This is a genomic window from Pseudomonas sp. MG-9 (assembly GCF_018729515.1).
Classification (GTDB): Bacteria; Pseudomonadota; Gammaproteobacteria; order Pseudomonadales; family Pseudomonadaceae; genus Aquipseudomonas; species Aquipseudomonas serboccidentalis.
Window position 1 is genome coordinate 112,269 of record NZ_JAHHZH010000005.1, and the last position, 55,278, is coordinate 167,546.

Sequence of the window (55,278 nt, forward strand, 5' to 3'; positions counted from 1 at the left end):
AATAAATTCACCGGTCTTTTCCTACGGTCTAGAAAGAACATTCAGACTACTGGTGCTATATACAGGTGTCAGTGAGATACTGCGGATCCGGCTCGCCATGTTTCCTTTTCTGTCATGACCCAGCGAAAAATCATCCACGTCGACTGTGACTGTTTCTACGCCGCCATCGAGATGCGCGACGACCCGAACCTGGCCGGTAAGCCATTGGCGGTGGGTGGGTCGGCGGATCGGCGCGGGGTGATTGCCACCTGCAACTATGAAGCGCGGGCGTATGGTGTGCGGTCGGCGATGTCGTCCGGGCACGCCTTGAAGCTGTGCCCGGACCTGACCATCGTCAAACCGCGCATGGACGCCTATCGCGAAGCCTCGAAGGAAATCCACACGATCTTTCGCGATTACACCGACCTGATCGAACCGCTGTCGCTGGACGAAGCGTATCTCGACGTCTCCGACAGCGCGCATTTCGGCGGCAGCGCCACGCGCATCGCGCAGGACATTCGGCGGCGAGTGTCCAATCAGTTGCACATCACCGTTTCTGCCGGCGTCGCTCCGAACAAGTTTCTGGCGAAGATCGCCAGCGACTGGAAGAAGCCCAACGGGCTGTTCGTCATCACCCCGGATCAGGTTGAGGATTTTGTCAGCGGTTTGCCGGTGAGCAAGCTGCACGGTGTCGGCAAAGTCACCGCCGACAAGCTGGGTAAGCTCGGCATCGTCGACTGCCTGCACTTGCGCGAGTGGGACAAGTTGGCGCTGGTGCGCGAATTCGGCAGTTTCGGTGAGCGGTTGTGGAGTCTGGCCCGTGGGATTGATGACCGGCTGGTGCACAACGACAGCCGCCGTCAGTCGATCAGTGTCGAAAATACCTACGACGTCGATCTGCCGGACCTGCGCAGTTGCCTGGACAAGCTGCCGGAGCTGCTGGAAACCCTGAAAACCCGCATGGAGCGGATCGACAGCAGTTATCGACCGGGCAAGCCATTCGTCAAAGTGAAATTCCACGACTTCACCCAGACCACACTGGAGCAGGCCGGGGCAGGGCGGGATCTGGGCAGTTATCAGTTGATGCTGACGCAGGCGTTCAATCGGGGAGGCAAACCGGTGCGCTTGTTGGGGGTGGGGGTAAGGCTGGAGGATTTGCGCGGCGGGTTTGAGCAGATGGAGTTGTTCGAACGGTGAATCTTAAAAACAAAAGATCGCAGCCTTCGGCAGCGCCTACAGGGAAGCGCGATCCTCTGTAGGCGCTGACGAAGGCTGCGATCTTTTATCGGGCCTTAGTTCGGTCCCGGATCTGCTACCAGGCGCCCGGCATCCTTGGTCAGCGACTTGAGAAACTCAGCCTGCAACTCAGGATCGTTGCGCGTCAGTTCGATCAGGCTTTGTTCCAGCTCGCTGGCCTCTTCTTCCAGACCCAGTTCCGACAGACGTTTGACCCGGTGTACCCACTGGCTCACTTCGTCGTCTTCCAGGTCGTCGTAAATCAGCCCGTGCGCTTCCAGCAACTTGCTGCGCAGGTGGCTGCTGATGGCCAGGGACGAATCGCTGTGCACGTCATCCTTGCCGTCCTCGACGCTGATCTGCAGCTTGCCGATATGATTGAGGTCATTTTCGGCGAACGGGCTGTCCAGCAGGTTCAAGCGCAGGACGCCGTTGCGATCAGTGGTCATGTCGAACGTCTGCTTGCCAGCCTTGACCTGCACCGGACGCTCGCTCCACGGCAGGCTCGAATACTCCATGCGCTTGTCGCGCTGGACCTCATCGATACCGGCCAGGTTCTGTTGCGCGCGACCATGGGACGGCACGTTCATGAACGGGTTGATCCCGGCAATGCCGTAGCTCAGCCAGTCCTTGGTCACGCTGTCCGGCAGGTTGCCCAAGGCGAACACGTTGACCACATTCGCGCCGACGCCGGCCACCACGGCCACCGCGCCCAGCGGAATCTCGTAGATTTCGCGCCAGGGTTGGTAAGGGGTGTAGCGATCGTAACGACGGGTAACCTCGAACTCGGTGACTTCGAAGGTCTTCTGTTCGTTGATTTTCACGCGTCGCTGCGGCAGCTCAAGCATCTTGGGCTCACCGACATCGATCTGCAGGCTGTGATCGAGCAATTTGCGCTCGACCCGCTCTTCGTGCTCGCTGCGCTGTGACATTTGATTGGCACAGCCGCTGACCAGCAGGGCGCCGCACAAGGCGGCGCCACCGAGGCCCAAGGTGTTTCGCTTGAACATGAGGTCTCTATCTGGATTCAGCGGCGGATACGGGCCTGAAGGAAGGACACCACATCGGTGACCGGCAGCGCTTGCGCTTCGGACTCGGTACGGCTCTTGTATTCCAGGTTGCCATCGGCAAGACCGCGGTCGCTGACCACGATCCGGTGTGGAATGCCGATCAGCTCCATGTCTGCGAACTTGATGCCCGGGCTGGTTTTCTTGTCGCGATCGTCCAGCAGCACTTCGAAGCCCGCCGCAGTCAGTTCTGCGTACAGCTTGTCGGTGGCTTCGCGCACTTGCTCGGTTTCATAGCGCAGCGGTACCAGGGCGATCTGGAACGGCGCCAGGGTGTCGCTCCAGATGATGCCGTTTTCGTCGTTGTTCTGCTCGATGGCAGCTGCCACCACGCGGGAAACGCCGATGCCGTAGCAACCCATTTCCAGGGTGACCGGCTTGCCGTTCTCGCCCAGCACTTCGCACTTCATCGCCTTGCTGTACTTGTTGCCCAGCTGGAAGATGTGCCCGACTTCGATGCCGCGCTTGATTTCCAGGGTGCCCTTGCCGTCCGGGCTTGGGTCACCGGCGACGACGTTACGCAGGTCGGCAACGGTCGGAACCGGCAGATCACGCTCCCAGTTCACGCCGAAGTAGTGCTTGTCGTCGATGTTCGCACCGATGCCGAAGTCGCTCATCAGCTCGACCGAGCGGTCGATGATGATCGGCAGTGGCAGGTTCAGTGGGCCGAGGGAACCGGCGCCGGCGCCGATGGCGTCACGCAGTTCGGCATCGGAAGCCATGACCAGCGGGCTGGCAACGCCCGGCTGCTGGGCAGCCTTGATTTCGTTGAGTTCGTGGTCGCCACGAATCACCAGCGCGATCAGCTTGCCTTCTTCCTCGGCGTGGACGATCAAGGTCTTGATGGTCTTTTCAATCGGCAGATTGAATTTTTCCACCAGCGCGGCAATGGTCTTGGTGTCTGGCGTATCGACCAGGCGCAGCTCTTCGGTCGGTGCAGGACGCGAGGTTTCGCGTGGCACGGCTTCGGCTTTCTCGATGTTCGCCGCGTAGTCGGAGCCGTTGCTGAAGACGATATCGTCTTCGCCGGACTCGGCCAGTACGTGGAACTCGTGGGAGCCGGCACCACCGATCGAGCCGTTGTCGGCTTCAACCGGACGGAATTTCAGGCCCAGACGCGTGAAGATGTTGCAGTAGGCTTCATGCATGCGGTCATAGGTGATCTGCAGCGACGCCTGATCTGCGTGGAAGGAGTACGAGTCCTTCATGATGAATTCGCGGCCACGCATCAAACCGAAGCGTGGGCGGATTTCGTCACGGAATTTGGTCTGGATCTGGTACAGGTTGATGGGCAGCTGTTTGTAGCTGCTCAACTCGTTGCGCATCAGATCGGTGATCACTTCTTCGTGGGTCGGGCCCGCGCAGAAGTCGCGACCGTGGCGGTCTTTGATGCGCAGCAGCTCAGGGCCGTATTCTTCCCAGCGCCCCGATTCCTGCCACAGCTCGGCCGGTTGGGTGCTCGGCATCAACACTTCAAGCGAGCCGGCGGCGTTCATTTCTTCGCGAACGATGGCTTCTACCTTGCGCATTACCCGCAAGCCCATCGGCAGCCAGGTGTACAGGCCCGAAGCGAGTTTGCGGATCATGCCGGCGCGCAGCATCAGCTGGTGGCTGATCACGACCGCATCGGAAGGCGTTTCTTTCTGTGTGGCGAGCAAAAATTGACTGGTGCGCATGGTTGGCCGTTGTCGGTTGCTATGACTGGAAATGACGGAGCAGTGTACCGGCGAGAGTTGCCGACGTACAGGATTGCGCTCGGCGGTGAGGCTCAACGGCGGGAATCCTCCCGCCGTATATGAAATGTCCTACGACTCTTCCGCGACAGAGGTCGGTAAAGGCTCGGGCGTGGGTGTCGGGCCTTCGCGGCGATTTTCCTGGAACCAGTGCAGGGCAATCAGCAGCAGGGTCGGTACGCCGAGCAGCGCCGTGATCATGAAGAAGTTGTGGTAACCGAACTTCTCGACCATCACCCCGGAGTAACCGCCCATCAGGCGCGGCAGCAACAGCATGATCGAGCTGAGCAGGGCGTACTGGGTGGCCGAGAACTTCAGGTTGGTCAGGCTTGACAGGTAGGCGACGAACGCCGAGGTCGCGAGCCCGGAACTGAAGTTGTCGAGGGAAATGGTCACCACCAGCATCTGCAGGTTCGGGCCCATGTCGGCCAGCATCACAAACAGCAGGTTGGTGGCGGCCGACGCCACGCCGCCGATGAACAGGATCGGCAGGATGCCGAAGCGCACGATCAGCAGGCCACCCATGCCGGCGCCGACGAGGGTCATGATCAGGCCGAAGATCTTGCTGACGCTGGCAATCTGATCCTTGGTGAAACCCTGGTCGATGTAGAACACGTTGGCCATCACGCCCATCACCGTGTCGGACATCCGGTAGGTGGCGATCAGCCCAAGCAGCAGCAGCGCCTGCCAGCGGTAGCGCAGGATGAAGTCGTTGACCGGGGTCAGCACCGGCGCCAGGCCGCGACGGCCCATGGTCGACAGGCACAGCCCGGTGAGCAGGGTATAGAGGATGGCGCGCAGGAACGCGCGGTCTTCGAGCAGCAGGTCGAGCGGACTCATGGTGCCGAACAGCACGCTGGCGAAATCAGTGTTGTAGAGCTGGGTGAACATTGCCGGAACGGACACCAGCAGCACGATCAGCACGAATACCGAGGCCAGTTGATGCACAAAACTGTAGCGGCCGGCCTGCAACTGCGTGCGCAGCGGCACTGGCGGTTCGCGCATCAGCAACGAGGTCAGCAGGGCAGGGACCATCAGTACGCCGAACAGGGCGTAGGTGCCGGTCCAGGCCGAATGCTGATAGTTGAAACCGGTGGAGCCGAAGCCCTCGGCGAAGAACAGTGCGCCCGCCGTGGCCAGCAGGGCGGCGACGCGATAACCGGACATGTAACTGGCGGCCAGCGCGGCCTGACGGCTGTCGTCGGCGATCTCCAGGCGATAGGCGTCGACCGCGATGTCCTGGGTGGCGGAGGCGAAGGCGACGACGACGGCAATGGCAATCAGCCAGGACAGATGCTTCTGTGGATCACAGAAACCCATGCCGATCAGGCCCAGGATCACCAGCGCCTGCGAGAGCACCAGCCACGAACGGCGGCGCCCAAGCTTGCCCAATAAAGGCAGGCGCCATTGGTCGAGCAGCGGTGACCAGACCCACTTGAAGGCATAGGCCAGGCCGATCAGGCTCGCGTAGCCGATGGTTTCACGGGCCACGCCGGCTTCACGCAGCCAGACGGAAAGCGTCGAAAATACCAGCATGTACGGCAGGCCGGCAGCGAAACCGAGCAACAACAGCACGAGCGTCGAAGGACTGGCATAGGCGGCGAGCGCGGCGCGCCAGGTTTTACGGGGCATGGGCTGAAGTCTGCCTCAAGATTGCGAAAACAAAGCGCGCACTCTAACCGCTGTGCTCTACCGGACGCCAGCCATGGCGCTGAATATCCACACGATTGTTCAGGACGGTAATGCCTTCAGCGCGCAATCTTGCCCGTTGCTCGTCCCCCGAAGGGCTGCCCACCGGCAGGCTGATCCGACCGCCGGCACCCAATACACGGTGCCATGGCAGTTTGGTGTCACCGGGCAACTGACTCAGGGTCCTGCCGACCCAGCGGGCGGCGCGCCCCAACCCCGCCAGTTCGGCCAACTGACCATAGCTGACCACCTTGCCTTCAGGTACTTGGGCGAGGGTCGAATAAAGCGCTGTGCGTCGGATTTGCGCTTCGTTTTCGTCGGGTTGGATTGGCTCTTTCACCTGTGCGGTTCCTGAACAACGATCGTGTCGATGCGTTGAAGGGTAATCCGTCGGCGGGCAGATGAGAAATGAACTCAATGGAAATCGTCCGGTCAGTCCTTGTCAGGGCTTTATTCCTACGGATAATGCCGACCTTTTTTGCAATCCTGAGCCTTCGATTCGCTTATGTTGTCCAGAACCTTGCTGTGCCTTGCTGTCTTCAGTGCGTCCACGCCCCTGCTTGCCGATACCGTCTGGTTGAAGAACGGTGACAAGTTGAGCGGTAAAATTTCCCTGTTCGACGGCGGCAAATTGCTGATCCAGACCCAGTACGCGGGTGCGGTCACGATCGACTGGAAACAGGTCAAGACCCTGGAGAGCGATCAGGAGTTGCTGGTCAAACAGGACGCCTACACCGGTGAAAAAGCCAAGTCGTTGACCGCCGCCGATGACGGCAAGGTCACCCTGGCCAATGGCGAGGCGCCGAAAACCGTGGAGCTGGCGAGCATTCAGCAGATTCTCAAGCCCAAACCGGTGGTCGAGGATCTGGTGTGGAAGGGCAACGTCGGCCTGGCCTTGGATTATCAGCGCGCGGAAAAGGATACCGACGACTACGACATCGACTTCAAGACCTCGGCTCGTCATGGTCGCTGGCGCCATACCGCTGAAGGCGAATACAACCGCGAAGTACAGGACGAACAGGTCACCACCAATAACTGGCGCGCCGAATATGCACTCGACCGCTTCATGACCGACAAGTGGTTCTGGCAGGGTCGTCTGAACTACAAACGTGATTACGTTGAAGAGCTGTCGCGTCAGCGTGTGGTCGGTACCGGTCCGGGTTACCAGTTCTGGGACGACGAACTGGGTGCGTTCTCGCTCGGCTCGCTGCTTAACCGTACCGATTACGAGTACAGCGATGGCGGCAAGGACAATTTCTACTCGGTCGCCATGAAGTGGGACTACAACCGCTACCTGATTGGCAAGAAGGTCGAGTTCTTCACCAATGGCGAACTGGGCAAGCCGCTGTCCGATGTGGCCGACTACGCGCTGGATGCCGAGATGGGCCTGCGCTACAAGGTTACCGACTGGGCGTCGCTCAACCTCAAGGCCGAGCGCGACATCATCAGCGGTACCAAGGATGCGGACTTGAACAAGACCCGCTACACCGCAGGGTTTGGCGTGGCTTGGTAAGGCACAGGCAAAAGGTCGCAGCCTTCGGCAGCGCCTACAGAGGATTGATGTATCTGTAGGCGCTGTCGAAGGCTGCGATCTTTTTTGCGCCTGGAAAAACACACGCCCACAAAAAAGCCCCGCTTTTGAGGGCGGGGCTCTTTTCTAAAGAAGCTACAAGTTAGATAACTTGTACTTCTTCAGCTTGCATGCCTTTCTGACCGCGGGTAGCGATGAAAGAAACCTGTTGGCCTTCTTTCAGGCTTTTGAAGCCGTCGGATTGGATAGCTTTGAAGTGAACGAACAGGTCGTCACCGGATTGTGGGGTGATGAAGCCGAAGCCTTTTTCATCGTTGAACCACTTAACGGTACCGGTTTGGCGATTAGACATGGTGTAACTCCTTGAACAAAGATAACTGCGACTCAGGAAGAACCCTGGCCGAGACTGAGTGCAAAGAGCAGGAAAAATTCTTGTAGATGGTTGGATCGAAATTCAACATATCGTGTAGAGATTCTCAGTGACACAAGCAGCACAGTGGCGCCACCTTAACCCTTTTTCCGGAACGTGCCAATGCTTCTTGCGAAGGTTTCGCTGTTTTAAGGATCGGCGGTGTGACGGTTCGTCGCCAGAGCTCGTATTTCCAGGCTGTTCGGCGAGAATTGCAGCGCGCACTTTGAACCCGGCGGCGCGCCCGGTAAGATGCCGGACAGATTTTTTCCACCTCGCTATTCAGGACACCCGCCATGAGCATCAAATCGGACAAGTGGATTCGCCGCATGGCGCAGGAACACGGCATGATCGAGCCTTTCGTCGAGCGCCAGGTGCGCGGCAGCGACGACAGCCGTGTGATCTCCTACGGTGTGTCGAGCTACGGCTACGACGTGCGTTGCACCAACCACTTCAAGGTGTTCACCAACATCAATTCGGCGATTGTCGATCCGAAAAACTTCGACGCCGGCAGTTTTGTCGACATCCACAGCGACGTCTGCATCATTCCGCCGAACTCCTTCGCCCTGGCCAGCACCGTCGAATACTTCCGTATTCCGCGCAATGTCCTGACCATCTGCCTGGGTAAAAGCACCTACGCGCGTTGCGGCATCATCGTCAACGTCACCCCGCTCGAGCCTGAGTGGGAAGGCCACGTGACCCTGGAATTCTCCAACACCACCAACCTGCCGGCGAAAATCTACGCCAACGAAGGCGTGGCACAGATGCTGTTCCTCGAATCCGACGAGCAATGCGAAGTCTCCTACAAGGACCGTGGCGGCAAATATCAGGGCCAGCGTGGCGTGACCCTGCCGCGTACCTGATCCGTCCATCTGACAGTTCGCGGGAATTCTTTGGCGGGCAGACACTCTATGGGGTGTACTGCCCGTTTTTGCCTCTGGCAACGCGGGCCTTCGCCGAGGAGGGTTCCATGAAGATCGATCCGCATATCACCGCCGAACTGGCAAGGCTTGAGCCCAATCAGGTTGGCGTTTTGGCCTGGTCGTTGCTGGCACAGCCGTCCATCAGCATGGCCGGCGGAATTCCCGGTCAGCCTGATCCCGATACCCCCAACGAACAACCGACCGAGCCGGGCGAGCCGACCCTTCCGGACGAGCCGCCACCGGCGCCAGTCGCCTGATTGCTAGCCCATGCATGGCCAGTCAGTCGAGGTCTGTCAAAGACTTCAACTGACTGGCCATATTTCGTTATCGCCGACGACAAAAATCCTGCAATGGGCGTCCTTCTCCACCGGATAACCGCCGGTAAAGGCGCCAAAGGCCGGCAACAGACTCAAACGTTCACCCAGCCGGAAACACGCCAGGCGCAAGCTTTGCCGCCCCCGACCATGGAGTCGGTACACCGGATGTACATGCCCGGCCAGTACATGGCGTTCGGGATGTGGATCAGGCTCGTGTTGCAAGGCAAATGGCCCGATCAGCAGCGGCTCGGGCACTACCCTGATGTTCAATGATGCCGGAGGATCGCCAGCGCGCTTGTCGTGGTTGCCGCGAATCAGCGTCATCGGCAAATCGACGTGACGTGCGCGCCATTCGGCCAGCGCATTCAAGGTGCCCACGGCATGCGAGCCGGGGCCGTGCAAGAAGTCACCGAGGAAAATCAGCTGCCGGCACGGCAGTTTCGCCAACAACTGGTCGAGAACCTCGATGTTCGCCGCCGTGGTACCCAGTGGCACCGGCTGACCGAGACGACGATAGGCGGCGGCCTTGCCAAAATGCACGTCGGCGATCAGCAACGCCTGTTGCGCCGGCCAGTACAGGGCTTTTTCCGGCAGCAGCCAGAGTGCTTCGCCCGCCAGGCGTACCGGATAACCGCTGCTCATCAGGCGTTACCCTTGTCGGCGGATTTCTCCAGGTCGCCGACCATGCGTCTGATGCGATCGGCGAGTTTTTCCGAACTCATGCTTTCACGCATGCGCTCCACCAGCAGTGGAAAACCGAGCGGCGTCGGGCGTTTGATCAGGTGCATATCCAGTTTCATCCGGTTGATCCGCTCCAAAGTCTGTTCCAGACGACGAATATCCAGCTCCTCGCGCAGGACTTCTTCCCCGGCCTGCGCCAGCAGCAGGTTGTCGGCGTCATATTGCTTGAACACTTCGAAAAACAGCCCGCTGGAGGCCTGCACCTGGCGAGTGCTTTTCGGCGCGCCGGGGTAGCCGGCGAACACCAGCCCGGCGATCCGGGCGATTTCGCGAAAACGTCGCAGCGCCAGTTCGCCGGCATTCAGGCTGGCCAGCACATCCTCGAGCAGATGCAGAGGGCTGAGCAGCGCTGCATCAAGTTGCTCAGACCAATCGACCGGCGTGGCGCTGAGCAACTCCAGCCCGTAATCGTTGACCGCGATCGAGAACGTCAGCGGCTGGCGCTGGCTCACGCGCCACGCCAACAGGCTGGCGAGCCCGAGATGCACTTGGCGCCCGGCAAACGGGTAAAGGAACAGGTGCCAGCCTTCGCGGGACTTCAGCACCTCCACCAGCAGGCTGTCGGCGCTGGGCAGGCCCGACCAGCGCGCCTGGGTTTGCAGTAACGGTTGCAGCGCGTGCATTTCCGGTCCGGCGAACTGTCCCTGCGCCGCCGCACTGAAACGGCTGACCACGGCCTCGGCCAGTTCGTTGGAAAGTGGCATCCGTCCGCCATTCCAGCGCGGTACGGCGGCTTTTTTCGCAGTGCTGCGTTTGACGTAGGCGGTCATGTTTTCCACCCGCACCAACTCCAGCAGACGCCCGGCAAACAGAAAGCCGTCGCCCGGTTTCAGTCGCGCAATAAAGCCTTCCTCGACGCTGCCCAACTGCTTGCCGCCGCCACCCTTGCTCCAGAACTTCAGGTTGATGCTCGCATCGCTGACGATGGTGCCGATGCTCATGCGATGCCGTCGGGCCAGACGTGCATCGGGTACGCGCCACACACCATGTTCGTCCGGCTCGACCCGGCGGTAATCCGGATAAGCCGTCAGAGAAAGTCCGCCGTGGCGTACGAACGCCAGCGCCCAGGCCCAGTCTGCCGGCGTCAGGTCACGATAAGCCCAGGCGCCACGAACTTCTTCGTACAGCTCTTGCGCAAGAAAGCCACCGCCCAGAGCCATGCTGACCAGATGCTGCACCAGCACATCCAGCGGTTTGTAAGGTGACAGGCGCGGTTCGAGGCGCCGTTGCTCCACGGCATCGCGCGCGGCGGCGGCTTCGATCAGCTCCAGGCTGTGGGTCGGCACCAGCGTCACCCGCGAGGTGCGCCCTGGCGCGTGACCGGAGCGCCCGGCTCGCTGCATCAGCCGCGCCACGCCCTTGGCCGAACCGATTTGCAGCACTCGTTCCACCGGCAGGAAGTCCACGCCCAGGTCCAGACTCGAGGTGCAGACCACGGCTTTCAGAAGGCCGTCCTTCAACGCCTGTTCCACCCAGTCGCGGGTCTCGCGGGACAGTGAGCTGTGGTGCAGCGCAATCAACCCGGCCCAGTCCGGCCGTGCGTCCAGTAATGCCTGATACCAGATTTCCGACTGCGCCCGGGTGTTGGTGAATACCAGGCTGCTGGCGCAGGCGTCGAGTTCGGCAACCACTTGCGGCAGCATCTTCAGACCGATGTGCCCGGCCCAGGGAAAGCGCGCGATGGCCGGTGGGATCAAGGTGTCGACCTTCAGCGCTTTGTCGCTTTGGCCCTGCACCGTCACGCCGCCGCCCTGTGGGATCAGTACTTGTTCGGCGTGGGACTGATTACCGAGGGTGGCGGAAACGCCCCACACGATCAGATCGGGTTGCCAGTGACGCAGGCGGGCCAGCGCCAGTTGCAGTTGCACACCGCGCTTGTTGCCGAGCAATTCGTGCCATTCATCGACGACGATCATGCGCAGGCTCGACAGCGCGGTTTTTGCATCGGCGCGGGCGAGCAGCAGGGTCAGGCTTTCCGGGGTGGTGATCAGCGTGGTCGGCAGGCGTCGGCCCTGACGGGCGCGTTCGGCGCTGCTGGTGTCGCCGGTGCGCAGGCCGATGCTCCACGGAATCTGCAAATCGCTGACCGGCGCTTGCAGGGCGCGGGCGGTGTCCGCGGCAAGGGCGCGCATCGGCGTGATCCACAGCACGGTCAACGGTTCGGCGGGCGCTTTGCGTTTTTGGGGGGCTGCGGCGGGAGGCTTGATGCGGGCGAAGCGATTGAGCGCCGCGAACCACACCGCGTAGGTTTTACCGGCCCCGGTGCTGGCGTGAAGCAGCCCCGACTGACCTTTTTTGACGGCGGCCCACACCTGCTTTTGAAAGGCGAACGGCATCCAGCCGCGGGCGCTGAACCAGGTTTTTGCGAGGTCGGGGGATGTCGGCATACCGGCGGCGTGCGCTCTGAAAGTCTTCTTTCAGTGACCGCGTGGCAGGCCGACAAGTTTGATTTTTCAGGTATGCACGGTGTGCTTTTTGTAGGAGTGAGCCTGCTCGCGATGACGGTGTGTCAGTCAGCATTATGTTTACCGAAAGACCGCGATCGCGAGCAGGCTCACTCCTACAGGGTTTTGCGTTTGGCGCTACTTGAGGTTACCGCTGAGGAACTGCTTCAGCCGTTCGCTCTTCGGGTTGCCCAGCACGTCTTCCGGCGCGCCTTCTTCTTCCACCAGCCCTTGATGCAGGAACAACACCTGGCTGGAAACCTTGCGCGCAAAGCTCATTTCGTGCGTCACCATGATCATGGTCCGGCCTTCCTCGGCCAGCCCCTGGATCACCCGCAGCACTTCGCCCACCAGCTCCGGATCGAGCGCCGAGGTCGGTTCGTCGAACAGCATCACTTCCGGCTCCATCGCCAGCGCCCGGGCAATCGCTACCCGCTGTTGCTGGCCGCCAGAGAGAAACGCCGGGTACTGATCGGCGACCCGCGCCGGCAGGCCGACCTTGTCCAGGTAACGCCGGGCGCGGTCTTCGGCTTCCTGCTTGCTGCAACCCAGCACCCGGCGCGGGGCCATGGTGATGTTTTCCAGCACGGTCATGTGGCTCCACAGGTTGAAGTGCTGGAACACCATCGCCAGCCGCGTGCGCAGGCGTTGCAGTTCATTCGGGTCGGCGACGTGCATGCCGTGGCGGTCGGTGACCATGCGGATCGCCTGGCCGTCCAGGCTCATGGCGCCGTCGTTGGGTTGTTCGAGAAAATTGATGCAGCGCAAAAAGGTGCTTTTGCCCGAGCCGCTGGCGCCGATCAGGCTGATCACGTCGCCAGTCTTGGCCTTGAGCGAAACGCCTTTGAGCACCTGATGGTCGCCATAGCTTTTGTGCAGGCCTTCAACGGTCAATTTGTACATGAGACAGACATCCTCAAGGCGAAAGTAGGTAGCCGCTGCGATAGGCTTCGGCGCCCGCCACGTGGGCGATCACCATGCCGGCAGTGGCCATGCGTCGCAGCGAGCGGGCGTACATCACGCCGGCAGCGGTGCAGCAAATGGGGGTTACCCGATCACTGATCGGGTCGATGATTTCGGCGATCTGTTGCCCGGCTTGCAGGTATTGCCCGGCCATGGCGGTGTACACCAGCAAGCCGCCCACCGGCGTGGTCACCGGTTCGACGCCGGCCAGTGGCGTGGCAGGGAATGGCAAGGACGGCTGCGGCCTGGTTTCGCCGACAATTGCATCGAACTGGATCAGGTAATCGATCAACGCCTGGCAATCACGGCTGGCCATCGGGTGATTGACGTCACCCTGGCCGCGCAGCTCCACGGTCACCGAAAAACTGCCCAGCGGAATGTCGAAGTGTTCGCCGAAACGCTCCTTCAGTTGCCACCAGAGCAGGGTGAAGCATTCGTCGAACGACTGGCCGCCGGAGTCGGTGGCCAGCAGGCTGGCCTGGGCTTCGATGTAGCGCGCCAGCGGTTCGACCTGCGGCCACGCCTCGGGGGTGGTGTAGAGGTGAACCACCGATTCGAAATCGCAGTGCAGGTCCAGCACCATGTCGGCATCGCACGCCAGCCGTTGCAGGGTCAGGCGCTGGGATTGCAGTTGCGTGGCGGGTATCTGGCGGGCGAGGGCGTTGCGCAGGCTGGCGCGGATCAGCTCAAGGTTGCGTTGCGGGTCATCGCCGAGCTTGCCCTCGATGTCGTTGCCGATTTCTTCGCTGAGGTCGACGAACCAGCGATTGAAATTCTGCCCGCTCTCCATTTCGTAACGGCCCAGCGGCACATCCATCAGCACTTGTTCGAGGCCGACCGGATTGGCCACCGGCACCAGCACGATCTGGCTGCGCAGGCGCCCGGCGGCTTCCAGCTCCGCCAGGCGCTGCTTGAGGTGCCAGGCCACCAGCATGCCGGGCATTTCGTCGGCATGCAGCGAGGACTGGATGTAGATCTTGCCTTGGGCCTGCTCCGGGCCGAAGTGGAAGCTGTGGATCTGTCGTGCGGTCCCCGGCACCGGGGCCAACAGGTCATGAATCTGGTGTCGCATTACAGGTTTTCCTAGTGGGTCGGCCCGAGGAAGGCCAGCCATCGGCGTTCGGCGAGGCGGAACAGGCCGACCAGCGCAAAGGTTATGGTCAGGTAGATCAGCGCGGCGATGCCGAACGACTGGAAGGTCAGGTAGGTCGCCGAGTTGGCGTCCCGCGCCACTTTCAGAATGTCGGGAATGGTCGCGGTGAAGGCCACGGTGGTCGAGTGCAGCATCAGGATCACTTCGTTGCTGTAATACGGCAACGAACGGCGCAGCGCCGAAGGCATGATCACGTAGGCGTACAGCTTCCAGCCGGTCAGACCGTAGGCCTTGGCCGCTTCGACTTCGCCGTGGTTCATGCTGCGGATCGCCCCGGCGAAAATCTCCGTGGTGTAGGCGCAGGTGTTCAGGGCAAACGCCAGGATCGTGCAGTTCATCGCATCGCGAAAGAAACTGTCGAGCAGCGGCTGCGCGCGCACGGCGGCGAGGCTGTAGATGCCGGTGTAGCAAATCAGCAACTGGATATACAGCGGCGTGCCACGGAACAGGTAGGTGTAGAACTGCACCGGCCAGCGCACATAGAAGTGCGAGGAAACCCGGGCGATCGACAGCGGGATCGACACCAGGAAGCCAATGAAGATCGACGCGCTGAGCAGCCACAGGGTCATGGCCAGCCCGGTGATGTTGGTGCCGTCGGTATAAAGGAAGGGTTTCCAGTATTCCTGCAGGAGTTCGATCATCGTACGGCCTCCCGTGCGCCGGCGGCGTAACGGCGTTCGAGCCAGCGCAGGATGACGTTCGAAGCACTGGTGATCAGCAGATAGATCAAGGCGGCGAGTACCAGGAAGTAGAACAGTTGATAGGTGCTTTTACCGGCGTCCTGCGCGGCCTTGACCAGATCGGCCAGGCCGATGATCGACACCAGCGCGGTGGCCTTGAGCATCACCATCCAGTTATTGCCGATGCCCGGCAGGGCAAAGCGCATCATTTGCGGGAAGACCACGAAGCGAAAGCGCTGGCCGCGTTTGAGGCCGTAGGCGGTGGCCGCTTCGACCTGACCGCGTGGCACAGCGAGGATCGCCCCACGGAAGGTTTCGGTGAAATACGCCCCGTAGATGAAGCCCAGGGTGATCACCCCGGCGGTAAAGGAGTCGATCTCGATGTAATCCCACTCCATGACGTCGGTCAGCGCGGTCAGCCAGGTTTGCAGGCTGTAGAAGATCAACAGCATCAGCACCAGGTCCGGCACCCCGCGAATCAACGTGGTGTAGAGCTGGGCAGGCAGGCGCAGCAGTCTGGATTTCGACAGTTTGGCACTGGCGCCCAAGAGGCCGAGCAACACGGCCACCAGCAGCGACAACGCCGACAATTTGATGGTCATCCAGGTGCCTTCCAACAGCAACGGACCGAAGCCCTTGAGGCTGAAGGCGGAGAGCCCCAGATTTTGTAAGAGGTTTTCGAACATAAATCAGCAACCTGAGCGGATGGAAAAGGCGCCCATCGAGTGATGGGCGCCGGGGCATTATTTGCCGCTGTACAGATTCAGATCGCCAAAGTGTTTCTTTTGAATCTCGGCGTATTTGCCGTCATCGTGTAACGCTTTGATACCTTTATCTAAAAGCGCCTTCAGCTCTTTGTTACCTTTCTTAATACCGACAGCGGTTTTGGCTGGCAGCAATTCGCTGTCGACCGGCTTGCTGACTTCGTAGCCGGCGCCATCCGGCGTCTTCAAAAAGCCCAGTTCGGCTTGCAGCATGTCCTGGATCGAGGCGTCGAGACGGCCGTTTTTCAGGTCGGCGTACACCTGATCCTGGTTGGCGTAAGCCTGGATTTTCACCCCGGCCTTCTCCAGTACGGCCTTGGCGTAGGCTTCCTGAATGGTGCCTTGCTCGTAACCGACGGACTTGCCTTTGAGGGACGCGACGTCATCGCTCAGGCCGGAACCCTTCTTGAACACATAGGAAGTCGGGCCGGAGAACAGCTCGCTGGAGAAGTCGATCGCCTTTTCACGGGCCGGGGTCACGGTCATCGACGAGATCACACCGTCGAATTTGTTGGCGTTGAGGCCCGGAATCATGCCGTCGAAGTCGCTTTCAACCCACTTGCACTTGACCTTCAGCTCGGCGCAGATCGCGTTGCCCAGGTCGATGTCGAAGCCCACCAGGCTGCCGTCGGCCGCTTTCGACTCGAACGGTGCGTAGGAAGGATCAACGCCAAAACGCAGCTCTTTGTATTCCTTGGCCAGCGCGGAGCCGGCGGCCATGCACAACGCCAGTGCAGAAAGGGTCAGCAATGCTTTTTTCATTATTCAATCCCTAAGAACCAATATGAGCGCTTGTGGCGCAGAATTATTGTTACTGGAACGCGTACGACCTATAGAAAGTAGCAATTTCCGAACCAGAGTCCCGAACAAGTGTTTTAAAAGGTTGGGATTGAGGGATGCGGAAGGGATTGGTGCATGGAAATGGACATTGTCGATACCTTGCACCAATGCAGGTCAACGACGAGTTTTCTGTAGAAAGTGAAGCTTTGTGGCGAGGGGGCTTGCCCCCGTTGGGCAGCGAAGCGGCCCCGGGCTATTCCAGTAAAATCGGGCATCCAGGGTTTACGACTGCTGCGCAGCCGAACGGGGGCAAGCCCCCTCACCACAGGTAATCTCAGTTAGCCAAAGATCAGTGTCCCGGAAAACCGGGTCAGGCCAGCAGATCCTGCAGTGTCGCCAGGCTATCGGCTTCATCCACGCTCTTGTCTTGGCGCCAGCGCAGCATCCTCGGAAAGCGCACGGCGATCCCGCTCTTGTGCCGCCGCGACAGGGCGATGCCTTCGAAACCCAGCTCGAACACCAGGCTCGGCTTGACGCTGCTGACCGGGCCGAATTTTTCCACGGTGGTCTTGCGCACGATGCTGTCGACCTGGCGCATTTCCTCATCGGTCAGCCCCGAATACGCCTTGGCGAAGGGCACCAGCGCCCGTTGGCTGGACTCGGGCGGGCCGTCCCACACCGCAAAGGTGTAATCGCTGTACAGGCTGGCGCGTCGACCATGGCCGCGCTGGGCGTAGATCAATACGGCATCGACGCTGAACGGGTCGACCTTCCACTTCCACCACACGCCCATGTCCTTGGTCCGGCCCACGCCATACAGCGCGTCGCAGGCCTTGAGCATCATGCCCTCGACCCCCAGCCGCCGCGACGCTTCGCGCTGGCGCGCAAGGTCTGACCAGTCGCTGCCGGTGAGTACCGGCGAGGGCAGTAACACCGGGGTGTTACTTCGGGCGATCACCTGTTCCAGTCGCGCACGCCGTTCAACCTGCGGGCGGTTGCGCCAGTCATCGCCCTGCCATTCCAGCAAGTCGTAGGCGAGCACCACCACCGGCACCTCTTCGAGGATCTTCTTGTCGAGGGTCTTGCGTCCGATACGTTGCTGCAGCAGGGCGAACGGTTGCACGGCCGGCGGTGTGCTCGATTGTGGATCGAAGGCGTCTTCGGTGGTCGGGTGGGTGCTTTTCCAGACCACGATTTCGCCATCGATCACCGTGCCATCCGGCAAGCCGTGCACCAGAACGTCCAATTCCGGGAAGCGCTCGGTGACCAGTTCCTCACCCCGCGACCAGACCCACAGTCGCCCGTCACGCTTGACCACCTGCGCGCGGATGCCATCCCACTTCCATTCCACCTGCCAGTTGCTCGCCGGCCCCAGCAGCGCTTCAAAGTCTTCCACCGGTTGCGACAAGGCATGCGCGAGGAAGAACGGGTAGGGCTGGCCGCCGCGCTGGGCGTGTTCGTTCTCGGACTCCGGAGCGATCAGTTTCAGGTAGCTGGCGGCATTCGGCCGGTTCGACAGGTCGGTGTAACCCACTAGCCGCTGCGCCACGCGTTTGCTGTCGAGGCCGGCCATCGACGCCAAAGCACGGGTGACCAATAGTTTCGACACGCCGACACGGAAGCTGCCAGTGATCAATTTGATGCACAGCATCAGGCTCGGCCGATCCAGTTGCGCCCACAGCACGGGGAGCTGGCGGGCGAGGTATTCCGGGGTTTCACCGCGCAGCGGCAGCAGTGTGTGTTCGATCCATTCGGCAAGGCCTGCGTCGGAGCTGTGCGGGTTTTCCGGCAGCACCAGCGAAATGGTTTCCGCCAGATCGCCGACCGCCTGGTAACTCTCTTCGAACAGCCACGGCGGCAGCCCCGAGATCTCGACGGCCAGCTCACGCAGGATGCGCACTGGCACCAGTTGTCGCGGACGCCCGCCGGACAGAAAGTACACCGCCCATGCCGCATCCTGCGGTGCCGCCTGGGCGAAGTAGGTTTGCATCGCCGCCAGTTTGGCGTTGCTGGACGTGGTGGCGTCGAGTTCGGCATACAGCTCGGCGAAGGCTTTCATGCTTGCACCTCGGCGATGGCCGGCTCGACGCCAATGTTTTCCTCTTCGTCGTCGCCGTATTCGGTGTTGAATCCCTGCGCATCCAGGCCTTGTTCGCGCAGATGGCGCACCAGCACGCCAATCGAGCCGTGGGTGACCATCACGCGCTCGGCGCCGGTCTGGTTGATGGCCCACAGCAGGCCGGGCCAGTCGGCGTGATCCGACAGCACGAAGCCGCGATCCACGCCACGCCGCCGGCGAGTGCCGCGCAGGCGCATCCAGCCGCTGGCGAAGGCGTCGCTGTAGTCACCGAAACGGCGCATCCAGTTGCTGCCGCCCGCTGAGGGCGGGGCAATGACCAGCGCCTGACGCATGATCGGGTCGGATTTTTTCACATCGCCGGCGTAGAGGGTCGGCGGCAGGTACACCCCGGCCTCGCGGTAGACCCGGTTTAGCGGTTCGACCGCGCCATGGCTGAGGATCGGCCCGAGGCTGGCGTCGATGCCATGCAGAATTCGCTGGGCCTTGCCGAACGAATAGCAGAACAACACGCTGGCCTTGCCGGCGGCGATGTTCGCCTGCCACCACTGGTTGATCTCGCTGAACACGTGGGCTTGCGGCTGCCAGCGATAGATCGGCAGGCCAAAGGTCGATTCGGTGATGAAGGTGTGGCAACGCACCGGTTCGAACGGTGCGCAGGTGCCATCGGGTTCGACCTTGTAGTCGCCGGAGGCGACCCAGACTTCGCCGCCGTATTCCAGGCGCACCTGGGCCGAACCGAGCACATGGCCGGCGGGATGGAAACTCAAGGTCACCCCGTGGTGGGTCAGAGGCTGACCGTAGGCAAGCGTCTGCAGGTTGATGTCCTGACCCAGACGCGCACGCAAAATCCCTTCGCTGGCACTGCTGGCAAGGTAGTGCTGGTTACCGCCACGGGCATGATCGCCGTGGGCATGGGTGATCACCGAGCGTTCGACCGGGCGCCATGGATCAATGTAGAAATCCCCGGCAGGGCAGTACAAACCTTCGGGGCGGGCGATAACAAGATCCATGTCGTTACCAGAATGGAGGGGCTTGTTAGCTATGAGGTTGGCGGGAGTCTGGAAGTTCTATCGAGTTTTTATGTGGGGCGAAAAGCAAAAGATCGCCGCCTTCGGCAGCTCCTACAGGATGTTCACCATTCCCATGTAGGAGCTGCCGAAGGCTGCGATCTTTTGATCTTGCTCTAGAGCTTATTTACCCGGAGTAAGGGTCAAACGCGTCTTGCCATACACCCGGTCAAAGTTCTGCGGCTGCATCGGCAAGCCGATGTACTGGCTCTTGAGCCACGCATCGATGCCGTTGAGGTAGTTCGGGCTGGCCGGGTTGCCGGACTGGCCGGTGCCGTTCTGGCCCATCAGCGGCTCGGTCTGGCTGAAGTCGACGATGAAACGCATCGACGGCGCGCGGGTGGTATTGAAGTCCTGACCCCAGGCAAACGCCGCAGTATTGAGCGTGGTGTGATCGCCACCGGCGGCCAGCGGACCGCGAACGGTCTGGCCGTTGGCGTTTTTCCACGTGTAGCTGTGCAGTTTGCCCCACTGCCAGGCCTTGTGATCGCCACCCAGCTGGCTGTCGCCGGCGCTGATCGCCGCCGCCAGGCTGCGGGCGAGGATCACCGCTTTGTCTTCTTTCTGCGGGGTGCGGATGTCATCCCAGAACGGGCTGTCTTCGCGACCGAGCAGGTGATCGGCTTGCGCCGCGTAGGACAAGTCGCCATTGGCGATAAAGGCTTTCCACGCCGGACTCGACTCTGGGCCGAGTTCGTCGAGGAAGATCTGCTTCATGCTTTCTTGCAGGAACAGTTCATAGATCGCCGCATCGGCCGACGTCGCGCTGAGCTTGCCGTCGAACGCCATCAAGCGGGTAAACGTCTCGCGGGCCTTGCTGCGATCGGCTTCCGGCAGGGCATCAATCGCCTGTTTCAGCGGCTGCTTCATCCCCGGGGCTTCGAACATCTTCTTCAGCTTGCCGGCAAATGTCGTGGTCTGGTCGTATTGCATGGCGATCACGCTGCGACCGTCCTGTTTGCCACTGCCAGCCAGTTCGGCCAGGCGCTCGCCACGCTCCGGCGCGGCCCAGGAGTTGGACAACTGCATGCCGTAGCCGTGAGGAATCACCCGCTGGTTGGCGGTGCCGAGCCAGCCCTGGGTCGGATCCTGATCGTACGGGTGCAGCATTGGGTCGGCGTAACCGTCCCAGTCGTAGCGACCTTCCCAGCCCGGTGATGGCAGCAGGCCTTCGCCTTCGCGACGGTTCGGGAAACGCCCGGTGACCTGCCAGCCGATGTTGCTGGCGTCGGCAAACACCATGTTCAGGGCGATGGCGCGGATCTCTCGGCTGGCGTCCGAAGCACGTTCAACGTTTTGCGCGCGGGTCAGGTCAAAAAACGCGTCCAGCGATTTGTCGTCGGTGAAGCTCGGGGTTTGCAGGGCCAGGCCAAAACCGTTGCCTTGCGCCGCCGCTTGGGCACTGTTGAGCAGTGCACCGTGACGGGTTTCGTACACCGCTTCGCGAATCGGCCGCTGGCCTTTGACGAAATAGGTTTCGTTGCGCACGCCCAGTGGCTGCCATTTACCGTTGACCTCGTAGGTCAGGCTGCTGCCCTGACGGCGGATTTTTTCCAGGAACAGGTCCTGGTTGTCGCCGAGCACACTGGTGGCACTCCACGCGACTTTGCCGTTGAAACCACCGAGGACCATCGGCAAACCGGCCACCGTGACACCGGCAGCCTGATATTTCGGCGCGCGGATCTGCACGAAGGTCCACAGCGACGGTGCCGCCAGTGGGCCATGGCTGTCGCTGGCAAGAATGCTCTTGCCGCTGCGGCTGCGTTGCGGGGCGATGGCCCAGTTGTTCGACGTGCTGGTGCCGAGCAGATTTACCGCCGCCAATTGTTGGCGGGCGTTGCTCAGTTCGCTCAGGCCGGGGATCTGCCCGTTGAGCTTGAGGCCTTGCAGCTTGTCGGCCTCGGCCAGTGGCAGGTTTTCGTCCGGGGCGGACGGGGTCAGCCAGGCGAGTTTGTCGGTGGTCACGGTTTGCGCCAGCACCAGCGAGGAAATCTCTTCCGGCAGGTTGGCCGACTGGCTGAAGTTCAACAGCGCGAACATCAGCGCCGAGTCTTCCGGTTTCCAGTATTGCGGCTTGTAGCCGCTGGAGGCGAGGTCGCCCGGCAGTTTGTCGGCATAGCGGAACAGGTAGGCGTTGACGCCCCGCGCATAGACTTCGAAGAAGCGCTTGAGCCGTGGCGACGAGGCCTTGTACAGCTCGTCGGCGCTTTTCTTCAGATTGACCGCGCGCATGTAGCGGTCGGCGTCGAGCATCGACGCGCCGGACATTTCCGCCAGACGCCCCTGGGCCAACAGGCGCAGGGTGACCATCTGGTTGATGCGGTCGCTGGCATGGACGTAGCCGAGGGTGAACAGCGCGTCGTGGAAGCTGTTGCTTTCGATCAACGGCATGCCCATGGCATTGCGTCGTACCGAAACGTTCTGCGCCAGGCCCTTGAGCGGTTGCACGCCGGAGGTCGGCGGGAGGGTGTCCTGAGCGTTCCAGGTCTGGCAACCGGACAGGCTCAAGACACCGGTCACTGCTGCGGCAACGCCGAACCGGGGAAGAAAATGTGTAAGGGCTGGCGAGGCCATGGCAAAGCTCCTGCGGGGGTGTAGAGGCTGGGGGCGCAATAAAGCCGCTACGTTAGTGAGCAGGAGGTGGCCGCGCAAGCGGGGCGAGTGGTTATTTCTGTATTTGTCTGACCAACAGCAAATCAGCAGAGATCACAGTGTTTTTGTGGCGAGGGAGCTTGCTCCCGCTGGAGTGCGAAGCGCTCTCAAACCATTCACCGCGATTTATCAGAAAAATACGCTGTCTGGATAACGACTGCTGCGCAGCCGAGCGGGAGCAAGCTCCCTCGCCACAACAACGATCCATCCAGATATCAGGGTTTCGGCGGGTTGATCTTCTGCACCAAGGCATACGCGTTCACCGTCGCCGGGCGATCCTTGATTGGGTTGAATCAGAGCTTGCTCACCCCGTGGCGGTGATGCTGAAGTGCGGGAAACTCAATGACCCTGCGTGAGACAAATCGCCATGAAGCTTCAGACCAACGCCGCACTGATCATCATCGACCAGCAACAGGGCATTCTGGAGCCGCGCCTGGGCCGGCGGAATAACCCACAGGCCGAAGAGCGCATGCTCGATTTGCTGGGGGAATGGCGTAGCAGCGGGCGTCCTGTGATTCATGTGCAGCATCTGTCGCACTCGCCGGACTCGGTGTTCTGGCCCGGGCAGTCAGGGGTGGAGTTTCAGCCACGGTTTTTGCCGCAGGACGGCGAATGGCTGATCCAGAAACAGGTGCCGGATGCGTTTTGTTCGACTGGGCTGGAGGCCCGGTTGCGTGAGGCGCGGATCGGGCAGTTGATCATTGTTGGTGTGGCGACCCACAACTCGGTGGAGTCCACAGCGCGCACGGCGGGCAATCTGGGGTTTGATACGTGGGTGGCGGAGGATGCGTGTTTCACTTTCGACAAGGCCGATTATTTCGGCACACCGCGTTCAGCCGAAGAGGTGCACGGGATGTCGCTGGGGAATTTGCACGAGGAGTATGCGACGGTGACCGGGAGTGCGCAGATTCTGGCGGCCGGCTGAAGGTTTTTGGTGAATGTACCGTCGGTATCGCCGAGCCGGCTCACTCCTACAGTTGAACGCATTTCATCTGTAGGAGTGAGCCGGCTCGCGATAGCGATGTTTCAGGCGAAGAAGGACTTCGCCCAAGGCATCAAGCGCCGTGGCACTTCTTGAATTTCTTGCCGTTGCCGCATGGGCAAGGGTCGTTGCGGCCGACGTCTTTCAGGGCGTTGCGCACCGGTTCCTGGTGGGCGTGGCCGCAGTTCGGGCCGTGGACATGGCCATGGTCTTGATCATGATGATGGTCATGATCGTGGTTGCAGTCAGGGCCATGGACATGAGGTTGCTGAGTCATCGGTTGTGCTCCGGAATTAAATCGGCGGGGATTATCACGCCATTGCGCTCCAGGTGCACGTAGTGGGCGATGAATAAACCGGTTTCCATCTCGCCTTGCAGTCGATAAGGCACCTGCTGGTGCGGACTCTTGAGCATTTTCACCACGTCCTTCACCCGCGGCCACAGGTTGGTGCGGATCGGTATCCGGTAGAACGCGCTGCTTTTGGGCCCCACGGTGATCCAGTGTTCATGCTCGCCTTCGGCCAGCAACATATCCGCCAGATGAATGCGATATTCCATGCCGCGCACGGTCAGGTCGCTGTCGTTGGGGTTGTCGATGCGAAAGTGCAGGATGAATTTCTGCTCAAGCAGCTTGGCCCGCACCACCTCGACTTTCACCAGGTGGACGGCGGGGTCGACGCTGTCATCGCTGAACCACGAGGCGCAACCGCCCAGATTCAGGATCAGTGTCAAAGTGAAAAGCTGGAATGTGCGCCAACGACCGAGCATGGTTGAACTCCCTTTGCAGCCAGTCTAGACGCTAAAAAGAGCGCAGCCTGCGGCAGTTCCCACATAAGTCGCATACCCCTGTAGGCGCTGCCGCAGGCTGCGATCTTTTGACCTTATGCGCCGAAATACCCCGCACAGCACTTCTTGAACTTCTGCCCGCTGGCACACGGGCAACTGTCGTTGCGTCCCAGCTTCAACTGCACGGTCGGATCGATGAAGTACCAGCGCCCGCTGTTCTGCACGAACGATGAGCGCTCGCGGTGGCTGTGTTCGCCCTGGCTGTCGTGCCAGCGTGCGGTGAAGGTGACGAAGGCGTGCTCGGGCTGGCCGCCGAACACTTCCGAGCTTTCGACCTCAAGGCCGAGCCAGGTGCTTTGTGCGCTCCAGGCGCTGATCGACTGGCGATCCAGACCCGTCTGCTGAGCGGGCAGGGTGGTGGCCACCAGATAATCGATCAGCCCCAGCACGTAGGCGCTGTAGCGCGAACGCATCAGGGCTTCGGCGCACGGCGCCGGGTGGCCGGCGTGATAGTGGCCGCAGCAGGCTTCCAGCGGGTTGCCGCTGCCGCACGGGCAAATGGCTGTACTCATTGCATTACCACCAGTATTTCCCGAAATTTTCCGGATTGGCCCAGAACCGCGAGTTGAGCCAGTCGGGGACTTGTTTGTAGTCAAGCAGATCGTAGGTGAACAGGGTCAGCACTTGATCGTCGCGCTGGAAGCGTTCACTGGCTTGCAGCGCCAGTGAATAGAAATCGGTTTCCTGCCAGCCGCTCGCCGTCAGGTCCGCCAGCACCGCGATGCGGCTGGCGTTGAGGTTGCGGATTCCGCCCAGCAAATTCAGGCCCTCGCGCTTGGGCAGATGCTCCAGGCAATCGACCACCAGCGCCAGGTCAAAGCGCCGCGCCGCGAGTTCGGCGGGCAACGCACCGGGTTCGGCGTGGGCGACGCAGCAGTCCGGGTGCGCCTCCTTGAATGCGGTGAGCGCCGGAAATTCGCTGGCGCCGATCAGCAGCAAACGCGCCGGGGCATAGCGATCCAGTAAAGCAGCCAGCGCCTGTTGCGGCGTGCGCGAAGAAATGGCGACGTTCATCGAAGCTCCTCAATCAGATCGCCAAGACTAGCGCGCCAGACGGATCCGGCCTAGACCCCGGTTTGCCGCATCTGGCAAAAGTGCCGAATCACTGTGAACACGGTCCCAAATGCCAGCGGCCTATTGCTGGCGGAGATTAAAACTCCGGTCTTTACTCCGTGAATCGGTTCTAAGCCGATCCCTCAGGAGAAAACCAGATGAGCATAGTTCGGACAGCATTACCTTTGATTCTGCTAACCAGTGTGTTGACTGGTTGCGCAGGTTTGCAGAAAACCGACTGGCCGACCTGTGCGGCGGTCGGTGGTGTGGTCGGTGCCGGTCTCGGTGCGACGGAAAGTTCGGCGTGGGCCGGCTATGGCGCATTGTTGGTCGGTGGTACCGCAGCCGCCTATTGCTGGGTGCACGGTGATGGCGACGAAGACGGCGATGGTGTGCCGGACAGTCGCGACAAGTGCCCGCATACGCCTAAAGGCGTGCAGGTCGATGCTGACGGCTGCCCTCCACCTGCCCCTGCGCCAGTGGTAGAAGAGGCTGTTGTGGTCAAGGAAGAAACCATCGTCATCCGCGATGTGCACTTCCAGTTCGACAAAGCCACCCTGACCGGTTCCGATAAACAGGTTCTGGACAAAGTCGCCACGCGCCTGAAACAAGAGTCGTCCACGGCGCAACTGACCGTGACCGGTCACACCGACAGCGTCGGCAGCGATGCCTACAACAAAAAACTGTCGGATCGTCGTGCGCACTCGGTGGTGGAATACCTGATCCAGCAAGGTGTGCCGCGTGCCAGCTTCGTCTCGGTATCGGGCATGGGTGAAAGCCAGCCAGTGGCGGATAACAAAACCGCTGACGGTCGCGCACAGAACCGTCGTACCGAAATCAAAATCGTCCGCTAGCCCCTCTCGCATCCGCGGCTTGTGCAGTCGCGGATGCGGGTCTTTACTCCTGTGTAACCGGTATGGGCCGGTGACACAGGAGCTTTCACAATGACTGTTTTCTCAAGGTCCGTCTTGCCGGTGCTGCTGCTAGGCAGCTTGCTCACCGGTTGTGCTACCCACAGCGATGGCGATGCCCCCCTCAATCAACGTACGTGGCCGATCTGCAGCCTGATAGGCGGGCTGGTCGGTGGCGGTCTTGGCGCCATCGAAAGTGGCGGCTGGGCCGGTGGCGGCGCGGCGCTGGGGATTCTGACTGGCGGGCTGATCTGCTATGCCCAGGATGGCGATGAAGACGGCGATGGCGTATTCGACCGCCGCGACCGTTGCCCTGACACCCCGGCCAATACCCCGGTCGATCATCGCGGCTGCCCGTTGCCGCAATATCCGGTCACTGCAAAAGCCCCCGAGCCTGCGCCGCAATCGGAAGTCATCACCCTCAGCGACGCGGGCAATGTGTTGTTCGATTTCGACAAGTCGGACCTGACTCCGGCCGCCAAGGCCCAGCTCGATACGCTGATGGACAAGCTGCGCAATGCCGACGTGGTCAGCATCAAGGTCATCGGCCACACCGACAGCAAGGGTTCGGATGCCTATAACCAGGCGTTGTCGCAGCGGCGCGCCAGCAGTGTCGCGGCGTATCTGCTGAGCCAGGGCCTGGAACCGGGCAAACTGACCAGCGAAGGGCGCGGCGAGAGCGAGCCGGTGGCCGACAACGCGACGGACGAGGGACGGGCGAAAAATCGTCGGGTGGAGTTGCATATCAATCGCTAAGACTTGTCTGTAGTCCGCAGGCTAGAGCTGCCGGGCGACGATCATCGTCGAGCCGGCAGCCATCCGACGGCTGACAAAAGTTTTTTCATTTACCCCTCTGGCTTATCCCCCGCCTAAGCCGTTACTGTGCGCCCAAAGAATAATTCCGAGACGGGGGAGCGTATGAAGGTTTTCTGGGGGCTGGGGCGCTTGTTGACCCTGCTGTTCTGGTGCGTGGTGGTGGTCAATCTGCTGGTGCCGTTTGTGCATCCGTTGCATTTGCTGGTCAATCTGGCCGGTGCCCTGTTGCTGGCACTGCATGTTCTGGAATTGCTGTTCTGTCGCCTCAAGGGGCGTCCCAACCCGTGGCGTGACCGTCTGCGGATCCTGTTGTTCGGCGTATTTCACCTGCAAACCATCCCGGCCCCGGCCGCTCCGGAGGCTTCTTCCCATGCGTAAACTTTGCCTGCTCGCTGCATTGATCAGTCCCCTGGCCTGTGCCCAGGTGGTCAGCGTCGAACCCAACTCGCTGATGCGTCTGCCCAACACCGCCAGCACCTTGCAGCTGGAACGGCTGGAAGTGGCCGACTACGGCACGCTGCTGATTCCTTCCAACGTGATCGAGCTGACCGTCGGCGAATTGCGTCTGGGCCACGAAGCGCGCATCGCAATCGTCCCCAGCGAACAGGCGCTGGACATGAAAGTCAGCCGTGCGCAGTTGTCCGAGGGCAGTCTGATCACTGCTCGCGGCGCGCCGGGCACTTATGAAAAAGCCGCCCGCGCCGGGCGCAACCTGAATTTGCAGTTCAAGGCGTTGAGCGCGCCGAAGTTGCTGGTTGATGCCCGTGGCGGTACCGGAGCACCGGGTTTTGTCGGCCTCGATGGCGGTAACGGTGAAGATCCGGGTTGCACCTGGGGCGAGGCCGGCCACGGTTTTGATGGCAGCAACGGCAGCGACGGCCAACCCGGTGCTCCGGGGGCGCTGGTGCGCCTGGAGGTGCCGCGCGAGTTTCCGGCTGAGCTGATCAAGGTCAACGTCGCTGGCGGTGCCGGTGGCCCGGCGGGTGTCGGTGGCAAGGCGGGCAAGGGCGGCAAGTCCAAGGGCTGCCTGGTGTATCGCGCCGATGGCGGCAAGAACGGCAAGGCCGGGGCTGATGGTCAGCCTGGGCCAGTGGGGGCGGCGGGTGCGGTGACCGTGCAACGCCTCTAAATAACAGCGCTACTCACAACCGTGGTGAGGGAACTTGCTCCCGTTGCGCTGCGAGCAGCTCCAAATCAGCTGACGCGTTCAATCTGAAGAAACGCGGTATCTGGGGTGGGGCCGCTACGCGACCCAGCGGGAGCAAGCTCCCTCGCCACAAAAAGTGTTTGTCTTCAGCCGCTCAGAACATCGGTCGAGCGGCGGCAATCGCCACCAGCACCAACCCGACAATCAAGTTAATCCCCACCACCCGGCGAATCCGCCCCAGCACCGCCGCACCCGCCGGCCAGTCCTTGGCTTCAACGGCCTTGCGCAACTCTGGCAGCATCAAGCCCTGAATGCGGATAAACAGCGCCGTCATCACCACATACAGCCCCATCATCACCTGCACGTACTTCGGCGCGGTCTCGAACCCGATGTGCTGCAAGTGCAGCATGCCCACGCCGCTGATCGGCAACAGGATCACCGCGACCCAGACCCAGCGGAAAAAACCTTGAAACACTTCCACCCACAAGGTCAGGCGGGCGGGGCCGTCGAGAGCCTTTACTGCCGCCGGGCGCAGGACCATCCAGGCGAAAAACATGCCGCCGACCCAGACCAGGGCGGACAGGACATGCAGCGGATAAACGAGGCTAAAAGGTGTCATTGGGGTACTCCGTTCTGCGCGGGATCGATTCGCGGGGTATGATAGCCGCCGATCCGAACTACTGAAAATTTATCCAGCGTTTTTACGCCCGACACTCAATGATCAGCACTGAACTCAAAACCACGATCCAGGGCGCCTACTCGCGTTTTCTTGAAGCCAAGAGCCTCAAGCCGCGATACGGCCAGCGCCTGATGATCGCCGAAGTCGCCAAAGTCCTCGGGGATATCGACACCGATGACGAAGGCCGGCGCAGTGGCGACCCCGCGATTGTCGCGGTGGAAGCCGGCACCGGTACCGGCAAGACCGTGGCCTACAGCCTGGCGGCGATTCCCACGGCGAAGCTGGCTGGCAAGCGCCTGGTGATTGCCACCGCGACCGTGGCCCTGCAAGAGCAGATCGTCTACAAGGACTTGCCCGACCTGATGCGCAACAGCGGGCTGAACTTCAGCTTCGCGTTGGCCAAGGGCCGTGGCCGCTACATGTGCCTGTCCAAGCTCGACATGCTGCTGCAGGAAGGCCATGCGCAAACCGCCACTGCGCAGCTGTTCGAAGAAGAAGGTTTCAAGATCGAGGTCGACGAGGCCAGCCAGAAGCTGTTCACCAGCATGATCGAGAAACTCGCCGGCAATAAATGGGACGGCGACCGCGACAGTTGGCCCAACGCCCTCGAAGACGCCGACTGGGCACGCCTGACCACCGATCACAGCCAGTGCACCAACCGCCATTGCCCGAACTTCGGCCAGTGCGCTTTCTATAAAGCGCGCGAAGGCATGGGCAAGGTCGACGTGATCGTCACCAACCACGACATGGTCCTGGCTGACCTGGCCCTGGGCGGCGGTGCGGTGCTGCCGGATCCGCGCGACACCATTTATGTGTTCGACGAAGGCCATCACCTGCCGGACAAGGCCATCGGCCACTTCGCCCATTACACGCGCCTGCGTTCCACCGCCGACTGGCTGGAAACCACCGCCAAGAACCTCACCAAACTGCTGGCCCAGCATCCCTTGCCGGGGGATCTGGGCAAGCTGATCGAACAGGTGCCGGAGCTCGCGCGGGAGATCAAGACCCAGCAGCAGTTCATGTTCACCGCGTGCGAGCAGATCGCCGACTTCAAACCCGGGGAAGACGTCGAAGGTCGCGAGCGGCCCCGTCATCGTTTCGTCGGCGGGGTGATTCCCGAGCACATGCGCGAAATGGGCATCGAGCTGAAAAAAGGCTACTCGCGTCTCAACGATCTGTTCACCCGCCTGACCGACCTGCTCAAGGAAGGCATGGATGGCGAGGTCAACATCGGCATTGCCAGCAATCAGGCCGAAGAGTGGTATCCGCTGTTCGGCAGCCTGTTGTCCCGCGCCTCGGGCAACTGGGAGCTGTGGACCGCGTTCACCGCCGAAGACCCGGAAGACAGCCCGCCGATGGCGCGCTGGCTGACGCTGGCCGAAAGCGGTTCGCTGTTCGACATCGAGGTCAACGCCAGCCCGATCCTCGCCGCCGAGACCTTGCGCCGCAGCCTGTGGAACGTGGCCTACGGCTGCCTCGTGACGTCGGCAACCCTGACCGCGCTGGGCACCTTCGACCGTTTCCGCATGCGTGCCGGCCTGCCGAAAAAAGCCGTCACCGCCGTGGTGCCGAGTCCGTTCCATCATGCCGACGCCGGTGTGTTGCGGGTCCCGGACCTGAAGGCCGACCCGCGTGATGCAGCCGCCCACACCGCGGCGATCATCCGCGAGTTGCCGGATCTGGTCGAAGGTTCGCGCGGTACGCTGGTGCTGTTCTCTTCGCGCAAACAAATGCAGGACGTGTTCGATGGTCTCGACCGCGACTGGCGCAAGCAAGTGTTCATTCAAGGCAACCTGTCGAAACAGGAAACCCTGAACAAACACAAGGCGCGGGTCGATGGCGGCGATTCCAGCGTGCTGTTCGGCCTCGCCAGTTTCGCCGAAGGGGTGGACTTGCCGGGGGCGTACTGCGAACACGTGGTGATCGCCAAGATCCCGTTCTCGGTGCCGGACGATCCGGTCGAGGCCGCGCTGTCGGAGTGGATCGAAGCCCGCGGCGGCAATCCGTTCATGGAAATCTCGGTGCCCGACGCTTCGCTGAAACTGGTTCAGGCTTGCGGGCGTCTGCTGCGTACCGAAGAAGACCGCGGCACCATCACCTTGCTCGATCGGCGGCTGGTCACCCAGCGCTATGGCAAGGCGATCCTCAATGCGTTGCCACCTTTCCGTCGTGAAATATCCTGAGACAACGGTGGGCAGTTTTGCCCGCCGCGCTGTCTATCTCTCTGCCATGCTTTTCCATTGGCCTTTTGGTCGTTAGGGAGAACTCCGTTCTTATGATTCGCCGCTCGTTGCCTGCCGTGTTTGCCTTGATCTTCGCCACCCCCTTGCTGGCGGCGCCTGCCGGTCAGCAGACCCTGTTCAACTTCGTTCGCCCCGCCGACGTGGTGAAAGTCGTCACCGAAAACACTGACCTGCCACAAGCCAACGCCGAGCAAACCCCGGAAGGGGAAGTGCTGCGCCGGGTGACGTTCAACCCGGTAGCTCGCCCGACCCTGCGCCTGACTCCGCAGGCCGGTGCCTGGGACTGGTCGCAGTCGGACATGATGAGCCTGCGCCTGCAAAGCGCAATGAGCTGGGCCGTGACGGTCTACGTACAAATCCAGAGCAATAACGGGCAGACGCTGACCAGCCGCGTCGACCTGCCGGCCGGTCCTGCGCAAACCCTGCTGGTGCCGCTGGTGGCGACCTCGCCACTGAGCCAGGGCATGAAGGCCGGGCCGCCGATGCCGATGACCGTCGACGGCCAGCGGATTCTGCTGGCCAGCAGCAGCGGTGAAATCGACCGCAGCCAAGTGGTGTCGGTGAGCCTGTGGATGGATCAGCCGAAAGCCGCGCAGAGCTTGCTGCTCGAACGTTTCGGCGTGCAGGACGGTGACGCGGTGACCCGGGCCGTCTACGGCAATCTGGTGGACGCTTACGGTCAATCGACTCGCAGCAAATGGCCGGAAAAAGTCAGCAGCGATGAACAACTGAAATCTGCCGCTGCCAAGGAAGAACAACAGCTGAAAACCTGGCTGGCCGAGCGCGAAAAGTCCTCGCTGGACAAGTTCGGTGGCTGGAGCAAAGGCCCGGCGTTCAAGGCCAGCGGCTTTTTCCGCACCGAAAAGCGTGACGGTCGCTGGTACCTGGTGACCCCTGAAGGGCATCCGTTCTATTCGCTGGGGGTCAACACCGTCAGCCCGCAGGTCAACCAGACGTACGTGGCCGGGCGTGAGTGGATGTTCGAATCCCTGCCCAAGCCTGACGAGCCGCTTGCCAGCCATTTCGGCGAGGGCGACAACCGTGGTGGCAACGGCGCCGATCAGGGCCGGGGCTACAACGCCGGGCGCTGGTACGATTTTTACGCGGCCAACCTGCAACGCCTGTACGGCGAGCCTTGCGCCGCGCAGACCAAAGCCGAACCAACGGCCGAGCCGACAGCGGCCACGCCATGCAAAGCCACGGTCGACGAACAGAAGTGGACCACGCACACCCTCGATCGCCTGCAAGCCTGGGGCTTCAACACCGTCGGCAACTGGAGTGCCGACTCGCTGGGCGATGCCGAGCGGGTGCCGTACACCTTGCCGCTGTCGATCGTCGGTGATTACACCAGCATCAGCACCGGCACCGACTGGTGGGGCGGCATGCCTGACCCGTTCGACCCGCGTTTCGCCATGGCCACCGAGCGCGCCGTCGCCATCGCCGCCCGCGATCATCGGGACGATCCGTGGCTGATCGGTTACTACGCCGACAACGAACTGGCCTGGGCCGGTCTCGGCACCGATCCGCAATCGCGCTACGCCCTGGCCTATGGCACGTTGAAAATGACCACCGACGTACCGGCCAAACGTGCGTTCCTCAAGCAACTGCGCGACAAGTACCGCAACCAGGCGGGCCTGTCGAAAGCGTGGGGCATTGATCTGCCGGCATGGGAGTTGATGGAAGACCCGGGGTTCGTGCCGCCGCTGCCGAATCCGGAACACCCGGAAATCGAAAACGATTTCAAATACTTCCAGAAGGTGTTTGCCGATACCTATTTCAAGACCATCTCCGATTCGCTGAAATGGCACGCGCCGAATCAGCTGCTGCTCGGCGGGCGTTTCGCCACCAGCACCCCGGAGGCCGTGGCGTCCTGCGCGCAGTACTGCGACGTGTTGAGTTTCAATATGTACACGCTGAAACCGCAGGACGGCTATGACTTTGCCGCTTTGCGCGCCCTCGACAAACCGGTGCTGATCACCGAATTCAATGTCGGTTCGGCTGACCGTGGCCCGTTCTGGGGCGGCGTGACGCCACTGGCGAAGGAAGAGGATCGCGGCCCGGCGTACGCCAATTTCCTAAAACAGGCGTTGAGCGAACCGTCGATTGTCGGCGTGCATTGGTTCCAGTATCTGGACCAGCCGGTGACCGGGCGTCTGCTCGATGGCGAGAACGGGCACTTTGGTCTGGTGGGGATTACCGATCTGCCGTATCAGGGCTTTGTCGACGCCGTGCGCAAGAGCAACCTGCAGGCGCTTGATCAGTTGGGCAAGGAGGCTGAGAAAGCCTCTAAGCACGAAGCCGAAGGCGGCAGGAAAGGTGAGGCAGGCAAAGGTGCGGGAGCAGGGCACGCGGGTGGGCACTCGGGGAATGGTCATTAATCTGTGATGCGCTAAAAGATCGCAGCCTGCGGCAGCTCCTGCAGAGGAAAGCGATCTCATGTAGGAGCTACCGCAGGCTGCGATCTTTTGACTTGGCTTTTAACCGTCTGGCCCGCAGCTGTTCCCAAATCCCTCAAGGGCTGGAACAATGCGGGCCACTTTGTAGAGCGTTTTCGCGGGGGAGTTGCGGGTGCAGATTCAGGGACATTACGAGCTTCAGTTCGAAGCGGTGCGCGAGGCTTTCGCGGCACTGTTCGATGATTCCCAGGAACGCGGCGCAGCCTTGTGCATCAAGGTCGGCGGAGAAACTGTCCTCGACCTCTGGTCCGGTACCGCCGACAAGGACGGCACCGAGGCCTGGCACAGCGACACCATCGCCAACCTGTTCTCCTGCACCAAGACTTTCACCGCGGTCACCGCGCTGCAACTGGTGGCCGAAGGCAAACTGCAACTGGATGTACCGGTTGCCCGCTATTGGCCGGAATTCGCTGCCGCCGGCAAAGAATCCGTCACCCTGCGCCAACTGCTCTGCCATCAGGCGGGTCTGCCGGCCCTGCGCGAGTTGCTGGCGCCAGCCGCCCTTTACGAATGGCAAACCATGGTCGACGCCCTCGCGGCCGAAGCACCCTGGTGGACGCCGGGCACCGGCCACGGGTATGCCGCCATCACCTATGGCTGGCTGGTCGGCGAATTGCTCCGTCGCGCTGACGGTCGCGGGCCGGGCGAGTCCATCGTCGCCCGTGTCGCCAAGCCGCTGGGCCTGGATTTTCACGTCGGACTGGCTGACGAAGAGTTCTACCGCGTGGCGCATATCGCTCGCGGCAAGGGCAACGTCGGCGACGCTGCCGCCCAGCGCCTGTTGCAGGTGACCATGCGCGAACCGACCGCCATGACCACCCGTGCCTTCACCAATCCGCCGTCGGTGCTCACCAGTACCAACAAACCGGAATGGCGGCGCATGCAGCAGCCGGCCGCCAACGGTCATGGCAACGCACGCAGTCTGGCCGGTTTCTACGCCGGTTTGCTCGACGGCAGTCTGCTCGAAAGCGAAATGCTCGAAGAACTGACGCGCGAACACAGCGTCGGTGAGGACAAGACGCTGCTGACCCGTACCCGCTTCGGTCTGGGCTGCATGCTCGATCAGCCGGACATGGCGAACGCCACCTACGGCCTCGGTCCGCGTGCGTTCGGTCATCCGGGGGCGGGCGGTTCGGTGGGTTTTGCTGATCCTGAGCACGATGTTGCGTTCGGTTTTGTGACAAATACCCTTGGGCCGTACGTCTTGATGGATCCGCGCGCGCAGCAACTGGCGCGGGTACTTGCCACTTGTCTGTAAAGCGTTACGTGAGGTTCCAGATTTGGAACCAGATCCGGTTTTTTGATTCAAAGCGTCTGTTTATCCGGGCAAAAGAGCTCTGATCTTTCATTACTTCACTTTGTGGATTTTCAATGTCGTCCAAAAAAACTCTCGCCCTGGCCCTGTGTGTTGCGATTACCGGTTGTGCACAGACTCCTAAAAACGATGCGGACGGTGGCAGTTGGTGGCCGTTCGGATCTTCCGACAAAGTGGCGGCCAAAGAGCCGGCACCGGCTCCAGCCCCGCTCAAGCCTGCTGCCACCGCACCTGTGGCCAAGACTGAAAGCAGCAGCCATTGGTACTGGCCGTTTGGCGGCTCCGATGATGCGGCGGCCAAGGCTGCTGTGAAACCCGAAGTAAAACCAGAAGCCAAACCGGCTGTAGTGGCCAAGGCCGATGCTGACACCGGCAACAAGTGGTGGTGGCCGTTCGGCGGCAAAGACCAATCCACTGCCAAAGTGGTGCCGATGCCTGACCCGAAAGTCACCCAGGCCTGGCTGGATGACTACGAACCGCGCCTGCGTGCGGCGATCAAGGACAGCAATCTGCAACTCGAACGCCGTGACAACGTGCTGGTGGTGATCGCGCCGGTTGAAGGCTCGTTCAACCCGAAGCGTCCGGCGATGCTGCTGCCGGTGACCCTCAGCCCGTTCACCAATGTCGCGAAAATCCTCGAAGCTGACCCGAAAACCGCGGTACTGGTACTCGGTCACAGCGACAACACCGGCGCCGCGCCGGCCAACGTCAAACTCAGCCAGGAGCGCGCCCAGTCCGTGGCGGCGATCTTCCGTCTGAGCGGCCTGCAGCGTGATCGCCTGATGCTGCGCGGCATGGGCGGCGATGCCCCGCGTGCGGCCAACGACAGCGCTGAAGGCCGTGCGCTGAACCGTCGTGTCGAACTGCTGGTGACCCCGCAGAACACCATGGTTGCCCTGCTGAGCAAATACAACATGCCGGCGCCAGCGCCGACCACGATGATTGCCGCACAGGACGTCAAGCCTGCAGCCAAACCGGTCACCCCGGCGCCGGCTGCTTCGAAAGCCGCCGTACCTGCGAGCAAAAAGGCTCCAGCGAAGAAAGCTGCCGCCAAGGCGCCAGCGAAGAAAGCGGCGACCAAGGCTCCGGCGAAAACGCCTGCCAAGAAAACCGCTCCGGCCAAAGCGGCGACCACAGACAAGAAAGTCGCCGCCACCGATACTTCCAAGCAGTGATCCGCTAACGAAAAGGAATGCGCCATGACCCAGGCTCTGGCAGATATGCGTCGTGATTACACCCGGGATGGTCTGACCGAGGCGCAAGCCCCGGGCGAACCGTTTGCGCTGTTCCACCAGTGGTTTGCCGACGCGGTGAAAACCGAACAGGCGCCAGTGGAGGCCAACGCCATGACCCTGGCCACGGTCGATGCGGATGGTCGACCGCATTGCCGCATTCTGCTGCTCAAGGGCCTGGACGAGCAGGGTTTCACCTTCTTCACCAACTACGACAGTGCCAAGGGCCAGCAGCTGGCGGGCAACCCGTTTGCCGCCATGACCTTCTTCTGGCCGACCCTGGAGCGCCAGGTGCGCATCGAAGGGCGTGTGGTGAAGGTCACGCCTGCAGAGTCCGACGCGTACTATCAGGTGCGTCCGCTGGGCAGCCGGCTCGGGGCCTGGGCCTCACCGCAGAGCAGGGTGATCAATGGGCGTGGCGAGCTGGAAGATCTGCTCAAGGCCACCGAGCAGCGCTTCAGCGATACTCAGCCTGACTGCCCGGAACACTGGGGCGGTTACCGCCTGCTGCCTGAGCGCATCGAATTCTGGCAGGGGCGTCCAAGCCGTCTGCACGATCGCCTGAACTATCGTCAGCAGGGTGCCAACTGGATTCTTGAACGTCTGGCGCCTTAAGCAGTCTACCGAGCGGGATAGCCTGCCGCAGCGGCCTCAAGCCATTTCGGTAGGTCCCGACGCTTGATCTTCTGCACGCGGGCATGCGCCAGTTGTTCGAGCATGAAGGCGCGTTTGCCTTCATCCTTGCCCGCCAGGGACAATGCCAGGTCACGATCCATCCAGCGTTTGATTCGCACGTACAGCCACCAATGGAAGTACAGACCGGCGACGGTGGTGACGAAAATGATCAAGTAATCCATGAAAATCCTTGGGGTGGCCGGGCAGGTTGGGCGATTTGGCGCTACTGTTGGGTGGGGCTGCAGGCGCCTGTACCGGGCCTGAATAAAACCAAGTTTATCCGGGCTGTGTCGTGACAGGCGTCAAGCAGCGGGGTTTAATGAACACCTGTTCTTTTGGAGTTGATGCTATGCGTAAGTCTGTTCTGCTGGTTGCTTCCTTTTCCACGATGGCGATGTTGCTGACCGGCTGCCAGTCGAGCCTGACCGGTGACTCCTACTCCCGTGACGAAGCGCGTCGTGTGCAGACGATTCGCATGGGCACCATCGAATCCCTGCGTCCGGTGAAAATCGAAGGCACCAAGACCCCGATCGGCGGCGCTGCAGGCGCAGTGGTCGGCGGTGTCGGCGGCAGCGCCATCGGTGGCGGCAAAGGCAGCATCGTGGCGGCGGTCATTGGCGCCGTGGCCGGTGGTCTGATCGGTTCGGCCACCGAAGAAGGCCTGACCCGCACCCAGGGCGTGGAAATCACCGTGCGTGAAGACGACGGCAGTATGCGCGCCTACGTGCAACAGGTTCAGGAAAACGAAGTGTTCCGTGTCGGTGAGCGCGTGCGCATCTCCACCGTCGGTGGCACCAGCCGCGTTTCGCACTAAGCGGCAACGAGCGGTAAAACAAAACCCCGATCAGGTGACTGGTCGGGGTTTTTATATATTTACCGGGTGCTCACGTTACACGTCAGCTGGAAAAAGCACTGAGGGTCATGAACTTTTTTGGCGAGTAATTTTTCCAACGCCTCAAGCTGATGCACTTCAAGATCGTAGCCTTCCCAGCCCCATTGTTCTTCCGTCCAACCCATGATGAGTTTTATTTTTTCATCATGTCCGCACGGAAGCTTTTCCTCGAATACGAGAAGGTCAGTCGTTTTGTCGAAGGCCTCAATGATGTAGATCATGTGCAGTGCTACCAGTTGTCGCTGTACTCAAAAGCAATTTGATAGTCGTATATGTCCATCGCGATAGGGTGCTGAAAAAAAGGCTGAATAATGTCGACCCAGTGTCCTAGGACATTGAATCCTCCATTGTTGATATTGTTTTCCACTGGGATCCCCAATGCATTTAGTACGGACTCATCGTCGCCTAAATCCTTGGACAATTCCTCGCCTTGGCCAATGGCGGTTCTCTTGTCGTACCACTCCAAAACTATTTTCAGTCCCATCATTACCTCACAAGTATTTTTTTCGGATGCTTCTTTCAGGCTTGGGATCTTCTCGTCGTTCCCCTGTCGCAGGGTCAAACGCTCCCAAATGGGCTCCATCACTTGCACGATATTCTTCCAGTTCACCGTGCATTGAGTCCCATTCGTAAATTCTCTTGCCCTTGGCATCTGTCCATCTTTTTCGAAGTCCTCCACCACCTTGTACCGGATTCATTTTTTTGGCGGTCTTCAGACCGGGGAACGCGGTGATTTCTTCTGTTTTCGGAGGTTGATGATAGCTATGTCCCGCGGTCGCTAAACCTTTGCGCGCCTCGTTGATTACGATGTAGAGCGGTTTGACACCCGAGCTCACCGGAAACACCAGAATGAAATCCCGGTACTCTGGCGGATAAACCGGATTCACCAGAATTCCGTCCGCCGCTTTCGTTGGCGGATAAACCCAGATGTGCGGTGCCTGCGGTGCAGCCTCCAGCGCGGGAATACCAAGGATGTCCGAGCCATCCACAGCAGGCGTCCAGAGCAGTTCTACGCCTTCGCCCAAGTCAGCAATGAACTGGCTGCCACGCAACTTGAACTGCACGACATCGACCATTTCCCAATCGCGGTTTTTACCGGTGTAGAAGCCATAGCCCTTCAGAGTACCGTCGGCCTGCTGTTCGACCCTCAGCCGAACACGCGTTCGCGCCTGTTCAAGTCCGCGCAATTGCTCATCGGTATACAGCGCACTGTCGCCAAGGCTCGATGGCATGAACAGCGCCACCAGACCCACCAATGGCGTAATAACCGCGCTGGGTACAATCGCGGGCAGCGCTTCAAAAGCCGAACCTGCCAACGCAAAACTGCCAAACCCTGCCGGGATGGCAGTTGCACCGATTTTCTTGAGATGAAATCCACCGGTCTCATCAGCCTCGCGAGCACCGAGCAGAATCAGGTCGCCGTAGTCTTTCAAACTATCGGTCGGCACCATCCCCGAAGGGTTGGAGTAATCGATGATCGCGTCCGGCAATTTGCAGGATTTGGCAAACACGCACCCGGCACGCACTGGATCAGGCTTTTTGGCCGCCATCTCGCGGCTGCGCTCGAAGGCCTCCTGCCGCGCCAACATGGCGTCGTAAGCGTTTTGTCGGGATTCGCGTTCGGCCAGTTCAGTGGCCGTCATGTAGCGGTAGGTGACGTGATGACCGTCGCCCGCCGGTGGGTTGGGAACCCGGGGAATGTCCTTGTTGCAAGCCACTGAGCGTCCTTTCGTTCATCCATCGACAGCCCTTCGAAAGGGCTGCACGACGTTAACGAAGCAGGCAAAGGGTGGCTGTAGGACGCGTCTCTAATGAAGTGTGGATTGTTCGCTATTGGTCAGGCAGGGCAGAACCTGTGGCGAGGGAGCTTGCTCCCGCTGGGGAGGGAAGCCCCCCCAAAAAGCGGGGTCTGCTGCACAGCCCGGCGGGAGCAAGCTCCCTCGCCACAACAAAACCAATCACAGGTGTTCTATGCAGGTAGATCCGTGCTCCGGCGACTTGCCGCCGCCGTCACCGCATAACCGAGCAACGCCGCCAGAATTGATCCGGTCAGGATGCCCATGCGGTCCATCCCGGCGTAGTCGCTCACGCCCGGTTCAAAGGCCAGCGAGCCGACGAACAGGCTCATGGTGAAGCCGATGCCGCAGAGGATCGCCACGCCCAGCACCTGACCCCAATTGGCGTCCTGGGGCAGGGCGGCGATGCCGATTTTCACCGCCAGCCAGGTCAGGCCGAACACGCCGATGGTCTTGCCCAGCAGCAGGCCGATGGCGATGCCCATCGGCACGTGATGGGTGAAGCTTTCGACAGTCACGCCGCTCAGTGACAGCCCGGCGTTGGCGAACGCGAACAGCGGCAGAATGCCGTACGCCACCCATGGGTGCAGCGCGTGTTCGAGGGCCAGCAGCGGCGACGGCTCGGCATTTTTGGTGCGCAGCGGAATGCAGAACGCCAGCGTGACACCGGCCAGCGTCGCGTGGACACCGCTCTTGAGCACGCACACCCACAGGATCAAACCGATGATCATGTACGGCCCGAGCTTGACCACGCCGAGCCGGTTCATCGCCACGAGTGTCGCGATGCACGCCGCCGCCAGCCCCAGCGACAGGGTCGAGAGTTCGCCGGAATAGAAAATTGCAATGATCACGATGGCGCCGAGGTCGTCGATGATCGCCAGGGTCATCAGGAACAGCTTCAGCGAGACCGGCACGCGTTTGCCCAGCAGCGCGAGTACACCGAGAGCGAAGGCGATGTCAGTGGCGGTCGGAATCGCCCAGCCGTCGAGGGCTGGCGGGTTGTCCCGATTTAGCCACCAGTAAAGCAATGCCGGCACGACCATGCCGCCAATCGCTGCGGCGCCCGGCAAGACGATCTGCGACGGTTTCGACAGCTGCCCGTCGAGCACTTCGCGCTTCACCTCCAGGCCGATCAGCAGGAAGAACAGCGCCATCAGCCCGTCGTTGATCCACAACAGCAGCGGCTTGGCGATTTTCAACGCGCCGATCTGCGCCACCACCGGGGTGTCGAGCAGGCCGGTGTAAAGCCAGGACAGCGGTGAGTTGTTGATGATCAGGGCGAGGATCGCGGCGGCGATCAATAGCAGGCCGCTGGCCGCTTCCAGCTGAAAGAAACGGGTGAAGGTTCTACGCAGCGGCAAGGTCGCTCTCCATCAACATTCCCAAAGGTCTTACACCCGGACACAAAACCCGTACCGGGTGACACTTGCACAGAGCCTAGCAGTTGGCGGATATATTGAGCCTCAGCTGTATCTGTGAGCCTTGTAGGTTTTTTCCTATGCTGGGTGACTGAGCCTGTGACGAGGCGATTCCTGCCCGATTCGACGAGAGCATGACCATGAGTGACAACCGACAGTGGGCCCGCGAAGCCATCCGCATCATCGAAGCGGACTTCCAGCGCAGCGCCGACACCCACCTGATCCCCTTGCCGCTGCCAGGTTTTGCGGGCATCGAGTTGTACTTCAAGGACGAATCCAGTCATCCCACCGGCAGTCTCAAGCATCGCCTGGCCCGATCACTGTTTCTGTACGCGTTGTGTAACGGCTGGCTCAAGCCCGGTGCGCCGGTGATCGAGGCCTCCAGCGGTTCGACGGCGATTTCCGAGGCGTATTTCGCGCGCATGCTGGGCCTGCCGTTCATTGCGGTGATGCCCGCGACCACCTCCAAAGAGAAGATCGCGCAGATCGCTTTCTACGGTGGCCAGAGCCATCTGGTAAAGGATCCGACGCAGATTTACGCCGAATCCGAGCGTCTGGCCCGCGAGCATGGCGGCCATTTCATCGATCAGTTCACCTACGCCGAGCGGGCCACCGACTGGCGGGCGAACAACAACATTGCCGAGTCGATCTTCCAGCAGATGCGTTTCGAGAAGCACCCGGAGCCGAGCTGGCTGATTTCCAGCCCGGGCACGGGCGGCACCACCGCGACGCTTGGCCGCTACGTGCGCTATCGCCAGCATTGCACCCGGGTGTTGTGCGCCGATGCCGAGCGTTCGGTGTTCTTTGATTTCTACCAGACCGGTGACGCCAGTCTGCGTCTGGACTGCGGTTCGCGGATCGAAGGCATTGGCCGGCCACGGGTGGAAGCGTCGTTCCTGCCCAAGGTGATCGATGCGATGGTCAAGGTGCCGGACGCCTTGTCGCTGGCGGCCATGCATTATCTGGCGCAGCGCCTGGGGCGGCATGTCGGTGGGTCGAGCGGCACCAACCTGATCGGCGCGCTGATGGCGGCGCAGCAGATGAAAGCGGCGGGGGAGTCGGGGTCGATCGTGGCGATCCTGTGCGATGGCGGCGAGCGTTATGCCGACACCTATTACGATCAGGACTGGCTGAAGGCGCAGGGTTATGAATTGGAGGGATTGATCGCGGCGGTGGCGGCGAGTGCCGAACGCGGTGAGCCGCTGCCGACTTCAGTGTTGCGCGCCAATATCTGACACACCCCAATCAAATGTAGGAGTGAGCCTGCTCGCGATAGCGGTGTGTCAGTCAACATTTATGGTGTCTGACACACCGCTATCGCGAGCAGGCTCACTCCTACAAAGGTTATGTATCAGTCAGTAAGGCCGAGGATGTCGCGCGCCACGGCCTCGGCAATGCGAATCCCGTCCACACCCGCCGAGAGAATCCCGCCCGCATAACCCGCGCCTTCGCCGGCCGGGAACAGACCCTTGACGTTCATGCTCTGCAGCGACTCATTACGCGTGATGCGCAGCGGCGATGAGGTACGGGTTTCGATCCCGGTCAATACCGCGTCATGCAGCGAATAACCGCGAATCTGCTTCTCGAACGCGGGTAGCGCTTCGCGGATCGCTTCGATGGCGAAGTCCGGCAGTGCCAGGGCCAGGTCGCCCAGGGCCACGCCCGGTTTGTACGACGGCTCGACTTCGCCCAATTCGGTCGACGGGGTGCCGTTGATGAAGTCGCCGACCAGTTGCGCCGGCGCCTTGTAATCGCTGCCGCCGAGGATGAACGCGTGGGATTCCAGACGCTCCTGCAGCTCGATGCCAGCCAGCGGGCCGCCCGGGTAATCGACTTCCGGGGTGATGCCGACGACGATCCCGGAGTTGGCGTTACGCTCGTTACGCGAGTACTGGCTCATGCCGTTGGTAACCACGCGGTTCGGCTCGGACGTCGCCGCCACCACGGTGCCGCCCGGGCACATGCAGAAGCTGTAGACCGAGCGGCCGTTCTTGGCGTGGTGCACCAGTTTGTAGTCGGCGGCTCCCAACTTGGGGTGGCCGGCGTATTTGCCCAGGCGCGCACGGTCGATCAGCGATTGCGGGTGTTCGATGCGGAAACCCACCGAGAACGGTTTGGCTTCCATGAACACGCCACGGCTGTGGAGCATGCGGAAGGTGTCACGGGCACTGTGGCCGAGGGCCAGGACCACGTGTTTCGAATGCAGGGTTTCGCCGCTCGCCAGCTCGACGCCGACCAGTTGGCCGTCGTCGATCAGCACGTCGGTGACGCGCTCCTGAAAACGTACTTCGCCGCCCAGGGCACGGATCTCTTCACGCATGGTCTCGACCATGCCGGTCAGACGGAACGTACCGATGTGCGGTTTGCTGACGTAGAGGATTTCTTCCGGCGCGCCGGCCTTGACGAATTCGTGCAGGACTTTACGCCCGAGGAACTTCGGATCCTTGATCTGGCTGTACAGCTTGCCGTCGGAGAACGTGCCCGCGCCGCCTTCACCGAACTGCACGTTGGACTCGGGGTTGAGCACGCTTTTACGCCACAGGCCCCAAGTGTCCTTGGTGCGCTGACGGACTTCGGTGCCGCGCTCGAGGATGATCGGTTTGAAACCCATCTGTGCCAGCAACAGGCCGGCGAAGATCCCGCATGGGCCGAAACCGACCACGATCGGGCGCTGGCTCAGGTCGCTTGGCGCCTGACCGACGAATTTGTAGCTGACATCCGGTGCCACGTTGACGTTACGGTCGTCGGCGAACTTGCCCAGCACCTTGGCCTCGTCGCGCACGTTGAGGTCGATGGTGTAGATGAAGCACAGTTCGGAGGACTTTTTGCGCGCGTCGTAGCTGCGCTTGAACAAGGTGAAATCGAGCAAATCATCGCTGGCGATGCCCAGGCGCTGCACGATAGCGGCACGCAGGTCTTCTTCGGGATGGTCGATTGGCAGCTTGAGTTCGGTGATTCGTAACATGGCGAGGATCCGGGTTCGCGGGGCGCACAACTGCGCCAGGGCGTTTGAAGGCCGCGATTATAAGCCGCAAAGGCCGGATCCGGTGAGGCTAAAACGCTCAGTCGTTGCGCGATCCGCCGAAATACCCGCAACCGCGCTGCACCTTGCCGTCGATGCGCAGTTCGGCGCTCATGTGCTGCACGCTGCCGGTGCTGCTGTCGACGCAGCGTTGCGGTGCGACCCACAACTCGATGCGCTGGTTGTTGGCTTCGCTGCTCAGGTTGAAGCGGCCGTCGCCCAGTTGTTCTTCGACATAAGGCACCGCCAGCGCGGGTTGGCCTTCTCGGTCGATGACCATGCCCTTGCCGCTGACTTTGACGTTCCACTCAGGCGTGTGGCCGGCGGCACGCAGGATCAACAGCTTGAAGTTCGGGTCATCGCATGCGGTGCCGGAGCGCTCGACGCGATACAACTGGCCGAGGTCGAGCCGGTCGCCGGCGATTTTTCCGCGCACGTCGGCAAACAGCTTGCCTTGCTGATCGGCGAGGGTCGCGGCCTCTTGCAGCACGCTGGTGCCGCCGATGTCGTTGACCACGTATTGACGTTGTTCGCCACACGGCTGAAACACCAGTTCGCCGTCGGCCGCCGTCAATTGCCCTTGCATGCGGGTTTGCCCGACATGGGCAGCGCTTTCACGCGGGCCATCAAGCAATTGGCAGGCGGCGAACAACGGCAGCAGGGCAACAACGATCAACGAACGGGCAACACGCATCTTCGGCTCTCCAGACAAGTGCCGCCACGTTACGCAGGCTGACAATCAAATGCAAAAGATCGCAGCCTTCAACCCACGTGAAAGGTCTGGCCGGTTTGCAGGCCTTCGACACTTTTCGCGTAGGCCAACGCCACATCCGCCGCAGGTACCGGCTTGTAGCCACGAAAGTACGGGGCATAGCTGCCCATGGCTTCCTGCAGCACGGTCGGGCTGATCGAGTTCACCCGCAGACCGCGCGGCAGTTCGATCGCGGCAGCCTTCACGAAGCTGTCCAGTGCACCGTTGACCAGTGCCGCCGAGGCGCCAGAGCGGATCGGGTCGTGGCTGAGCACGCCGGTGGTGAAGGTGAACGAGGCGCCATCGTTGGCGTATTCGCGACCGATCAGCAGCAGGTTGACCTGGCCCATCAGCTTGTCTTTCAGGCCCAGGGCAAAGCTGTCGGCGTTCATCTCGCCCAGCGGGGCGAAGGTTACGTTGCCGGCCGCGCAGACCAGCGCGTCGAACTTGCCGGTTTGCTCGAACAGTTGGCGAATCGAGGCGCTGTCGCTGATGTCGACCCGCAAGTCGCCGCTGCTGCGACCGATGCGAATCACTTCGTGGCGCTGGCTCAGTTCTTTGTCCACGGCCGAACCGATGGTGCCGGCGGCACCGATCAACAGAATCTTCATGGGCTGTTCCTCAATGGGTTGAACGAGGTTTCAGTCTAGAGTGGTTTTTTCTGCGGATAAGCGCACTAATAGGCAACCTTTGGTTTTCAAATGGAAACAATCCATGAGCGAAATGGATGATCTGGCGGCGTTTGCGGTGTTGATCGAGGCGGGCAGTTTTACCCTGGCGGCGCAGCAATTGGGCTGCAGCAAGGGCCAGTTGTCCAAGCGCATCAGCCAGTTGGAAGCGCAGTTTTGCGTGGTATTGCTGCAACGCACCACCCGCCGTTTGAGCCTGACGGCGGCGGGTGCCGCATTGTTGCCGCAAGCCCAGGCGCTGGTGGTGCAGGTGGAGCGGGCGCGTCAGGCGCTGGCGCGCTTGAAGGATGACATGGCCGGGCCGGTGCGGATGACGGTGCCGGTATCGCTGGGGGAAACCTTCTTCGACGGATTGCTGCTGGAGTTTTCGCAACAATACCCCGAGGTGCAGATCGAGCTGGAGCTGAATAATCACTATCGCGATCTTTCACGGGATGGCTTCGATCTGGCAATCCGCACCGAGGTGGCCAATGACGAGCGCCTGGTGGCCAAACCCTTGCTGGCCTGGCAGGAAATGACCTGCGCCAGCCCGGCCTATCTTGCACAGTTTGGCGAGCCGCTGACTCCGCAAGAGCTGGTCGAACACCGTTGCCTGCTCAACAGTCACTACAGCGGTCGCGAAGAGTGGCTGTATCACCAACAGCATGAACTGCTCAGGGTACGGGTTTCCGGTCCGTTCGCCAGCAACCACTACAACCTGCTGAAGAAAGCCGCTCTGGCCGGCGCCGGCATCGCCCGCCTGCCGTCGTACCTGTTGCAGACGGAACTGGCTGACGGGCGTTTGTGCTGGTTGTTGCGGGACTATCAGACCCGACGCATGCCGATGTACCTGGTGCATCCGTATCAGGGTGGTTTGCCCAAACGCACGCAAGTACTGGCGGATTATCTGATTGGCTGGTTCAAGCGCAGTGGCGAGGCGCTGGATCGCCTTCAGCGCTAACCGTCCTTGTTAACCCATTCCCTGTAGGAGGAGCTGCCGAAGGCTGCGATCTTTTGATTTGGTTTTTTACAAGCCAGATCAAAAGATCGCAGCCTTCGGCAGCTCCTACATTGAAATCAGCGGTTGTAGTGTCTGGCAATCAGATGATCGATCGACAATTTCCCCGGCCCGGTCGCCATCAGGTACAGCAGCACCGCCGCCCAGGTGCCGTGAGTCGGATAGGCATCCGGGTACACGAACAGCTGAATAGTCAGGGTCATGCCCAGCAGCGCCAGTGCGGAAAACCGTGTGGCGAAGCCGATCAGGATCAGCACCGGAAAGAAGTGCTCGGCGAACGCTGCCAGGTGTGCGGCGATTTCCGGTGACAGCAGCGGCACGTGGTACTCGCTTTTGAACAGTGGAATGGTCGAGTCCGCCAAGTGTGGCCAGCCGAGTTGAGCGGTGCCGTCGATCAGGTCAATGGCCAGGCCTTCGACCTTGGTCTGCCCGGACTTCCAGAACACCGCGGCAATCGAAAAACGCGCGATGAAAGCGATCAGGCTATGGGGGATTTTCTCCAGCAGCGCAATGGCGTGGGCGATGAGGTTGTTCATGGCGATTCCTTGTCATTCAGGTCAACGATGGCGTGGTGCGCAATCAGCAGCGCGAGGGTGTGGCTGAGGTCGAATGGCGGGCTGTTTTGTGCGGCTGCCAACAGCGGCTGGCCATCGAGCAGGTGACGCAGAAACGCGCTGGCGCCGGGTTCGAGGGCCAACACCTCGACGTCGAGACCGTTGCGCAACACCAAGGCGTGTTGTCCGTGGTGGATGTCGATGCCGGCCAGCGTTGCATCACCCTGATGCGCGGCCCAGATCGCGACCACGGCGTGGTTCGAATCCAGCAGGTGCAGGGACGGATGAAGCTTGATGCGCAGCTCGCTCAGCCCATCGGGCTCGGCGAGTGCTGCGGTGATCTGTTGCGGGTGCACCGGCAGCGCATCGGCGGCGTGATAGGCACAGGTGCGCAGGCGTTCCAGACGTGCCACATCGGCCAGATACGGCACGCTCGCGGCCGGTTCGAAGGCGTCGATGAAGGCTGGCAGCGCTTCGCCATAACGACTCATCAACGGGCTGTGTGGTGGTTGCTGTTGGACGAAAACGGCAGCCATGGCGCGGAAGAACTCCTCGCCGACCAATTGCTGCACCACCGGATAACTGTCCGCCAAGGCATTGATCAATGAACCCTGCACATTGTTGCGGTACACCGAAAATCGGCTGGCCGGATCGGCACCGTTGGCGCAGCACAAACCCTCGGGGCAGGGCCGTTGCGGGTCGAGCAGGGCGGCAGCAAAAGCCGCTTGAGTGCTCATGACCGGACTCCCGCGTCGAGCAATATTTCGTCGGCCTGCCGTGCCTCGGCCAGCAACACATTGAACGCTGGCAGTTGATTGTCGCGCTCGATCAGAGTCGCCACCGCGCCGGTGCGGTGCAGCGCTTGCCGGTACAAGGCCCACACCGCTTGATCGATCGGCGCACCGTGATCGTCGATGAGCAAGCGCTCGCCGAGGCTGTCGTTGTCTTCGGCAAATCCGGCCAGATGAATTTCGCCCACGGCCTGCAACGGCAGGGCGTCGAGGTAAGCCAGTGGATCGCGTTGATGATTGATGCACGAGACGTAGACGTTATTGACGTCCAGCAGCAGACCGCAACCGCTGCGCCGCACCACTTCGGCGATGAAGTCCGGCTCATCGATGGTCGAGCGCTGGAACGCCAGATAGGTCGCCGGGTTTTCCAGCAGCATCGGGCGCTTGAGGGTGTTCTGCACCTGGTCGATGTGCGCGCAGACCCGGTTCAGGGTCGGCATGTCATAGGCCAGCGGCAGCAGGTCATTGAGAAACACCGGGCCGTGGCTCGACCAGGCCAGGTGTTCGGAAAAGGATTGCGGTTGATAACGCTCGATCAGCTGCTTCAGGCGTTGCAGGTGCTGAACGTCCAGTGGCCCTTCGGCCCCGATGGACAGTCCGACGCCGTGCAGTGACAGCGGATACTGCTCGCGGATCAAACCGAGAAAGTGATGAAACGGACCGCCGTCCACCATGTAGTTTTCGGCGTGGACTTCGAAGAAACCGAGATCCGGTAGCGAACCGAGCACTTCACGAAAGTGCCCGGTCTTGAGCCCCAGCCCGGCACGGCGCGGGAGCCCGGGGAGGGCTGCCTGAGTGCGGGTCGGGACAGGTTCGTCGAGGGTGAACATGATCGTCACTCAGGCTGGCCGTGGATCAGGACTTGGCTTTGAACGCTTGCATCTGACCGAAACCGGTCGGCGAGGTCTTGCTCTCGGTGGTGGCACAGGTGCCTTTCGGCACGAGTTTCCAAGCGTTGGCCTGGTAGTCCATTTTCGACGTACCGGCGCAGGTGGTGCCTGCACCGGCGGCGCAATCGTTGTGACCTTTCATGGCCACGCCGAAGCATTTCTCCATGTCGGCATCAGCGGCGTGGACGGTTGATATGGCGGCCATGCTCAGGGCAGAGCCAAGGGCCAGAACCAGGGCGGTAGCGGACAGGGTGCGGGTGGTAGCAGTCATGATGTTTCTCCAGGTTTGAGCTTGGGTTTTGCAAGCGAAGTGCGCTTGCTTACCCCACTAGAGAAAGCTCATGGCGATGCGTTACAGCCGACCCGAAACTTTTTTAGAAATTTTTCAGAACCCTGTATTCCCCCTGTGGGAGCGAGCCTGCTCGCGAAGGCGTAGTGTCAGACGCCATTGATGTTCAATGACCCACCGCATTCGCGAGCAGGCTCGCTCCCCCAGTGATTGTGTTCACTCCCTCCTGTTCTATAGTCATTTCAACGGCCACGTTGACAGGCCGATTTACCAGGACGGTATCTCATGACGAAGGATCGCTCAGACTCTGCTGCGCTATCGCGCAAGGTTTCATCGTTTGCTCTGGCCTGCACGCTGCCCCTGTTGCTCTCCACGGTTCACGCCCAGCCACACCCCGATCCACTGGACACGCTCACGCGCATCAACCACAACTACAACACTCTCAAGGACAACTGCCAGGAACCCGACACCGGCGCCGCGCGCGGGCTGTATTACTGCAGTGGCGTGACCTTGCGCATGGTCAACGACGGGCCGTTCAATCCGTGGGATTACAGCCCCTACGCGATCAAGATTGGTGCGACGTCCTATTCGTGGATCCGCAAGGACCTGAGCACGCGGATTCTCATCCACCCGGCCGGGTTCATCCTGCGCACGCCCACCGATGCGGCGGCGCTGAAGCTGCCGGTCAAGGAGCAGGGCTTTACCTGCATCTATGCCTTCGATGGCGGCACCGGGCCGGAGCGCAAGTGGTACGGCTGCGGTTTCTTTGACAGCCGCGAACCGCCGCGCGCTGCGCAAGGCACGATGAACAACCGCAATGCCGCGCTGGCCTATGGCACCTGTGCCGAGGCCGGGGTGACCACCGCCGAGCAATGGACGCAGAAATACACCGGTCTGATGAAAGGGCCGATCCAGTACGGTCAGTGCTCGTGGAACGCGGAAAAACCCGGCGACTGGCAGGCGATGATCCGGGTGCACGAGTCGCGCCCGAACACGACCAACAAAGACCCCTTTGCCTTCAGTGCCCAGGTCAACGAATTCATGTTGAAGAACGCCACCGCGACCAACGACGGCAGCGAAAACATGAAGTACATCGACGCCTTTATCTACAACGTCAACAGCACGCAGAACTTCGCCACGCGCGGTGATCAGGCTCCGCCGAAACCGGAGAACGGCCTGAACAGCGCGCGCAATTTCCAGAAGAAACTCAAGGCCCAGGGCTACAGCGTGCCGATCCTGCGCCTGGATTTCACCCAACCTGCCGAGCGGCGTTTCAGTTATGTCGCCGCCGATCAGGCAATCGACGAGATGGTCGTGGCTGGCGCCCCGGCGCCCAAGTACATCGCGGATGCCGTGTGGATCGAGCGTTACGACCCGGGCACCCGGAAAAACGAATGGTCGCTCAAGGTCACGCCGACGGCGCAGGGCAAGGCGGCTCAGGCCACTGACCAAGAGGCCGTGTACAAGGAATTGTTGGCCCTGCGTGGCACTGACAGCCAGTGGCGCGACAACGAGAAAGCGGCGGGCAGCATGCGTCAGCAACTGAGCTGTCTGGTGCAGAACTATCCGGTCAAGACCGAGTGGAATCTGGAGCCGTTCCGCCCCGTGGTCAGCCCGCAGGACGCGGCGAAGGCCGGTTGCAATCCGGTGCCGGTCCAGGCCCCGCAATACATCGCCTCCGCCGACTGGATCAAACGTTACGACCCCGGCACCCGCCAGGATGAATGGAGCCTGAGCATCGTGCCCACCGCGACGGGGCGCGCCTTGCCCAACGATCAGGCCGGGGCTTTGTACGATCAGTTGTTCGCGCTCAAGGGCGCGGACAGCAACTGGCGTGACAACGAAAAATCCGCCGGCAGCATGCGCCAGCAATTGAGCTGCGTGCTGGTCAATTACCGTAACAAGACGCCATGGAATCTGGAGCCGTTCAGGCCGGCGTTGTCGGACAGCGAAACTCGCGCCGCGGGTTGCAACCCGGTCCCGCGTTGAGTGTGTGTGTTGGCTAATCAAGGAGATGCAAGCCATGAAGAAAAGTCTGATCAGGACCGTTCCACTGCTGTTGGTACCGCTGCTGTTGCACCCCGCCTGGGCCAATGCCGAGTCATGTGCCGAGACGCTGAAAAAGGTCGAAACGTTGTACAACAACACCGTCGACAGTTGCGGGCAGGACCCCGCCTCGGACTGCTCGGGGCTACTGGTGCGCGGCACGCACCGGGCTGATCCGGCCAAGGGGCAGAAATGGGACGTGTGGAATCCCAGCCCGAAAGCCGTGGAGCTGGGGACGTTTGCCGCCTCCTACATGCGGGCCGACGGCATCAGTTATGAAGACCCCGGCATGAGCACGCAGAACGGTTATCTGATTACCCCTCGGGATCTGGTGCGCGACCCGGAAACACCGGTGCACGTCTATTGTGCGTTTCCCAACGATGCCTGGACCGACTTTCGCAACGACCGTGGCTGTGGCGACAACAAAAACACCGCCCCGACCGAGGCGGTCTGCCAGGCCATGAAGCCGCCTGTTTCGACGCCGAATGCCTGGGTCGCGCACTTTACCCAGTACAACAACAATCGGCAGCAGGACCAGTTGCAGTGTGGCTTCAACATGCGCAATCCGATGAGCAGCAAGGAACGGGTCGACGCCTTTCGCAACTTCATGGGCGCGCGCAAAGTCATCAACAGTCGTGAGTTTCAAACTCAGACCGAACTGCGCCTGGGCAATCCGAAAACCGATGAACTGCCGGTGCTGGCGTTCTTCTACAGCGATCAGCGCGGCCTGAACGACGCGCTGGCCAATCAAAAGGACTACAAGGCCAAGACCGGCAAGGACCGCAATATCATCAAGATCGACTTCCCGAGAACTCCGGTCGCCAAGGCCTCGTTCTCGTGCATCCAGACCTCGACACCGACTGAACCGAAGTTCTGCGACAAGTACATCGAGTCCAGCACCTGGGTACAACGTCCCGATCCGAAACTGGGGCCGAACACCTGGTCGCTCACGGTAGTGCCGACCGCGTGCGGCCGCGCGATCAAGGATGACCAGACCGACCGGATGTTTGCCGAGCTGTACAACAAGCACAAGGACGATCAGCAGTGGCGCGAGTACAGCGTCAATGGCGGCTCGTTGCGTCGGCAGATGGTCTGCCACCTGGCGGCGGTCTACGACGGCAAGCCTGTGAGGAACAAGCCTGAGTGGAACCTTGAGCCGGCACGGCCTTATGTCGATCAGGCGACGGCGGTGGCGCAGCACTGCAATCCGTATTAATTCCCTGTAGGAGTGAGCCTGCTCGCGATGGCGTCGTGTCCGACACAGTGATGTTGAATGACACACCGATATCGCGAGCAGGCTCGCTCCCACAGGGGATCGGTGTTGAATTCAAAATACAAAAAAACGGCCTGCGAAGGCCGTTTTTTTGTTCAGCGAAAAGCATCAACCGCCCAGATACGCCTCGCGCACTTTCGGGTCGGTCAGTAGCGCTTCACCGGTGCCTTGCATCACCACACGGCCGTTCTCCAGAACGTACGCACGGTCAGCGATTTTCAAGGCCTGGTTGGCGTTCTGCTCGACCAGGAACACCGTCACACCGTCCTTGCGCAGTTGTTCGATGATGTCGAAGATCTGCTGGATGATGATCGGTGCCAGGCCCAGCGACGGCTCGTCGAGCAGCAGCAGTTTCGGCTTGCTCATCAGCGCCCGGCCGATGGCGAGCATCTGCTGTTCGCCGCCGGACATGGTGCCGCCGCGCTGGTTGAAGCGTTCTTTGAGGCGCGGGAACAGGCCGAGGACCTTGTCCATCTGCGCCTGATAGTCGCCCTTGTCGGTGAAGAAACCGCCCATGGACAGGTTCTCTTCGACGGTCAGACGGGCAAACACCCGACGACCTTCCGGCACCACCGCGATGCTTTTACGCATGATCTGCGACGAGTCCTGGCCGACCAGTTCCTCACCCATGTAGCGGATGCTGCCGCTGTGCGCCTGCGGTGAACCGCAGAGCGTCATCAGCAGCGTGGACTTGCCGGCACCGTTGGCGCCGATCAGGGTCACGATCTCGCCCTGACGGACTTCGACGTTGACGCTGTGCAGGGCCTGGATCTTGCCGTAGAAGGTGGAAACGTTTTCGAACTGCAGCATTTACGCTTCCCCCAGGTAGGCTTTGATCACTTCAGGATTGTCGCGGATCTGATCCGGCGTGCCGTCGGCCAGAGGTGTGCCCTGGTTGATCACGACGATGTGGTCGGAAATGCTCATGACCAGTTTCATGTCGTGTTCGATCAGCAGCACGGTCACGTTGTGCTCCTCACGCAGCACGCTGATCAGCGCCTTGAGGTCTTCGGTTTCCTTCGGGTTCAGACCGGCTGCCGGTTCGTCGAGCATGAGGATCCGTGGGCGGGTCATCATGCAACGCGCGATTTCCAGACGCCGTTGCTGACCGTAGGCCAGGGTGCCGGCGGTACGGTTGGCGAATTCTTTGAGGTTGACCTTTTCCAGCCAGTACTCGGCGAATTCCATCGCCTCGCGCTCGCTTTTGCGGAACGCCGGGGTTTTGAACAGGCCGGACAGGAAGTTGGTGTTCAGGTGACGGTGCTGGGCGATCAACAGGTTCTCGACCGCCGTCATGTCCTTGAACAACCGCACGTTCTGGAAGGTGCGCACCACGCCTTTGAGGGCGATCTTGTGCCCCGGCAGGCCCTGAATCGGCTCGCCGTCCAGCAAAATGCTGCCGCCCGTTGGCTGATAGAAACCGGTCAGGCAGTTGAACACGGTGGTCTTGCCGGCGCCGTTCGGGCCGATCAATGCAACCACCTGTTTTTCCTTCACGGTCAGGGCCACGCCATTGACCGCGAGCAAGCCGCCGAAGCGCATGCTCAGGTTTTCGACTTTCAAGATCTCGCGGCTCATTTTCGCAACTCCATGTGTGGGCGTTGCATCGGCAGCAGACCTTGTGGACGCCAGATCATCATCAACACCATCAGCGCACCGAACATCAACATCCGGTATTCGCTGAACTCACGCATCATTTCCGGCAACAGGATCATCACCACGGCGGCGAGAATCACGCCCAGCTGCGAGCCCATGCCACCCAGCACAACGATGGCGAGGATGATCGCCGACTCGATGAAGGTGAACGATTCCGGGGTCACCAGGCCCTGACGGGCGGCGAAGAAGCTACCGGCGAAACCGGCGAAGCTCGCCCCCAGGGTGAACGCCGACAGCTTGATGATCGTCGGATTCAGACCCAGTGCGCGGCAGGCGATTTCATCTTCACGCAGCGCTTCCCACGCACGGCCGATCGGCATGCGCAGCAGACGGTTGATGATGAACAGCGCCGCCAGCGCCAGCAACAACGCAACCAGGTAGAGGAAAATCACCTTGTTGATCGAGTTGTATTCGAGGCCGAAGTACTCGTGGAAGGTTTGCATGCCTTCCGCGGCTTTGCGTTCGAAGGTCAGGCCGAAGAACGTCGGTTTCTCGATGTTGCTGATGCCGTTCGGACCGCCGGTGATGTCGGTCAGGTTGCGCAGGAACAGACGGATGATCTCGCCGAAGCCGAGGGTCACGATCGCCAGGTAGTCACCGCGCAGACGCAACACCGGGAAGCCCAGCAGGAAGCCGAACGTCGCCGCCATCAGGCCGGCAATCGGCAGGCAGATCCAGAAGCTCAGGCCGTAGTAGTGCGACAGCAGCGCGTAGCTGTAGGCGCCGACGGCGTAGAAGCCGACGTAACCCAGGTCGAGCAGACCGGCCAGACCGACCACGATGTTCAGGCCCAGGCCGAGCATCACGTAGATCAGGATCAGCGTTGCGATGTCTACCGCGCCACGGGAGCCGAAGAACGGCCAGACCAGCGCACCGAGGATCAGCGCGATGATGATGTAGCGTTGAGTGGTCGGCAGGGTCAGGAAGTTGCTGGCCTTGGCCGGGATCAACGGCAGGCCCGGCGAGGATTTCCACGCCTTGCTGATCTGCTGGTTGAACAGCACCCGCAGGAACATCAGCACCGAGCACACGGCGATGGTCGCCAGAATGGCCGGGCTGGTGCCGTGCACTTCGAGGTTGATGCCGACGATGGTCAGTTTCAGACCGAGTACCGGGTAGGCCACAGCCCACACCAGCAAGGCACTGAACAGTGCCTGTTTAAGATTCCTAGTCATACTTTCTCAACCTCCGGACGGCCCAGAATGCCGGTCGGACGGAACAACAGCACCAGAACCAACAAGCCGAAAGCCACGACGTCCTTGTACTGGTCGCCGAAGATATCGGCACCGAACGCTTCCGCCACCCCCAGCACCAGCCCGCCGAGCATGGCGCCGGGGATGCTGCCGATACCGCCCAGTACTGCGGCGGTGAAGGCCTTGAGGCCGACGAGGAAGCCGGCGTTCGGGTTGATCACGCCGTACTGCATGCTCAGCAGCACGGCCGCGACGGCCGCCAGCGCAGCGCCGATGACGAAGGTCAGGGCGATGATGTTGTTGGTGTTGATGCCCAGCAGGTTGGCCATCTTGATGTCTTCGGCACAGGCGCGGCAGGCGCGGCCCAGGCGAGAGCGGGAGATGAACAGCGTGAGGCCGAGCATGGCGACCAGGGTCACCACGAACACCACGATTTGCATGTAGGAAATCAGCACTTC

The 55,278-nt window shown here is 61.2% G+C and carries 55 protein-coding genes and 1 pseudogene (1 of these 56 cut by a window edge); 19 read left to right on the top strand and 37 right to left on the bottom strand.

The features are described from left to right. Positions 1-114: 114 nt before the first annotated feature. The gene (gene dinB, locus KKQ10_RS14335) at positions 115-1,176 is read left to right on the top strand and encodes a DNA polymerase IV (protein ID WP_127649617.1); all 1,062 of its coding nucleotides are present in this window, start codon (positions 115-117) and stop codon (positions 1,174-1,176) included. Between the two features lie 95 nt (positions 1,177-1,271). On the opposite strand, the gene KKQ10_RS14340 is transcribed toward dinB, so the two are convergent. From KKQ10_RS14340 to KKQ10_RS14355, 4 genes are all read right to left on the bottom strand, one after another. Further along, on the bottom strand, positions 1,272-2,225 hold the full coding sequence (locus KKQ10_RS14340) for a hypothetical protein (protein WP_215501469.1): 954 nt from the start codon (positions 2,223-2,225) through the stop codon (positions 1,272-1,274). A 17-nt stretch (positions 2,226-2,242) separates the two neighbouring features. Then, positions 2,243-3,958, bottom strand: coding sequence for a proline--tRNA ligase (locus KKQ10_RS14345; protein ID WP_215501470.1), 1,716 nt, complete (start codon positions 3,956-3,958; stop codon positions 2,243-2,245). A 129-nt stretch (positions 3,959-4,087) separates the two neighbouring features. Beyond that, complete coding sequence (locus tag KKQ10_RS14350) at positions 4,088-5,647, bottom strand: AmpG family muropeptide MFS transporter (RefSeq protein WP_127649620.1); 1,560 nt, start codon at positions 5,645-5,647, stop codon at positions 4,088-4,090. A 43-nt stretch (positions 5,648-5,690) separates the two neighbouring features. After that, on the bottom strand, positions 5,691-6,044 hold the full coding sequence (locus KKQ10_RS14355) for an MGMT family protein (RefSeq protein WP_215501471.1): 354 nt from the start codon (positions 6,042-6,044) through the stop codon (positions 5,691-5,693). 165 nt (positions 6,045-6,209) lie between these two features. On the opposite strand from KKQ10_RS14355, the gene KKQ10_RS14360 reads away from it, so the two are divergent. After that, positions 6,210-7,217, top strand: coding sequence for a DUF481 domain-containing protein (locus KKQ10_RS14360; RefSeq protein ID WP_215501472.1), 1,008 nt, complete (start codon positions 6,210-6,212; stop codon positions 7,215-7,217). A 160-nt stretch (positions 7,218-7,377) separates the two neighbouring features. On the opposite strand, the gene KKQ10_RS14365 is transcribed toward KKQ10_RS14360, so the two are convergent. Then, positions 7,378-7,587 (bottom strand): cold-shock protein, encoded by a 210-nt coding sequence (locus KKQ10_RS14365; RefSeq protein WP_002554837.1) that lies wholly within the window; start codon positions 7,585-7,587, stop codon positions 7,378-7,380. 353 nt (positions 7,588-7,940) lie between these two features. On the opposite strand from KKQ10_RS14365, the gene dcd reads away from it, so the two are divergent. Together dcd and KKQ10_RS14375 are read left to right on the top strand one after the other, a co-directional pair. Beyond that, entirely contained in the window at positions 7,941-8,507 is a 567-nt protein-coding gene (gene dcd, locus KKQ10_RS14370; RefSeq protein ID WP_003222308.1) for a dCTP deaminase, read from the top strand. A 107-nt stretch (positions 8,508-8,614) separates the two neighbouring features. Further along, a complete protein-coding gene (locus KKQ10_RS14375; protein ID WP_127649623.1) occupies positions 8,615-8,824 on the top strand; it encodes a hypothetical protein in 210 nt (69 codons plus the stop codon). Positions 8,825-8,869: 45 nt separating this feature from the next. On the opposite strand, the gene pdeM is transcribed toward KKQ10_RS14375, so the two are convergent. From pdeM to KKQ10_RS14430, 11 genes and pseudogenes are all read right to left on the bottom strand, one after another. After that, entirely contained in the window at positions 8,870-9,526 is a 657-nt protein-coding gene (pdeM, locus tag KKQ10_RS14380) for a ligase-associated DNA damage response endonuclease PdeM (protein WP_215501473.1), read from the bottom strand. Beyond that, positions 9,526-12,012 carry a ligase-associated DNA damage response DEXH box helicase gene (locus tag KKQ10_RS14385; protein ID WP_215501474.1) on the bottom strand — a complete coding sequence of 829 codons (2,487 nt, stop codon included), beginning with the start codon at positions 12,010-12,012 and terminating at the stop codon, positions 9,526-9,528. Before KKQ10_RS14385 ends, pdeM begins: the two co-directional genes overlap by 1 nt. Before the next feature lie 195 nt (positions 12,013-12,207). Continuing rightward, positions 12,208-12,972, bottom strand: a complete 765-nt coding sequence (locus tag KKQ10_RS14390; protein ID WP_003222314.1) for an ABC transporter ATP-binding protein — start codon at positions 12,970-12,972, stop codon at positions 12,208-12,210. A gap of 13 nt (positions 12,973-12,985) precedes the next feature. Further along, a complete protein-coding gene (locus KKQ10_RS14395) occupies positions 12,986-14,104 on the bottom strand; it encodes a succinylglutamate desuccinylase/aspartoacylase family protein (RefSeq protein ID WP_215501475.1) in 1,119 nt (372 codons plus the stop codon). An 11-nt stretch (positions 14,105-14,115) separates the two neighbouring features. Continuing rightward, positions 14,116-14,826, bottom strand: coding sequence for an ABC transporter permease (locus tag KKQ10_RS14400; protein ID WP_097086541.1), 711 nt, complete (start codon positions 14,824-14,826; stop codon positions 14,116-14,118). Then, a complete protein-coding gene (locus tag KKQ10_RS14405) occupies positions 14,823-15,551 on the bottom strand; it encodes an ABC transporter permease (protein ID WP_127649627.1) in 729 nt (242 codons plus the stop codon). The genes KKQ10_RS14400 and KKQ10_RS14405 overlap by 4 nt, the downstream gene beginning before the upstream one ends. 57 nt (positions 15,552-15,608) lie before the next feature. Beyond that, positions 15,609-16,391 (bottom strand): transporter substrate-binding domain-containing protein, encoded by a 783-nt coding sequence (locus tag KKQ10_RS14410; protein WP_127649628.1) that lies wholly within the window; start codon positions 16,389-16,391, stop codon positions 15,609-15,611. Positions 16,392-16,779: 388 nt separating this feature from the next. Beyond that, on the bottom strand, positions 16,780-18,468 hold the full coding sequence (locus KKQ10_RS14415) for an ATP-dependent DNA ligase (protein ID WP_215501476.1): 1,689 nt from the start codon (positions 18,466-18,468) through the stop codon (positions 16,780-16,782). Further along, positions 18,465-19,499, bottom strand: coding sequence for a ligase-associated DNA damage response exonuclease (locus tag KKQ10_RS14420; RefSeq protein ID WP_127649630.1), 1,035 nt, complete (start codon positions 19,497-19,499; stop codon positions 18,465-18,467). The genes KKQ10_RS14415 and KKQ10_RS14420 overlap by 4 nt, the downstream gene beginning before the upstream one ends. Positions 19,500-19,679: 180 nt before the next feature. After that, positions 19,680-22,130 (bottom strand): penicillin acylase family protein, encoded by a 2,451-nt coding sequence (locus KKQ10_RS14425; RefSeq protein WP_215501477.1) that lies wholly within the window; start codon positions 22,128-22,130, stop codon positions 19,680-19,682. Between the two features lie 293 nt (positions 22,131-22,423). Next, positions 22,424-22,501, bottom strand: a pseudogene (locus KKQ10_RS14430) (thiol:disulfide oxidoreductase); the annotation flags it as partial. Positions 22,502-22,575: 74 nt separating this feature from the next. Between KKQ10_RS14430 and KKQ10_RS14435 the strand changes: the two are divergent. Next, entirely contained in the window at positions 22,576-23,133 is a 558-nt protein-coding gene (locus KKQ10_RS14435; protein ID WP_215501478.1) for a cysteine hydrolase family protein, read from the top strand. Positions 23,134-23,263: 130 nt separating this feature from the next. On the opposite strand, the gene KKQ10_RS14440 is transcribed toward KKQ10_RS14435, so the two are convergent. The 4 genes from KKQ10_RS14440 to KKQ10_RS14455 form a co-directional block, all read right to left on the bottom strand. After that, entirely contained in the window at positions 23,264-23,467 is a 204-nt protein-coding gene (locus KKQ10_RS14440; protein ID WP_215501479.1) for an SEC-C metal-binding domain-containing protein, read from the bottom strand. Then, positions 23,464-23,958, bottom strand: coding sequence for an LEA/WHy family protein (locus KKQ10_RS14445; RefSeq protein ID WP_127649633.1), 495 nt, complete (start codon positions 23,956-23,958; stop codon positions 23,464-23,466). The genes KKQ10_RS14440 and KKQ10_RS14445 overlap by 4 nt, the downstream gene beginning before the upstream one ends. A gap of 113 nt (positions 23,959-24,071) precedes the next feature. Beyond that, complete coding sequence (locus tag KKQ10_RS14450) at positions 24,072-24,548, bottom strand: YchJ family protein (RefSeq protein ID WP_215501480.1); 477 nt, start codon at positions 24,546-24,548, stop codon at positions 24,072-24,074. 4 nt (positions 24,549-24,552) lie between these two features. Further along, positions 24,553-25,050, bottom strand: coding sequence for a DUF6231 family protein (locus KKQ10_RS14455; RefSeq protein WP_127649635.1), 498 nt, complete (start codon positions 25,048-25,050; stop codon positions 24,553-24,555). 197 nt (positions 25,051-25,247) lie between these two features. Between KKQ10_RS14455 and KKQ10_RS14460 the strand changes: the two genes are divergently transcribed. The 4 genes from KKQ10_RS14460 (at position 25,248) to KKQ10_RS14475 (ending at position 27,945) form a co-directional block, all read left to right on the top strand. After that, complete coding sequence (locus KKQ10_RS14460) at positions 25,248-25,943, top strand: PA1041 family peptidoglycan-binding anchor lipoprotein (RefSeq protein ID WP_041070618.1); 696 nt, start codon at positions 25,248-25,250, stop codon at positions 25,941-25,943. Between the two features lie 90 nt (positions 25,944-26,033). Continuing rightward, positions 26,034-26,756 (top strand): PA1041 family peptidoglycan-binding anchor lipoprotein, encoded by a 723-nt coding sequence (locus KKQ10_RS14465; protein WP_127649636.1) that lies wholly within the window; start codon positions 26,034-26,036, stop codon positions 26,754-26,756. 162 nt (positions 26,757-26,918) lie between these two features. Continuing rightward, entirely contained in the window at positions 26,919-27,194 is a 276-nt protein-coding gene (locus tag KKQ10_RS14470) for a DUF1145 domain-containing protein (RefSeq protein ID WP_025110781.1), read from the top strand. Continuing rightward, entirely contained in the window at positions 27,187-27,945 is a 759-nt protein-coding gene (locus tag KKQ10_RS14475) for a collagen-like protein (protein WP_215501481.1), read from the top strand. Before KKQ10_RS14470 ends, KKQ10_RS14475 begins: the two co-directional genes overlap by 8 nt. A 172-nt stretch (positions 27,946-28,117) precedes the next feature. On the opposite strand, the gene KKQ10_RS14480 is transcribed toward KKQ10_RS14475, so the two are convergent. Continuing rightward, positions 28,118-28,582: a CopD family protein gene (locus KKQ10_RS14480; RefSeq protein WP_127649638.1), complete on the bottom strand. Its 465-nt coding sequence runs from the start codon at positions 28,580-28,582 to the stop codon at positions 28,118-28,120. A 98-nt stretch (positions 28,583-28,680) separates the two neighbouring features. On the opposite strand from KKQ10_RS14480, the gene dinG reads away from it, so the two are divergent. The 5 genes from dinG to pdxH all read left to right on the top strand — a co-directional run bounded on the left by dinG (position 28,681) and on the right by pdxH (position 36,503). Then, positions 28,681-30,825 carry an ATP-dependent DNA helicase DinG gene (gene dinG / locus KKQ10_RS14485; RefSeq protein WP_007968875.1) on the top strand — a complete coding sequence of 715 codons (2,145 nt, stop codon included), beginning with the start codon at positions 28,681-28,683 and terminating at the stop codon, positions 30,823-30,825. 92 nt (positions 30,826-30,917) lie between these two features. Continuing rightward, on the top strand, positions 30,918-33,263 hold the full coding sequence (locus tag KKQ10_RS14490; protein WP_215501482.1) for a beta-galactosidase: 2,346 nt from the start codon (positions 30,918-30,920) through the stop codon (positions 33,261-33,263). Between the two features lie 190 nt (positions 33,264-33,453). Then, the gene (locus KKQ10_RS14495; protein ID WP_127649640.1) at positions 33,454-34,599 is read left to right on the top strand and encodes a serine hydrolase domain-containing protein; all 1,146 of its coding nucleotides are present in this window, start codon (positions 33,454-33,456) and stop codon (positions 34,597-34,599) included. 113 nt (positions 34,600-34,712) lie between these two features. After that, positions 34,713-35,831: an OmpA family protein gene (locus tag KKQ10_RS14500; protein WP_215501483.1), complete on the top strand. Its 1,119-nt coding sequence runs from the start codon at positions 34,713-34,715 to the stop codon at positions 35,829-35,831. A 24-nt stretch (positions 35,832-35,855) separates the two neighbouring features. Continuing rightward, the gene (gene pdxH / locus KKQ10_RS14505) at positions 35,856-36,503 is read left to right on the top strand and encodes a pyridoxamine 5'-phosphate oxidase (protein WP_215501484.1); all 648 of its coding nucleotides are present in this window, start codon (positions 35,856-35,858) and stop codon (positions 36,501-36,503) included. Between the two features lie 5 nt (positions 36,504-36,508). On the opposite strand, the gene KKQ10_RS14510 is transcribed toward pdxH, so the two are convergent. Continuing rightward, a complete protein-coding gene (locus KKQ10_RS14510) occupies positions 36,509-36,745 on the bottom strand; it encodes a hypothetical protein (protein WP_215501485.1) in 237 nt (78 codons plus the stop codon). Positions 36,746-36,912: 167 nt separating this feature from the next. Between KKQ10_RS14510 and KKQ10_RS14515 the strand changes: the two genes are divergently transcribed. Next, complete coding sequence (locus tag KKQ10_RS14515) at positions 36,913-37,377, top strand: outer membrane lipoprotein (protein WP_007969461.1); 465 nt, start codon at positions 36,913-36,915, stop codon at positions 37,375-37,377. Positions 37,378-37,436: 59 nt separating this feature from the next. Here the strand turns inward: KKQ10_RS14515 and KKQ10_RS14520 are convergent, their stop codons facing one another. The 4 genes from KKQ10_RS14520 to nhaA form a co-directional block, all read right to left on the bottom strand. Beyond that, positions 37,437-37,676 carry a DUF7683 domain-containing protein gene (locus tag KKQ10_RS14520; protein ID WP_215501486.1) on the bottom strand — a complete coding sequence of 80 codons (240 nt, stop codon included), beginning with the start codon at positions 37,674-37,676 and terminating at the stop codon, positions 37,437-37,439. A gap of 8 nt (positions 37,677-37,684) precedes the next feature. Continuing rightward, positions 37,685-37,942, bottom strand: a complete 258-nt coding sequence (locus tag KKQ10_RS14525) for a colicin E3-like toxin immunity protein (RefSeq protein ID WP_395602003.1) — start codon at positions 37,940-37,942, stop codon at positions 37,685-37,687. A gap of 4 nt (positions 37,943-37,946) precedes the next feature. After that, positions 37,947-39,173, bottom strand: coding sequence for a colicin E3/pyocin S6 family cytotoxin (locus KKQ10_RS14530; RefSeq protein ID WP_215501487.1), 1,227 nt, complete (start codon positions 39,171-39,173; stop codon positions 37,947-37,949). A gap of 251 nt (positions 39,174-39,424) precedes the next feature. Beyond that, positions 39,425-40,612 (bottom strand): Na+/H+ antiporter NhaA, encoded by a 1,188-nt coding sequence (gene nhaA, locus KKQ10_RS14535; protein ID WP_215501488.1) that lies wholly within the window; start codon positions 40,610-40,612, stop codon positions 39,425-39,427. 197 nt (positions 40,613-40,809) lie between these two features. On the opposite strand from nhaA, the gene KKQ10_RS14540 reads away from it, so the two are divergent. Then, the gene (locus KKQ10_RS14540; RefSeq protein WP_502941601.1) at positions 40,810-41,904 is read left to right on the top strand and encodes a PLP-dependent cysteine synthase family protein; all 1,095 of its coding nucleotides are present in this window, start codon (positions 40,810-40,812) and stop codon (positions 41,902-41,904) included. Between the two features lie 116 nt (positions 41,905-42,020). On the opposite strand, the gene KKQ10_RS14545 is transcribed toward KKQ10_RS14540, so the two are convergent. The 3 genes from KKQ10_RS14545 to KKQ10_RS14555 form a co-directional block, all read right to left on the bottom strand. Further along, on the bottom strand, positions 42,021-43,634 hold the full coding sequence (locus tag KKQ10_RS14545; RefSeq protein ID WP_215501490.1) for an NAD(P)/FAD-dependent oxidoreductase: 1,614 nt from the start codon (positions 43,632-43,634) through the stop codon (positions 42,021-42,023). A 97-nt stretch (positions 43,635-43,731) separates the two neighbouring features. Then, positions 43,732-44,385, bottom strand: a complete 654-nt coding sequence (locus KKQ10_RS14550; protein WP_215501491.1) for a COG3650 family protein — start codon at positions 44,383-44,385, stop codon at positions 43,732-43,734. Positions 44,386-44,453: 68 nt separating this feature from the next. Beyond that, entirely contained in the window at positions 44,454-45,053 is a 600-nt protein-coding gene (locus KKQ10_RS14555) for a short chain dehydrogenase (protein WP_127649649.1), read from the bottom strand. A gap of 103 nt (positions 45,054-45,156) precedes the next feature. On the opposite strand from KKQ10_RS14555, the gene KKQ10_RS14560 reads away from it, so the two are divergent. Further along, positions 45,157-46,071 (top strand): LysR family transcriptional regulator, encoded by a 915-nt coding sequence (locus KKQ10_RS14560; RefSeq protein ID WP_215501492.1) that lies wholly within the window; start codon positions 45,157-45,159, stop codon positions 46,069-46,071. A gap of 116 nt (positions 46,072-46,187) precedes the next feature. Here the strand turns inward: KKQ10_RS14560 and KKQ10_RS14565 are convergent, their stop codons facing one another. From KKQ10_RS14565 to KKQ10_RS14580, 4 genes are read right to left on the bottom strand one after another with little or no spacing between them, the layout of a single operon-like run. Beyond that, positions 46,188-46,664: a DoxX family protein gene (locus KKQ10_RS14565; RefSeq protein WP_215501493.1), complete on the bottom strand. Its 477-nt coding sequence runs from the start codon at positions 46,662-46,664 to the stop codon at positions 46,188-46,190. After that, a complete protein-coding gene (locus KKQ10_RS14570; RefSeq protein ID WP_215501494.1) occupies positions 46,661-47,419 on the bottom strand; it encodes an HvfC/BufC N-terminal domain-containing protein in 759 nt (252 codons plus the stop codon). Before KKQ10_RS14570 ends, KKQ10_RS14565 begins: the two co-directional genes overlap by 4 nt. Continuing rightward, complete coding sequence (gene bufB / locus KKQ10_RS14575; protein WP_215501495.1) at positions 47,416-48,303, bottom strand: MNIO family bufferin maturase; 888 nt, start codon at positions 48,301-48,303, stop codon at positions 47,416-47,418. Before bufB ends, KKQ10_RS14570 begins: the two co-directional genes overlap by 4 nt. Before the next feature lie 25 nt (positions 48,304-48,328). After that, positions 48,329-48,634, bottom strand: a complete 306-nt coding sequence (locus KKQ10_RS14580) for a BufA1 family periplasmic bufferin-type metallophore (protein ID WP_215501496.1) — start codon at positions 48,632-48,634, stop codon at positions 48,329-48,331. Positions 48,635-48,937: 303 nt separating this feature from the next. On the opposite strand from KKQ10_RS14580, the gene KKQ10_RS14585 reads away from it, so the two are divergent. Both KKQ10_RS14585 and KKQ10_RS14590 read left to right on the top strand, forming a co-directional pair. Beyond that, entirely contained in the window at positions 48,938-50,641 is a 1,704-nt protein-coding gene (locus tag KKQ10_RS14585; RefSeq protein ID WP_215501497.1) for a DUF2599 domain-containing protein, read from the top strand. Positions 50,642-50,675: 34 nt separating this feature from the next. Beyond that, a complete protein-coding gene (locus KKQ10_RS14590) occupies positions 50,676-51,914 on the top strand; it encodes a DUF2599 domain-containing protein (RefSeq protein ID WP_127649655.1) in 1,239 nt (412 codons plus the stop codon). Positions 51,915-52,079: 165 nt separating this feature from the next. On the opposite strand, the gene KKQ10_RS14595 is transcribed toward KKQ10_RS14590, so the two are convergent. The 4 genes in view from KKQ10_RS14595 to livH are tightly spaced (each overlapping or abutting the next) and all read right to left on the bottom strand, a layout consistent with a single transcriptional unit that may run on beyond the window. Beyond that, complete coding sequence (locus tag KKQ10_RS14595) at positions 52,080-52,781, bottom strand: ABC transporter ATP-binding protein (protein ID WP_064586349.1); 702 nt, start codon at positions 52,779-52,781, stop codon at positions 52,080-52,082. After that, entirely contained in the window at positions 52,782-53,549 is a 768-nt protein-coding gene (gene livG, locus KKQ10_RS14600) for a high-affinity branched-chain amino acid ABC transporter ATP-binding protein LivG (protein ID WP_127649658.1), read from the bottom strand. After that, positions 53,546-54,802: a high-affinity branched-chain amino acid ABC transporter permease LivM gene (locus KKQ10_RS14605; RefSeq protein WP_007969481.1), complete on the bottom strand. Its 1,257-nt coding sequence runs from the start codon at positions 54,800-54,802 to the stop codon at positions 53,546-53,548. The genes livG and KKQ10_RS14605 overlap by 4 nt, the downstream gene beginning before the upstream one ends. Beyond that, on the bottom strand, positions 54,799-55,278 hold the 3' portion of the coding sequence (gene livH / locus KKQ10_RS14610; RefSeq protein ID WP_127649660.1) for a high-affinity branched-chain amino acid ABC transporter permease LivH. It continues 444 nt past the right edge of the window; the window shows 480 of its 924 coding nt (coding positions 445-924); its start codon lies off the right edge, out of view; the stop codon is at positions 54,799-54,801. The genes KKQ10_RS14605 and livH overlap by 4 nt, the downstream gene beginning before the upstream one ends.

Excerpts from the sequence above, each read along its gene's own strand:
- dinB (WP_127649617.1), top strand. The coding sequence starts at position 115 with ATGACCCAGCGAAAAATCATCCACGTCGACTGTGACTGTTTCTACGCC.
- KKQ10_RS14340 (WP_215501469.1), bottom strand. The coding sequence starts at position 2,225 with ATGTTCAAGCGAAACACCTTGGGCCTCGGTGGCGCCGCCTTGTGCGGC.
- KKQ10_RS14345 (WP_215501470.1), bottom strand. The coding sequence starts at position 3,958 with ATGCGCACCAGTCAATTTTTGCTCGCCACACAGAAAGAAACGCCTTCC.
- KKQ10_RS14350 (WP_127649620.1), bottom strand. The coding sequence starts at position 5,647 with ATGCCCCGTAAAACCTGGCGCGCCGCGCTCGCCGCCTATGCCAGTCCT.
- KKQ10_RS14360 (WP_215501472.1), top strand. The coding sequence starts at position 6,210 with ATGTTGTCCAGAACCTTGCTGTGCCTTGCTGTCTTCAGTGCGTCCACG.
- KKQ10_RS14365 (WP_002554837.1), bottom strand. The coding sequence starts at position 7,587 with ATGTCTAATCGCCAAACCGGTACCGTTAAGTGGTTCAACGATGAAAAA.
- dcd (WP_003222308.1), top strand. The coding sequence starts at position 7,941 with ATGAGCATCAAATCGGACAAGTGGATTCGCCGCATGGCGCAGGAACAC.
- KKQ10_RS14375 (WP_127649623.1), top strand. The coding sequence starts at position 8,615 with ATGAAGATCGATCCGCATATCACCGCCGAACTGGCAAGGCTTGAGCCC.
- pdeM (WP_215501473.1), bottom strand. The coding sequence starts at position 9,526 with ATGAGCAGCGGTTATCCGGTACGCCTGGCGGGCGAAGCACTCTGGCTG.
- KKQ10_RS14385 (WP_215501474.1), bottom strand. The coding sequence starts at position 12,012 with ATGCCGACATCCCCCGACCTCGCAAAAACCTGGTTCAGCGCCCGCGGC.
- KKQ10_RS14390 (WP_003222314.1), bottom strand. The coding sequence starts at position 12,972 with ATGTACAAATTGACCGTTGAAGGCCTGCACAAAAGCTATGGCGACCAT.
- KKQ10_RS14395 (WP_215501475.1), bottom strand. The coding sequence starts at position 14,104 with ATGCGACACCAGATTCATGACCTGTTGGCCCCGGTGCCGGGGACCGCA.
- KKQ10_RS14400 (WP_097086541.1), bottom strand. The coding sequence starts at position 14,826 with ATGATCGAACTCCTGCAGGAATACTGGAAACCCTTCCTTTATACCGAC.
- KKQ10_RS14405 (WP_127649627.1), bottom strand. The coding sequence starts at position 15,551 with ATGTTCGAAAACCTCTTACAAAATCTGGGGCTCTCCGCCTTCAGCCTC.
- KKQ10_RS14410 (WP_127649628.1), bottom strand. The coding sequence starts at position 16,391 with ATGAAAAAAGCATTGCTGACCCTTTCTGCACTGGCGTTGTGCATGGCC.
- KKQ10_RS14415 (WP_215501476.1), bottom strand. The coding sequence starts at position 18,468 with ATGAAAGCCTTCGCCGAGCTGTATGCCGAACTCGACGCCACCACGTCC.
- KKQ10_RS14420 (WP_127649630.1), bottom strand. The coding sequence starts at position 19,499 with ATGGATCTTGTTATCGCCCGCCCCGAAGGTTTGTACTGCCCTGCCGGG.
- KKQ10_RS14425 (WP_215501477.1), bottom strand. The coding sequence starts at position 22,130 with ATGGCCTCGCCAGCCCTTACACATTTTCTTCCCCGGTTCGGCGTTGCC.
- KKQ10_RS14435 (WP_215501478.1), top strand. The coding sequence starts at position 22,576 with ATGAAGCTTCAGACCAACGCCGCACTGATCATCATCGACCAGCAACAG.
- KKQ10_RS14440 (WP_215501479.1), bottom strand. The coding sequence starts at position 23,467 with ATGACTCAGCAACCTCATGTCCATGGCCCTGACTGCAACCACGATCAT.
- KKQ10_RS14445 (WP_127649633.1), bottom strand. The coding sequence starts at position 23,958 with ATGCTCGGTCGTTGGCGCACATTCCAGCTTTTCACTTTGACACTGATC.
- KKQ10_RS14450 (WP_215501480.1), bottom strand. The coding sequence starts at position 24,548 with ATGAGTACAGCCATTTGCCCGTGCGGCAGCGGCAACCCGCTGGAAGCC.
- KKQ10_RS14455 (WP_127649635.1), bottom strand. The coding sequence starts at position 25,050 with ATGAACGTCGCCATTTCTTCGCGCACGCCGCAACAGGCGCTGGCTGCT.
- KKQ10_RS14460 (WP_041070618.1), top strand. The coding sequence starts at position 25,248 with ATGAGCATAGTTCGGACAGCATTACCTTTGATTCTGCTAACCAGTGTG.
- KKQ10_RS14465 (WP_127649636.1), top strand. The coding sequence starts at position 26,034 with ATGACTGTTTTCTCAAGGTCCGTCTTGCCGGTGCTGCTGCTAGGCAGC.
- KKQ10_RS14470 (WP_025110781.1), top strand. The coding sequence starts at position 26,919 with ATGAAGGTTTTCTGGGGGCTGGGGCGCTTGTTGACCCTGCTGTTCTGG.
- KKQ10_RS14475 (WP_215501481.1), top strand. The coding sequence starts at position 27,187 with ATGCGTAAACTTTGCCTGCTCGCTGCATTGATCAGTCCCCTGGCCTGT.
- KKQ10_RS14480 (WP_127649638.1), bottom strand. The coding sequence starts at position 28,582 with ATGACACCTTTTAGCCTCGTTTATCCGCTGCATGTCCTGTCCGCCCTG.
- dinG (WP_007968875.1), top strand. The coding sequence starts at position 28,681 with ATGATCAGCACTGAACTCAAAACCACGATCCAGGGCGCCTACTCGCGT.
- KKQ10_RS14490 (WP_215501482.1), top strand. The coding sequence starts at position 30,918 with ATGATTCGCCGCTCGTTGCCTGCCGTGTTTGCCTTGATCTTCGCCACC.
- KKQ10_RS14500 (WP_215501483.1), top strand. The coding sequence starts at position 34,713 with ATGTCGTCCAAAAAAACTCTCGCCCTGGCCCTGTGTGTTGCGATTACC.
- pdxH (WP_215501484.1), top strand. The coding sequence starts at position 35,856 with ATGACCCAGGCTCTGGCAGATATGCGTCGTGATTACACCCGGGATGGT.
- KKQ10_RS14510 (WP_215501485.1), bottom strand. The coding sequence starts at position 36,745 with ATGGATTACTTGATCATTTTCGTCACCACCGTCGCCGGTCTGTACTTC.
- KKQ10_RS14515 (WP_007969461.1), top strand. The coding sequence starts at position 36,913 with ATGCGTAAGTCTGTTCTGCTGGTTGCTTCCTTTTCCACGATGGCGATG.
- KKQ10_RS14520 (WP_215501486.1), bottom strand. The coding sequence starts at position 37,676 with ATGATCTACATCATTGAGGCCTTCGACAAAACGACTGACCTTCTCGTA.
- KKQ10_RS14525 (WP_395602003.1), bottom strand. The coding sequence starts at position 37,942 with ATGATGGGACTGAAAATAGTTTTGGAGTGGTACGACAAGAGAACCGCC.
- KKQ10_RS14540 (WP_502941601.1), top strand. The coding sequence starts at position 40,810 with ATGAGTGACAACCGACAGTGGGCCCGCGAAGCCATCCGCATCATCGAA.
- KKQ10_RS14545 (WP_215501490.1), bottom strand. The coding sequence starts at position 43,634 with ATGTTACGAATCACCGAACTCAAGCTGCCAATCGACCATCCCGAAGAA.
- KKQ10_RS14550 (WP_215501491.1), bottom strand. The coding sequence starts at position 44,385 with ATGCGTGTTGCCCGTTCGTTGATCGTTGTTGCCCTGCTGCCGTTGTTC.
- KKQ10_RS14555 (WP_127649649.1), bottom strand. The coding sequence starts at position 45,053 with ATGAAGATTCTGTTGATCGGTGCCGCCGGCACCATCGGTTCGGCCGTG.
- KKQ10_RS14560 (WP_215501492.1), top strand. The coding sequence starts at position 45,157 with ATGAGCGAAATGGATGATCTGGCGGCGTTTGCGGTGTTGATCGAGGCG.
- KKQ10_RS14565 (WP_215501493.1), bottom strand. The coding sequence starts at position 46,664 with ATGAACAACCTCATCGCCCACGCCATTGCGCTGCTGGAGAAAATCCCC.
- KKQ10_RS14570 (WP_215501494.1), bottom strand. The coding sequence starts at position 47,419 with ATGAGCACTCAAGCGGCTTTTGCTGCCGCCCTGCTCGACCCGCAACGG.
- bufB (WP_215501495.1), bottom strand. The coding sequence starts at position 48,303 with ATGTTCACCCTCGACGAACCTGTCCCGACCCGCACTCAGGCAGCCCTC.
- KKQ10_RS14580 (WP_215501496.1), bottom strand. The coding sequence starts at position 48,634 with ATGACTGCTACCACCCGCACCCTGTCCGCTACCGCCCTGGTTCTGGCC.
- KKQ10_RS14585 (WP_215501497.1), top strand. The coding sequence starts at position 48,938 with ATGACGAAGGATCGCTCAGACTCTGCTGCGCTATCGCGCAAGGTTTCA.
- KKQ10_RS14590 (WP_127649655.1), top strand. The coding sequence starts at position 50,676 with ATGAAGAAAAGTCTGATCAGGACCGTTCCACTGCTGTTGGTACCGCTG.
- KKQ10_RS14595 (WP_064586349.1), bottom strand. The coding sequence starts at position 52,781 with ATGCTGCAGTTCGAAAACGTTTCCACCTTCTACGGCAAGATCCAGGCC.
- livG (WP_127649658.1), bottom strand. The coding sequence starts at position 53,549 with ATGAGCCGCGAGATCTTGAAAGTCGAAAACCTGAGCATGCGCTTCGGC.
- KKQ10_RS14605 (WP_007969481.1), bottom strand. The coding sequence starts at position 54,802 with ATGACTAGGAATCTTAAACAGGCACTGTTCAGTGCCTTGCTGGTGTGG.